Raw genomic sequence first — 57,331 nt, forward strand, 5'->3', positions numbered from 1 at the left:
TGGCGATGGCCTGAGCCAGAGCCTGGGGACCTTTGCCGGGGTGATCTTCTGCGGCAGCGCCTTGGGCGCCGCCGGTGGCTGGTTACTGGGGCAGATCATGCGCGAGCAATGGCTGCCGGAATACCTGCACAACCTGGCGTCGCTGGCCGCCGTTCTGGGTATTTTCATCGCCGCCAACCAGATCGTTCACGAGTCCGGGCTACTGGCGGTGACGGTAATGGGCATGTGGCTGGCCAACATGCGTGGCGTCGATGTACGGCAGATCCTGCACTTCAAGGAGAACCTCAGCGTACTGCTGATCTCCGGCCTGTTCATCCTGCTCGCCGCGCGGCTCGATCTGCACGCCCTGCTGGGGTTGGGCCCGGCCGTACTGGCACTGCTGTTGGTGATCCAACTGGTGGCGCGGCCGCTGAATGTCTTGCTGTCAACACTGGGGTCCTCGTTGAACTGGCGGGAACGAGCCCTGCTGGCCTGGATCGCACCACGCGGTATCGTTGCCGCCGCAGTGTCGGCGATATTCGCCATCCGCCTGCATGAGGCCGGGCATCAGGACGCACTGCTACTGGTGCCGCTCACCTTTGCCGTGATCATCGGCACTGTCGTGCTGCAGAGCGCTACAGCCCGCCCCCTGGCGCGCCTGCTCAAGGTGGCCGAGCCGGCGCCCAGCGGCTTTCTCATCGTCGGCGCCAACCAACCCGCACGCACCATCGGCAAGGCACTGCAGCAACTGGGTTGCCGTGTGTTGCTGACCGATTCGAGCTGGGAAAACATTCGTGCGGCACGCATGGAGGGGCTGCCGACCTACTTTGGCAACCCGGCTTCGCAGCATGCCGACGCGCACTTGGACCTGGTAGGCCTCGGCCATTTGCTGGGGCTGTCGCCTGCCGGGGAGATCAACGCCTTGGCCTGTGCGCGCTTTCGTCATGACTTCGGCCACGGCCGCTTGTATGTGCTTGCCAGCGGCCTGGAGAAGCAGCGCAGCGACAAACACCGGGCCAGCGAAGAGCACCGTGGCCAACTGCTGGGCTCAAGCCCGATGACCTACCAGCAAATGGCCAATCGGCTGCATCATGGCGCGGAACTGTACAGCACCAACCTTACCGAGGGCTTCGACTGGGACAATTACCAGGCATTGCATGGCGAGCGCGCACATCTTTTGTTTGCCCGGGATGCCCAGGGCTGGGTACATGTATCAAGCCCCGAGAACCCGCTTGCGCCGCAACCTGGCTGGACCCTGGTGGCGCTGGTGGAACCGGCCCCCGTCACCGAGACGACTGCCGCGCCGGGCTGAGCCTTCAAGCTTGTGGCAACACCGGCACCGGGCGCTTGTCCTCGTCGATGGCGACAAAGCTGAACACACCATGGATTGCCCGCTCGCGCCCATCCAGGTACATGTTCTCGACGAATACGTCCACTTGAACCTGCAAACTGGTGTTGCCGACCTTGATCACCGTACCCACCAGCTCGACGATCGAGCCTGCCGGGATCGGGTGTTTGAAATCGATACGGTCTGTGGACACGGTCACCAGCGGCAGCCGGCAGAAGCGCGTAGCGGCGATGAACGACACTTCGTCCATCCAGGCCAGCGCAGTGCCGCCGAACAAGGTGTTGTGGTGGTTGGTGGTGTTGGGGAACACCGCTTTGGTCACGCGGGTCACCGACAACTCGGTGCGGCGCTGAATTTCCTGGTCTCGGCTGGTCATGTCCGTCACTTCTTTCGGGTTTCAAAACGCAAAAAAGCAGCCCGAAGGCTGCTTTTTTCTCGCTAGGCGGCCAGGGCCACCGGGCAAACTGTACTCAGGACAGTTTTTCCTTGATGCGAGCGGCTTTGCCGGACAGGTCGCGCAGGTAGTACAGCTTGGCTTTACGCACGTCACCACGACGTTTCACGGCCAGGCTGTCGATCTGCGGGCTGTAGGTCTGGAAGGTACGCTCAACGCCAACGCCGCTGGAGATTTTGCGCACGGTGAAAGCGCTGTTCAGGCCGCGGTTACGCTTGGCGATAACAACGCCTTCGAACGCCTGCAGACGGGAACGCTCACCTTCCTTCACTTTAACCTGAACGACGATGGTGTCGCCTGGTGCGAAGGTCGGGATTTCCTTGCTCATCTGCTCGGCTTCGAGCTGCTGGATGATCTTGTTGGTCATGCTGTGCTCCTAAGATGGATACGTGATCCACCATCGATACGTTTAACTATCGTCCCGCTCGCGGAGATATTCCTCGAGCAGCTTCTTCTCTTCTCCAGAAAGCGAGCGACTTTCCAGAAGATCGGCGCGTCGTTCGAAGGTCCTACCAAGGGACTGCTTCATTCTCCAACGCCGGATGTGTGCATGGTTGCCACTTAGCAACACGTCGGGAACACGCTGATCCGCATACACCTCAGGTCGGGTGTAGTGCGGGCAATCGAGCAGACCGTCGGTGAAGGAGTCTTCCTCCGCCGAGTCCACATGCCCTAAAGCTCCGGGCAGCAGCCGTGTAACCGCATCGATCAGTACCATGGCCGGCAGCTCGCCACCGGAAAGCACATAGTCGCCAATCGACCACTCCTCATCGACATGAGCCTCGATAAAGCGCTCGTCGATGCCTTCATAACGACCGGCGATCAGGATCAGCGATTCCTGTTCGGCCAGGCCTTTGACCGCTTGCTGAGTCAGCTTGCGGCCTTGCGGCGAAAGGTAGATCACCTTTGCCGATGCTCCGGTCGCTTGCCTGGCGCTAACCAGGGCGTCTTCCAGAGGCTTGATTTTCATCACCATGCCCGGGCCACCGCCAAACGGCCGATCATCCACTGTGTGGTGGCGATCTGTGGTGTAGTCCCGCGGGTTCCAGCAGGTCACCTGAAGCAACCCCTGTTTTACCGCGCGGCTGGTAATGCCGTACTCAGTGATGGCCGAGAACATCTCGGGGAACAACGTGATGACGTCTACGCGAAGGTTACCCATCGTTTAGAAGTCCGCGTCCCATTCAACCCGCATCACGCCTGCTTCCAGGTCGATTGCCAGCACACATTGCGCCGTATAGGGCAACAGACGCTCGCGATCATCCAGGCTGCCTGCGCAGGGCTTGACCACCATTACATCGTTCGCACCGGTCTCCAACAGGTGATCGACCTTGCCGAACAGCTGTTCGTCCTGGTTGATGACCTTCAGGCCCTGCAGTTGGTACCAGTAGTACTCGTCTGCGGCCAGGTTGGGCAAAAGGCTCCGCGGGATGCAGATTTCGAAGCCGCTCAGAAGACGCGCTTCATCACGATCATCGAGGCCTTTCAGTTTAACGACCAGGCCCTTTTGGGAACCACGACCGCTGACCAGCTCGACCTGCTTTACCTTGCCTTCGTGCCGAAGCGTCCAGCGTGGATAATCCAACAGGTTTTCAATCGGATCGGTAAAGGAATACACCTTCACCTCGCCGCGAACGCCGTGAACCGAAAAAATCTTGCCAACGACGATGAGGTCGTCAGCCTTTTCTGGCGTCGCGTTCATATTGCTCAGGCAGCGGCCTTGGCAGCGTCCTTCAGCAGCTGAGCAACACGCTCAGACGGCTGTGCGCCTTGGCTCAGCCAGTAGCTGACGCGCTCCTGGTTGACCGACAGCTTGACTTCAGCGCCAGCAGCGATCGGGTTGAAGAAACCTACGCGCTCAACGAAACGGCCGTCACGGGCGTTACGCGAGTTGGTCACGGTCAGGTGGTAGAAAGGGCGCTTTTTCGAGCCGCCACGGGCAAGACGGATGGTTACCATGTGAACATCGTTCCTATAGTCGGTGCTGCAAATCTGAATGCCAAATAGGCACACGGGTGCCCAAAAGGCCGCATATTCTCGGGGAATACACGGACATTTGCAAATGACTTTTTCGACAAGGCCTCGCCCTGCCGTCCAGATTTGCCGGTTGAGCCACGGATTGCGTGGCCATTGCCCCGCCGCAGCGGGGGGTTCTGAGCGCTCATTCTTCAAAAGACAAGCGCCCGGAATAAGGGTTACAGCTTCGGCATGCCGCCGCCAGGCAACATCCCGCCCAGGCCGCGCATCATCTTGGCCATGCCGCCCTTGGCGGAGAATTTCTTCATCATCTTCTGCATCTGCTTGTGCTGCTTGATCAGCCGCCCGATGTCCTGCACCTGGGTACCGGAACCCAGGGCGATCCGGCGCTTGCGCGAACCGCTGATCAGGTCAGGATCGCGACGCTCGGCCGGGGTCATGGAGTTGATGATCGCCTCCATCTGCTTGAACTGTTTCTCGGCTGCGCCCTGGGCATTGCCCATCTGCGACAGGTTGACCCCGCCGATGCTCGGCAGCTTGTCCATCAGGCCGCCCAGGCCACCCATGTTCTTCATCTGTTGCAGCTGGTCGCGGAAGTCTTCGAGATCGAAGCCCTTGCCCTTCTTCAGCTTCTTGGCCAGCTTGTCGGCTTTGGCCTTGTCGATGGTCTGTTCGGCCTGCTCGATCAGGCTGAGCACGTCGCCCATGCCGAGGATGCGCGACGCCACACGGTCCGGGTGGAAGGGCTCGAGAGCCTCGGTTTTCTCACCCATACCGATGAACTTGATCGGCTTGCCGGTGATGGCACGTACCGAAAGCGCGGCACCGCCACGGGCATCACCGTCGACCTTGGTCAGCACCACGCCGGTCAGCGGCAGGGCTTCACCGAAGGCCTTGGCGGTATTGGCGGCGTCCTGGCCGGTCATGGCATCGACCACGAACAGGGTTTCAACCGGCTTGACCGCGGCATGCAGCGCCTTGATTTCGTCCATCATGTCGGCGTCGATGTGCAGACGGCCGGCGGTGTCGACAATGACCACGTCGATGAACTTGAGCTTGGCCTCGCGAATCGCCGCTTCGGCAATGGCCACAGGCTTCTGGCTGATATCGGACGGGAAGAAGGTCACGCCAATGTCGTTGGCCAGCGTTTCCAGCTGTTTGATCGCAGCCGGGCGGTAGACGTCGGCCGAAACCACCATCACGCTCTTCTTCTTGCGCTCCTTGAGGAAGCGCGCCAGCTTACCGGCGGTGGTGGTCTTGCCCGCGCCCTGCAAACCGGCCATCAGCACCACGGCAGGCGGGGCGGCATTGAGCGCGAGGTCTTCGTTGGCCGCACCCATCAGGCTTTCCAGCTCGGCCTGGACGATCTTCACGAACGCCTGGCCCGGGGTCAGGCTGCGCGACACCTCGGTGCCGACTGCACGCTCCTTGACGCTGTTGACGAAATCCTTGACCACCGGCAGGGCAACGTCGGCCTCGAGCAGGGCCATGCGCACTTCGCGCAACGTATCCTTGATGTTGTCTTCAGTCAGCTTGGCCTTGCCGGTGACATGGCGCAGCGTCTGTGACAGGCGGTCGGTCAGGTTTTCGAACATGGTGATCCTTTCAGGCCAAGTAAAAGCCGAGGTTTGTCAGGCGCCCAGGTGAATATGCACACGCGCTGGGCACAGCAAGGCGGCGATTATAGCGAAGAGCGGCGGCGGCGCACACCTCGGCTTCCCGGCGGCAACTTTCAAGCTGCAAGCCTCAAGCCGCAAACCATCAGAAAATCCCGCCCCCCGTACGAATCTGCCTTCGCTTGCAGCTTGCAGCCTGAAGCTTGCAGCTCACTAGCCCCCCCAGCGCGATCTATGCCAAACTCCGTCTCTTTAAGGCTTGCCCACCAGGACTTATGGTCTCCTCACCCAGCCTCATCCCCAACCTGATCGCCGCCGGCCTATATATAGCGGCGACCGTTTATCAGGGTTCGCGCCTGGCCCAGTCGAGCAAAGCCGACAAACGGCTGCTCGGCCTGCTCGGCGCCCTCGCCGTGATCGCCCAGAGCGGCGCGCTGTTCTTTCAGCTGATCACCCCGCTGGGCCTGAGCCTGGACTTCTTCAGCGCCGCCAGCCTGATCGCCGTGGCGGTGATCACCCTGACCCTGCTGGCCTGCCTGCGCATACCGGTGGAAAACCTGCTGGTGCTGCTGTTCCCGCTCGGCGCCATCACGGCCCTGCTGGCCCAGTTCGCCCCACCCGGCACCGTTCCGCTGATCGATGAAGAGCCGGGGATCCTCGCTCATATCCTGCTATCGATCCTGGCCTATGGGCTGTTCACCATTGCGGTGTTCCAGTCGCTGCTCCTGCTACTGCAGGACCACCAGCTGAAAAACAAGCACCCTTCCGGGCTGATCCGCAACTTCCCACCGTTGCAGACCATGGAAAGCCTGCTGTTCGGCTTCCTTTGGGCGGGCTGGTGCCTGTTGTCGCTGTCGCTGATCTCTGGCTGGCTGTTCCTGGACAACCTGTTTGCCCAGCACCTGGTACACAAAACCCTGCTGGCCTGCGTGGCCTGGATCGTCTTCAGCGTACTGCTGTGGGGCCGCACCCGCCTGGGCTGGCGTGGGCACAAGGCGATCCGCTGGACACTGGCCGGTTTCTGCCTGCTGATGCTGGCCTATTTCGGCAGCAAGCTGGTCCGCGAATTCATCCTGCATATCTGACGGTCGCCCATGGACACCCTGCCGTACGCTCCGCTACTCGGCACTTTGGCACTGGCGCTGCTCTGGTCGGCGCTGTTCACCGCGGTGGATGCCGCCCGCCTGCAACTCAACGGCTCGTTGCGCCCCGGCGATGACGGGCAACCGGTACTGCCAGCCCAGGCCCTGGTGCTGTGCGCCAGCCTGGGCAAGCTTCTGGTATTGGGCCTGGCCTGCCTGATCGGCCAACGCCTCAACGGCGAGCACGGTTTCTGGCTGGCCGGCCTGGCCGCCACCTCTGGCCTGCTGGTGTTTGCCGAATACCTGCCGCGGCGCCTGGCTCGGCGCAACCCGCTGGCCTTCATCAGCCTGGGCGCCAGCCTGCTGAAGCTCCCATTGGCGCTGGTGCAACCCTTGGCCTGCCTGCTGGACGGCTGTGCCAAGCTGATGTTGCGGCCGTTTCGCGTACCGCCCACCGCAGTGGCCCTGCACCCGCAGGCAGATGACGACTTTACCGAGGATGAAGACCAAGACATGCCGCGCCACGGCCTGCTCGATGGCCTGCACTCGCTGGACAAGGTCACCGTCAACGACATTCTGGTGCCGCGCAACGAGGTCGATGGCATCAACCTGGATGAGCCGATCGAGCGCATCATCGAGCAGCTGATCCTCAGCCGCCACACGCGCCTGCCGGTCTACCACAACGACATCAACCAGGTAGAAGCCATCCTCAACACCAAGCTGATCAGCCACCTGCTGCCCAAGGCCGAGCTGACGCTGGAGAAGCTCCACAGCGCCTGCTACGAGCCTTACTTCGTCCCCGAAAGCACCCCACTGCAATTGCAACTGCTGAACTTCCACAAGCAGCAGCGCCGGCTGGGCGTGGTGGTGGACGAATACGGTGAGGTACTGGGCATCGTCACGCTGGAGGACATACTCGAGGAGATCGTCGGCGAGTTCGAGGAAGAGCACAGCCTCGACAACCCCCATGTACACCCCCAGTCCGACGGCACCTTCGTCATCGATGGCGCCGCTTCCCTGCGCGAAATCAACCGCACCCTCGGCTGGCACCTGCCCAGCGACGGCGGGCCGAAGACCCTGAACGGGCTGGTCACCGAGGCCCTTGAAAGCATCCCGGAAAGCGCTGTTTGCCTGAAGATCGGCCGCTATCGCTTGGAAATCCTCGAAACAGAAGACAATTGCGCCAGCAAGGTACTGGTGTGGACCGTGACCCGCTAGCTATACTCCGGTCACGCTTACCCAGCCCTGCCGTCCCGCCCGCTATCCGCACCCGGCGCCACACGGCCAGCGCGCTCCACTGACGCGCCCTGCGGTCCTGCTTCAACACCCCGAACAGTGCCCGCTCCCGCCCCTATCCCCCTTGGGCTATCGTCAGTCGGGCGAACAAAAGAACAATACGCTCCGGCGTCCGCGAACCGTACCTGCCCTTTGCTGGCCAGTGCATACCGTCGCGGGCCAAGCCCATGGAGCACGACCAGACTGTTAGGGACCTACTTAATGACAACCAGCAGCACTTATGCCCAAGCGCCTGCCGCGCCGGTCAACTCACCCGCGCGGGTGGCCACCGCCAGCTTCATCGGCACGGCCATCGAGTTCTACGATTTCTACGTGTATGCCACTGCCGCCGCGCTGGTGATCGGCCCCGTATTCTTCCCTTCAGGGTCAGGCACCGCGCAGATGCTGGCGGCCTTCCTTACCTTCGGCATCGCCTTCCTCGCCCGCCCGCTGGGTTCAGCACTGTTCGGACACTTCGGTGACCGTATCGGGCGCAAGTCGACGCTGGTTGCCTCGCTGCTGCTGATGGGGGTGTCGACCACGCTGATCGGTGTATTGCCAGGCTACGACAGCATAGGCGTGTGGGCACCGATCATTCTTTGCCTGCTGCGCTTCGGCCAGGGCCTGGGCCTGGGCGGTGAATGGGGTGGCGCGGCGTTGCTGGCCACCGAGAACGCCCCGGCGGGCAAGCGTGCCTGGTTCGGGATGTTCCCGCAGCTAGGCCCTTCGATCGGCTTCCTGGCGGCCAACGGCCTGTTCCTGACCCTGGCCCTGCTACTCAGCGACGAGCAGTTCCGGGAGTGGGGCTGGCGCATTCCGTTCCTGCTCAGCGCCGCGCTGGTGCTGGTAGGCCTGTACGTACGCCTGAAGCTTGAAGAAAGCCCCGTGTTCGCCAAGGCCGTGGCCCGCCACGAGCGGGTAAAAATGCCGGTGGTCGACCTGTTCAGCAAATACTGGCTGCCGACCCTGCTGGGCGCGGCCGCCATGGTGGTGTGCTATGCGTTGTTCTACATCTCGACGGTGTTCTCGCTGAGCTACGGTGTCACTACGTTGGGCTACAGCCGCGAAACCTTCCTTGGCCTGCTGTGCTTCGCCGTGGTCTTCATGGCCCTGGCCACGCCGCTATCGGCCTGGCTCAGCGACCGTTACGGGCGCAAGCCGGTGCTGATCGTCGGCGGCCTGCTGGCGGTGGCCTCGGGCTTCACCATGGAGCCTTTGCTGACCTCCGGCTCGACCACGGGTGTCGCGTTGTTCCTGGCCATCGAGCTGTTTTTGATGGGCGTGACTTTCGCACCGATGGGCGCGCTGCTGCCAGAGCTGTTCCCTACTCACGTGCGTTATACCGGGGCGTCTGCGGCGTATAACCTGGGCGGCATCGTCGGGGCTTCGGCGGCGCCGTTCTTTGCCCAGAAACTGGTGAGCATGGGCGGTTTGAGCTGGGTGGGTGGGTATGTATCGGTGGCGGCGGTGATCAGCCTGATTGCAGTGCTGTGCCTGAAAGAGACCCGCAATACAGAGCTGTGATCCTTGAGCTGCAAGCTTCAAGCTGCAAGAAAAGGCATCCCTTAGCAGCTTGTAGCTTGTAGCTTGTAGCTTGTAGCTTGTAGCTTGTAGCTTGTAGCTTGTAGCTTGAGCTTAGAACTCGACCTTGACCGCCTGCGCCGCACGGGTCGCCTTGGCCCGCGCCGCTTCGATCGATTCATCACGTGCCAGGCACACGCCCATGCGGCGCTGGCCGTTGATTTCCGGTTTGCCGAACAGGCGGATCGCGGTATCCGGCTCGCTCAACGCTGCGCCGAGGTTGGCGAAGCTGGTCTGCTGCGACTGGCCTTCAGGCAGGATCACCGCCGACGCAGACGGGCCGAACTGGCGCACCACCGGGATCGGCAGGCCCAGAATGGCACGGGCATGCAGCGCGAACTGCGACAGGTCCTGGGAAATCAGCGTGACCAGGCCGGTATCGTGCGGGCGCGGCGAGACTTCGCTGAACCACACCTGATCGCCCTTGACGAACAACTCGACGCCGAACAAACCACGGCCGCCCAGTGCATCTGTGACAGCCTTCGCCACACGCTGCGACTCGGCCAAGGCTTTCGGGCTCATCGCCTGGGGCTGCCACGACTCCTGGTAGTCGCCTTTCTCCTGGCGGTGACCGACCGGCTCCAGATACGTGGTGCCGCCAACATGGCGCACGGTCAGCAAGGTGATCTCGTAGTCGAAATCGATGAAGCCTTCGATGATCACGCGGCCCTTGCCGGCGCGGCCACCCTCCTGGGCGTAGTCCCACGACTTCTGCAGGTCGGCATCGCTGCGCAGCAGGCTCTGGCCCTTGCCGGACGAGCTCATCACCGGTTTGACCACACACGGGTAACCGACATCGGCCACAGCCTTTGCATAATCTTCAAAGGTATCGGCGAAGTGGTACGGCGAGGTCGGCAGGTCCAGCTCTTCGGCCGCCAGGCGGCGAATGCCCTCGCGGTTCATGGTCAGCTGGGTGGCGCGGGCGGTCGGCACGACGGTGAAACCTTCGTTCTCCAGCTCGACCAGCGTAGCGGTGGCGATGGCTTCGATTTCGGGGACGATGTAATGCGGTTTTTCAGCCTCGATCACCGCGCGCAGGGCGACACCATCGAGCATGTTGACCACGTGGCTGCGGTGCGCGACCTGCATGGCCGGCGCATTGGCGTAGCGGTCCACGGCGATCACTTCGACGCCCAGGCGCTGCAGCTCGATCACCACTTCCTTGCCCAGCTCGCCACAGCCGCAGAGCAGTACACGGGTCGCGGTAGGCGACAATGGGGTTCCGATACGGGTCATTTCAGGTCCTCGAAGGCGTCCGGGGCCGCGCCAGTCTTAGCGCCGCCCGCTGAAAAAGGACCCGTATTCTACACCATCAGCCGGCGACGGCAGCCCGCCGCGCACGAAATGCCATGGCCAGCCACACCGCAGTCACGCCAGCGAACTTGGAGGCCATCGCGGTGCCGATCACGGCCGGTGTCAGGGCACCGATCATGCCGAAGAAAATGAAGGTGTCCACCGGGATGCTCAGTGCCGAGCTCAACCACAAGCGGTCACGCAAGGGGCGCCGGGTGATGCTGAACACCAGCCAGTCGATCAGCTCGGAAACGAAGAACGCCGTGGCACTGGCCAGGGCAATGGCCGGCTCGGAAGTGACATACGACAGCACCAGCGCCAGCAGCATGGCGATCAGCGCGCCATGGCCGTAGCGGGTCTGCACCATGTCACGCAGGATGAACACCAGCCCACCCCAGGCCGACCAGATCACGTCCAGATGCGGGGCGCTGGAAAAGGCAAAGTTGATCAGTACAACGCTGCTGATGTAAACGATTAGAAAGAACATGGGCAGTGACCGTCCGACAAGCGGCACAGATTACCTGATTTTCGAGTCAACCGCAGCGCTTACAAGATCAATCCGGCCGCCACCGCCCGCTCATGGCACAGCTTGAGCACCGCCCGGCGTTCGGTATTGTCCATACGCCCCCAACGGCCGATCTCCGCTACGGTGCGCTGGCACCCGGTGCAGACATCCTGCTCGTCCAGCGCGCAGATGCTCACGCAGGGCGAAGCGACCGGGCGTTCGGTAGCGATCACCTCACTCATCGTCCACCACCAGGTCCCGCGCATAACGCTGGGCGTTGTGAACATAGTGCGCGGCGCTGGCCTCGAGCATGCGCTTCTGCTGCTCGGTCAGCTCACGCACCACCTTGCCGGGCGACCCCATTACCAGCGAACCATCGGGGATTTCCTTGCCTTCGGGGATCAGTGCATTGGCGCCGATGATGCAGTGTTTGCCGATGCGCGCACCGTTGAGGATCACCGCATTGATGCCGACCAGGCTGTAATCGCCAACCGTGCAACCGTGCAGCATGGCGTTGTGGCCCACGGTCACGCCTTTGCCCAATGTCAGCGGCGAACCCATGTCGGTATGCATCACGGTACCGTCCTGGACGTTGCTGTCCTCGCCGATATCGATCAGCTCGTTGTCGCCGCGCAGCACCGCGCCGAACCACACACTGGCGCGCGCCTGCAGGCGTACCTTGCCAATCAGCATGGCATTGGGTGCGGCCCAACTGGTGGCATGGCTCTCGACCCGCAGGTCGCCCAAGCGGTATTTCATTCTCGCTCCTCAGGTATCAGCGGCGACGGGGTGTGCCCCGTTCAGATCTCTATATAACGCTCGGGGGGCTGATGCAGGCTGATGCCTGCGTCGTACAGCAAGTTGACCAGTTCGACGATCATGATCGCCGACAGCCCCCAGATCTTGTATTCGCCATAACGATAGCTGGGCACATACCAACTGCGACCCTGGTAATCGATACGGTGGGTGTGGTCGCGCGGGTCCTGGCGGAAAAATTCGAGCGGCACGCTGAATACTGCCGCGATCTCCGCATCATTGGCGCGGTATTCGACGAAATCAGGGATCACCCCGACGAATGGCGTCACTTTCAGCCCATGCAGGGAAATCAGCGGGCTCAGCGGGCCGAGCACTTCCACCAGGCCTGGCGGCAGGCCGATTTCTTCTTCGGCCTCGCGCAGCGCGGTGAATATCAAGTCGGGGTCTTCCGGGTCGCGCCTGCCACCGGGGAAGGCGACTTCACCGCCATGGGTGGAAAGCCCTTTGGCACGCAGGGTCAAGACCAGTTCGGGCGCTTCGCTGCGAGTAATGGGCAAAAGTACCGCCGCCTCGGGGAACCGTCGGTCGGTTTCCAGTGAAGCTGGTTGGTGGTTGCTCATTCGGCGAAGTAGCTCGTCCAGCATTGCGCACTCTCGTTTCCAAGGCCTGCCCTGCATGATGCACCAAAGCCGCGAAGCACCCAAGCCCTGTACGCTTGCGGCAGGCCTGCCTGGCACGCCAAGATAGCGTGGGCTCAAGGGAAGAACAGCATGAAATTCTGCAGCGCGTGCGGCCAGCCGGTCATTCAGCGGATACCCGAAGGCGACAGCCGCCTGCGGTATGTCTGCAATCATTGCCAGACCATTCACTACCAGAACCCGAACATCGTTGCCGGGGTGCTGCCGGTCTGGGGCAGCCAGGTGCTGCTTTGCCGGCGAGCCATCGAGCCTCGCCGCGGCTTCTGGACCTTGCCCGCCGGCTTCATGGAGAACGGCGAAACACTGGACCAGGCCGCCCGCCGTGAAACTGTCGAAGAAGCCTGCGCCCGGGTCGGCACGATGGCCCTGTACCAGTTGTTCGACCTGCCGCACATCAACCAGGTGCATGTGTTCTTCCGCGCCGAACTGGCCGACCTGGACTTCGACATCGGCGTCGAGAGCCTGGAGGTGCGGCTGTTCGACGAACACGAGATACCGTGGGGCGAGCTGGCTTTCCGGACCGTCACACGCACACTAGAATGCTATTATCGCGACCGCATCGGGCAGCATTACCCCATAGGCCATGAGTACCTGCCACCGATGAGCGTTTCGCCCACCACTTAAGTTTGCAGGTACCGCTTCATGCGCTGGTTGTTCGCCCTTTTCTGCCTTTGCGTTACCTCGGTGTCCCAGGCGGCCTTCACCGAGACCATCATTCGCAAGCCACAGCCGCCTTTGCCGGCACAATCGCAATCGCAGGCGGCCATGCAGCCACTGATCGACAAGGTGCTGGTGATCAAGTCCGAGCGCCGCCTACAGTTGATCAGCCGTGGCGAACCGCTGAAAACCTACCGCATCTCGCTGGGCAAGCAGCCCAAGGGCGCCAAGCAGCGCGAAGGCGACAAGAAGACCCCCGAGGGCCTGTACTGGCTGGACTGGCGCAAGCAAAGCGACCGTTTCAACCTGTCCATGCACATCACCTACCCGAACATCAGCGATGCAGCCCGGGCCACACGCGAGGGCTGGAGTGCCGGCAGCATGATCATGATCCACGGCACCCCGATCAACGACGAGTATCCCGAATGGTATTTCCATACGCTTGACTGGACCGACGGCTGTATCGCCATGCGCAACTCGGACATGCGCGAGGTCTGGGACCTGGTGCCGGACGGCACATTGATCGAGATTCGGCCCTGATAGTCCGGCATTCCAATTGAGGCTGTAGGAACCTTCCCACTTCAATTAAACATCTGCCCTACTGCCGTGTAGGCAGCAGACTGCATCCAATCGACTGGCAAAGTTTTTAGCATCCACGCAAACGAGTACGCAGGCCGTACGCCATTTGCGGGGTTCTTCCATGCCAGCCCGATACCGCCACATCGCCAGCAGGCTGCTTGCCTGCTGCATGACGACCTTGCTGGCCATGCCGCAGGCATGGGCGGACGACCCTGCCAGCCAGCAACTGCGTGATCAACAGCGAACCTTGCGCCAGCTCGAGCAGCAACAGCGGCTGCAGCGCTGGCAGCGCCCTCCAGCGGCGCAACACAGCGACGCCCTCGCACCGAACCCACCCAGCGACAGCCGCTGCTGGGAGATAGCCGGCGTTCGCCTGGCCGGCAACCGGCAGCTTTCGGCACAGGCGCTTGAGCCGGCCATCCAGGCGCTGATAAAGCCCTGCATGGGCATCGCCGACATCAACCACCTGCTCAAGGCCATCACCCAGCGCTACGTGCACGCCGGTTACCCGGCCAGCCGCCCCTATCTGCGCCAAGCGCCAGCGCATGACGCGCCGCTGGACATCGTCATCATCGAAGGCTTCGTCGAGTCGATCGAGCTGGCTGCCGAGCTGCCGCTCTCCCTGAACAGCGCATTCCCCCATCTGCTGGGCAACCCCCTGTACCTGCCAGACCTTGAGCAGGGGCTGGACCAGCTCAACCGCCTGCGGGCCTTCGAGCTCAGTGCCGACCTGTTGCCAGGCGAACTGCAGGGCGGCACCCGGGTGCTGCTGCAGCCTCGCCAAGTGGCTTCACGCTGGCACCTGGACAGCCGCTTCGATAACCGAGGCAGCCCGCTGACCGGGCGTCACCGCCTGAACCTCGGCATCGGCCTGGACAGCCCCTTGGGCCTGAACGACGACCTGCGCCTGTCACTGTCGACAACGGTCATCGATGCTCCGGGGCGCAGCCAGGGCGTCACCCTGTACTACAGCATCCCCTACGGCCCATGGAGTTTCACGCTCAATGTCGGCCAACTGCGCTACAACGCGCCGATTCCGCAAGGGCGGTACGACAGCAACGGCAACAGTAGCTACCAGAGCGTCAGCGCCGAGCGCATGCTCTGGCGCAACCAGTACGGCATGCTCAGCGCCAGCGCCCGGCTGGACCGCAAACAACTGATCAACCGCACCGGCTCTGCAGTCATCGGCCTGCAGAGCCCCACCCTGACCAGCGTGGAGGCCGGGCTCAACCTGCTCTGGCTGGACCACGGCCTATGGAACGCCTACATCGGCGTCGCCCAGGGCACTCACTGGCTGGGCGCCGAGCAACCCGCCCAGCACGCAGCTGCGCCGCAGCTCGACTTTAGAAAGTACCGCGCCAGCCTGCTGCACCTGCGCCAAGGGCCAGCGAACTGGCCGTGGCGCTGGCAAAGCGAACTTGGCCTGCAGTACAGCACCGATGTCTTGCCGGCCGTCGAGCAAATGTTGTTGAGCGACGATTCGGCGGTGCGTGGCTTTCGCCTGCGTACCTACAGTGGCGCCAGCGCCGCCACCTGGCGCAATACCTTCAGCCAACCGCTGGCATTGCCCTGGACCACACTGGCTACGGTGCGCCCCTACCTGGGCCTGGACCTGGGCTGGGAGCGGCTGGCGCAAGGCGCTTCGCCGCGCCGGCTGGCAGGTGCCACGGCGGGTATCGAAGTGAGCCTGCCGCACAGCCGCCTGCGCCTGGACTATCAGCGCGCCCTCTATGCCAGCGACCTGCAGCGCCCGCTGCTCGAACCCGGATTCTGGGTACTTGAATGGGCCCTGAACATCTGATTCACCCACAACAAAGAGAACGAGAACATGCAGACACTCTCGCAGATACCCGCAATCCGCCCCGATACCTTGCGCTGGGCCATTTTCCTCGCCCTGCTCGCCTCCACCAGCGCGCTGGCCGAACACGGCCTGGAGGCAGCCACCGGCCCTGGGGGTACGCCGCTCATCAGCAACAATCATGGCGTACCTGTTATCGACATCGTCGCGCCCAACGCCAGCGGCCTGTCGCACAACCAGTTCCTGGACTACAACGTCGCCCGCCCCGGCGTGGTACTGAACAACGCCCTCCAGGCCGGGCAGTCGCAACTGGCCGGCGCGCTGGCGGCCAACCCCCAGTTCCAGGGCCAGGCGGCCTCGACCATCCTCAACGAGGTGATCAGCCGCAACGCCTCGCTGATCGAAGGCCCACAGGAAATCTTCGGCCGCCCGGCCGACTACATCCTGGCCAACCCGAACGGCATCACCCTCAATGGCGGGACCTTCATCAACACCACCCGGGCCGGTTTCCTGGTAGGTACACCGGAGCTGCAGGACGAACAGCTCAAATACCTCAACACCCTAAATGCCAGTGGCACCCTGCAAGTGCTCACAGGCGGCCAGCACAATGCCGAGGGCGCGCTGGACCTGATCGCGCCGAAACTCGACAGCAAGGGCGTGCTCTCGGCCAGTGGCGATCTCACCGTGACCGTTGGCCGCAACCGCATGCGTCACGACGACGGGCAGGTCATCGAGCATCTGCCGGGCACGCCGTCCAGCATCGACGCCAACCTGTTCGGCGCCATGCGTGCCGGGCGCATTCGTGTGGTCAGCACTGCCGAGGGCGCGGGTGTGCGGGTGGGGCCGGTGCAGATCAAGGCCGACCAGGGCATCACCCTTCAATCTGCCGGCGCGCTGCAGGTCAGCGGGCATGAAAACCGGCCCGGGGAACTGCTCAGCGAACACGGCGCATTGCAACTCACCGCTGCCGATGACCTGCGCCTTGGCGCCGTCGACGGCAAAGCCGAGCGTATCGAGATAAAGGCTGGAAAGAAGCTCACTCTGGATGCCGAAAGCCGCCAGAGCATCGCCCGCGAGCAGGAAAGCTGGAACAAAAAGTTCCTCTTCGTTACCCGCGAGACCTACCAGCGCGAACGTACCACCACCGCCGACCAACTGCGCGGGGCGCAGCTGCAAGCCAGTGACAGCGTGCTGTTGCAGTCCGGCGCCGACATGCGCCTGTTGGCAGCCAATGTGGATGCGGGCGGCGACCTGACACTCGACAGCGCTGCCAACCTGGATATCAGTGCAGGCACCAACAGCCAACGTATCGAGGAGCAGGTACGCCACCGCAAAGACCTGTGGCGCGGCGACAGTGATACCAGCCAGTACAAGGAATCAGCACAAGGCAGCACGCTCAATGCCGCACGCATGACGGTCAAGGCCAATGACACGCTCACCGTCCAAGGCAGCAAGCTGCACAGCCGCGCCGGCCTGGACATCAACGCCAGCAACGTCGAAATCGGCACAACGGCGCTGCAGGAACAGGGCACACGCCGCAACTACCGTGGCGACCTGGTATCGGGCACCTTCTTTGGTGACCGCAAAGGCAACGATACCCAAGGTAAGCGCGTAGCCGGCAGCGCCGTTACAGCCGATGGCAAGCTGAACGTTGCGGCTGAACAGGTGAGCATCAAGGGCAGCACCGTCCACGGCGCCCAAGACGCAGTGATGTACAGCGAAAAAGGCGCCCTGGCGATCGAGGCAGACCACGCCAGCACTGTGGCCACCGACCGCGACAGCAGCAGCAAGCTGTTCGGCCTGATCGGCAACGATCGCGAGCGCACGCAGCGCAAACAGCAGGTGCTGAGCAGTGACGTCAGCTCTGCCAGCAACCTGCGGCTGGCCAGTGCTGAAGAATTGCGCATCCAGGGTTCGAAGGTGACGGCCGGCGGGCATCTGCAGGTCGAGGCCAAGGGCGACCTGTTGATCGGTAGCACACAGTCAAGCGATGAGAGCGAAACACGCAGCCAGCAGCGCGGTTTCACGGCCAGCGCCAAACAGACCGCAGAAGCCGAAGACGGCAAGCCCGAGTCGCGCCAGTACGCCGCCGGCGTTGCTTACGAGGTGGTCACCAGCACAGGCCAACAACGCGAAACGTCGCAGGTGGCCAGCGAATTGACGGGCGCTACGGTTGGCCTGGACAGCGGCGCGCAGCTACAGGTCAACGGTTCCAGCGTACAGGCCAATGCGGGCGACCTGAACGTGCAGGCCAAACAGGTGAGCCTTGGCGTCACACGCAACGAGCGCGTGTCGTCCGGCAGCTCTACCCAAAGCGGTGGTGGCCTGACGGTGACCGGCGGTATGGATCGGCTGGGCAGCCTGTTCGAAGGCCATCGCAACAACGAAGTCACCACCGAACGCGACAGCAAGACGCGACGCACCGGGCTGCAGGCCAGCGGCGACCTGAAGCTCAGCGCCGACGAGTTGATCACCGAAGCTGCACGCGTCAACGCAGGCGACACCCTTCAGGTAACTGCCAAGCGCATTGAGAACCGTGCCGTGCAGGACACCCATGAACGTGAAGTGCAGCGCAATGACTGGTCAGGCAGCATCGGCGCCAGCCTGGAGTACCGTGACGTGACCCGGCCGATCGAACGCTTGGTACAGGGCGAAGAAGCGGCGCGCTTCCAGCAAGCCTCGCCCGAAGACGCAATGGTGGCACCGAGCGTTGGCGGCGACATGACCCTGGACCACCTCAAACGCTTGGAAAACCAGCGCCGCGGCTTTGCCCAGGTGAGCGAACTGGCAGGGGGGCACGTGAAGGTCAAGGCCGATACCCTCGATGACCAGGGCACCACCTGGCGTGCCAACGCCGGCGCCCTGCAGGTCGACGCCCAGCAGCACCACCTGCGCGCCGCCGAAAACACCCGGGAAGATAACGTGCAGCGCCTGGCCTACGGCGGTGACCTGCGCGTGGATACCAGTTCGGGGAGCGACCTGAACGTCCGCGCTTCCGGCAAGGGCGGCTCGCAGGGCAAGCAGGATACCGCCAGCACCGCAGTGCCGGGCAGCCTTTATGGGCAACAGGGCATTCAGGTGCAGTTGGGTAGCGACGGCCGCTACGAAGGCACGCGCATCGATGGCGGTGAAGGCGACGTAGTGATCCAGAGTGGCACTACACTGTCGCTGGCCCAGGCCACCGACCACGCTCAACAGCGCGCTCGCCAGCTCGATGGCAACGCCTGGGCCAAGGTCGGCAACCGCCCGGGCAGCACCGGCGTCGACGGCCGAGGCTATCTCGACCATGCCCAGCAGCAGGCTACACAAACCAATGCCCAGGTGGCGCAGGTCGACGCCAAAGGCCAAGTGCGCCTGACCAGCGGGGGCGACATGCTGCTCGAAGGCACGCGTATTGGCAGCCGCGAGGCCAAGGTCGGCGATACGCGCCTGCAAAGCGATGGCCGCCTGCAGGTCAAAGCTGCGAGCAATACCCGACAGGCCACTGGCGGGAACCTGGGCGGCGGCCTGGAGCTGGCCGTGAAGACCGGCACCACCCAAGGTGGCGCCATCGGGGGCCATTTCAACCATGGCAAGAAGAACGAGGACGCCCGCCAGGCAATCGATGCGCAGTTCCAAAGCGCAGGCAAACTGACCCTCGACAGCCGCGCTCGCGAGGACCTCGCCGTGCATCTGCAGGGCCTGCAGGCATCGGCCGAGCACATCGGCATCAATGCCGCCAAGGGCGGCATGCTGATCGAAGCGTCATCCAACGTCGAGCGGCGCGACAACCTGGACATCACCGCCGGCGCCGGCTTCAACACATCCAAGGGCGGCACCGACACCCTTGGGCTGCACGGCCGTGTTCAGGTCAACCTGGACAAGCGCGACAACCTCATCTGGAACGCCGGCAACCTGCGCGCCGAGCGTATCGACCTGCAAAGCCGCGGCGACACCCGCATCGAAGGCGTAAGCCTGGAAGCCGGGCGCATCAGCGGCGCAATCGACGGCGATCTGCGCATCGCCAGCCGCAAGGACAGCGTCGATACCCTGACCGTAAAAGGTGATGCACGGCTGAGCAAAGAGAAAAACCCGCAAGGCTATGTGAACGCTGCCACGGCCGTCGCAGGGCCGCTGGGAAGCAAGGTCAGCGAAAAAGCAGGTTCCGCCCTGGCCAAGGCCGACCCGGGCGTTTCGCCAACCTTCAGGCTCGATGTGTCGCATGTTCAGCGTGATGGCGTAGCCCAGCAGACGGCGCTCAAGGGCAGCGATGGGGTAGACCTGACGGTTGGCGGTGACGCTCACCTGACGGGCGCCCGCCTGCACTCGGCCAAGGGTGAGGTAAAACTCACCGCCAACGCGGTGACCAAGGAAACGCTGAGCGGCAATGATTACCGCCGGGATGTGTCGATCGATGCGTCGAACTCGCCGGTAGACCTGGGTACCGCCATTGCCCAGATCAGCAAAGGCAAAGGTGCCGCAGACGGCGAGAATGCACTGGACCTTGGCTTGCTGCGCACCAGTGGGCATAGCCGCAGTGAGCAGTGGGCATCGGGGATTGAAGGGAAAGCCAACTGATCCACAGGCCCTGTCGTCGGCAAACCGGCGATAGGGCCATGAACGTCACGTCAACCGCTGCTTACCAACGCCACTCCCCCTGCCCCGTCAATGCCTGTGGCCCCAGCAACCGAGCAGCGCGCAGCAGCGGTGTAAGGGCCGCGTCCGGCTGCAGTTCGGCCGCCACCACTGCGTGGCGCCCCAGAAGGTCTGCATCCAGCGCCAACTGATGCTCGCCGTGTTGTATCAGTTGCCCATGCAGGCGCCAGCCTGTGCGGCAATCCATTTCTACCCAGCCCTGCCCCAACCCCAGCGACCAAGGTTCACTCAAGGCGAGGTCGGTGACCGTGATGCGGCCTTCACTGGTGCGGCACTGCTCCCCCGCGCCTTGCAGGCGCAGCGTGCCCTGCCACTGCCCGGCCAGCCGATAGGCCGTCTGCACACTCGCCTGGGGAGCCTGTGCGGTTACGTCCAACCGCCAGTGCCATGGCCAGCCTTCGGCATGCAACTGCCAGCCCTGGCCCTGAAAGCCCAGCTGTGCGGTGGCCTGCAAGCGCCAGGGCTGCAACGCCCAGCGTACGGGCCCGACCGGCCCGACCTGCTGCGCCTGACCCTGCCACAGGCTCCCGCTGACCCTATGCAGCGGAAGGCCAAAGCCCTGTGCAACCCAGGACGCCGGCAACTGCACCAGCAAAGTCAGGCTGAACACCAGCCCGGCCCACAGCAGCCCACGGCGGCTCATGGCTGCAACACCAGGTCGAAACGCAGGCCATTGCCATCCTGCTCCAGGCCCCACTGCAGCGGTTGGGCACCCTCTGCGCGCAAGGCCTGCAGCCAGCGCTGCAAAACCTGCTCATCGGCCACCTGGCCGCGCAGTTGCCACACCTTGCCTTGCACCTCGACCTCGGCAACTTCGACCCGCCGCGCCTGGGCAGACTGACGCAGCCGCTCCAGGCTCACGCCTGGCCCGCTGGGGAAGGCGGCGGCCTGCACTGCCAGCCCACGCCACTGGCTGAGCTCGCGCCATTGCGACACGCCTTGGCGCAGTGCCAACAACGCCAGCAGAAAGCCGATCAGGCACCAGGCGAGCAACAATCGATGACGCTGAAACCACGCTCGGGTCATGTTGGCGCTCCCAGATCGAAAACCACGTGCGCCGCTGGCGCAGCGCTCAGTACCTGCACCGCCGCTCCGGCGGCGCTTGCCATTTCTTGCCAGGGCGGCTCGCTCCCCTCGCCCTGCAGGCGCAGGTGCCAGCGCTGGCCGTCGAAGCGCACCGCTTGCAGGCGCCAGCCTGGGTGCTCATGCAGCCAGGCCTGCAGGTGTGCCTGCAGGTCTTGAAGCTGACGCTCCCGCAGTTGCTGTTGCAGTTCGCTTTCGCGCAGGCGCTTGAGGGCCTGCGACGCTTGCCGAGGGCTGGCCTGGGTGCCGGTCACGGCCAGCACCTGCGTGCGCCAGGTTTGTACCTGCCGCCACTGCTGGCCCGCCCATAACCCGCACCACACCACGGCCAGCACCAAACAGGTGACAACCAGCGCGCGCGGCAGGGCCGGCACACGGGGCGCCGAGCGGGCCTGACGGGTTCGCTCGAACAGGCTTGGCAGCGTGTCGAGCGACTCCAGCGTTCCCGGCCAGCGCCCGACCTGGGTGGCTTTGCGCAGGCTATCCCAGGGCTGCTGCGGTACCTCACCCAGCGCGTCAGGCCAGGCCAGCCAATGGGCTTTCCCCTCTTCGCTGCGCCCCAGGTACAGGCACAGGCCAGGCGCGCGCTGCCACTGCCAGCCCGTCCCGGGCTCAGGCGTGGGCAACAATTGGAACTCGGCCCAACAGCGCTCGATCTGCAGCCCCCATTCGCTGCACTGGCCACGCCATTCGTCCAGCGCCTGGCGGGCTACCGCCAGCAGGCGCAACTGCCCTGCCTGGCGAGCGAGGCAAGCGCACTGCACCTGTTCGGCGTTCTGCAGCAAGTGGTCTTCCAGCAGCAAGGGCCACTCATCACGCTTGAGGCCCGGCGGTGCAGCCAGCTCGAACTGGCTGCACCGCTCGCCCGGGATGATCAGCGCTACCTTTGCGTCCAGGTTCGCCGGGGGCTCGCCCTGGCCTTCCCGTTGGGCCACACCGTTTTCAACCAACAGCCAGTCCCAGATCACGCCCGGGCGCAGCAGCAACCAAGACCGCGCCGGCGCACGGCGCCGCCATTCAAGCTTCATGAACGCCCCCAAGGGAGCGTGAAGGTGCAGACATAGGGGGCTCCATCACGCTGCAGTTGCACGCGCACACCACGGCCGGGGTGCGCGGGTTGGTCGGAAGGCCAGGGCAGCCATCGGCCTCCCTGGTGATAAAGAACATTCAGCGCACTGACCTGCTGCAGCTGCTCGCGCACGACCCAACGGGGTTCGCTGGCGGCGTACAGGTCTGCCGAGGTTTCCAGCATCAGGCGTTGTTCGCGGGGGTCGAAACGCAGGCGTTGGCGCTGCAGCCGTGAGCCACCCTCGGCCTCTGGCACAGCCGTGGCTGCCACCCACAGCAACTGCTGGCGATCGGGCTGCCAGTCGAGCCAGCGGCTGGCCAGTGGCAGGCGTTGCTCATACACCCGGCGCAGTACTGGGCTGTCGAAGCGCCGCTCCAGCGCCAGGCAGAACTCCAGCACACTGTTCTCCTGGCGGGTTACCTGCAGCCGCTCGCGGACCTTGAGCCAGCCATTGACCAGCGCCGCGAGCATGACCCCCAGCAGCGCGGTCAAGGCCATGGCCACCATCAGTTCGATCAGGGTCAAGCCTGCCTGGCGCCGCTTCATGGACGCTCCAGAAAAACCGTGTACTGGCCCAACGGCAGGCGCTGATCGCGGTCGGCATACAGTTGCATCTCGCCGCGACGCAGGTCGCGCACGCCGGTACGGCGCAGCTGCATCTGCCAGTGGCACGCCTGCCCGCCCTGGTTCAACACCCCACTGGGCTGGTTGCTGGCCGGCCAGTACCGTTCCACGGCAAAGCGCGCCTGCAGCTCGCGAGCGCACAGCACGCCAAGGCGATGCTGTTGCACGCTGTCCTGCACTGCCAGGCGCTGGCGCAGAACCTGGCTGGTGATCACCGCCAGCACAGCAGCAATCGCCAGGGCCACGGTCACCTCCAGCAGGGTGAACCCCTGTTGCGTGCGCTTCATGGTGACAACCCCACTCGCAACTGGCCGTCACGCCCCCACGCCCAGCGCTGGCTGCCACCTGCCCAGTGCCAGCGCACCGAACCCGGCTGGGCCCACCCTTGCGGCGTGAACTGCAGATGCGGCTGCAGGCTGGCCGGCCAGTCGGGGCGCAGCCCTTTGGGCCAGTCCCCAAAGCTGACCGGTTCGGCCACCCAGCCCTCGCGCTCACGCCGCACGAACTCCGGGTGTTGGCCGGTCCAGCGCAGCCCGCGCAATTGCCCGGCATGCCGGGCCAGTGCAGCCTGGGTGTGGACGTGCGCCGCCAGCCGCTGCAACGCCTGATCGACGCTGGCCTTGCCGCTGTCCAGCCAGGCCACCGCAAGCCCGGTCATGAGGCCGGCGATGGCCAGCACCACCAGCAATTCGAGCAGGCTGAAACCGCGCTGTGGGCGCATCGCTCACAGCGCCCAGTTACCCAGGTCGGCGTCCTGGCCTTCGCCGCCCTGTACACCATCGGCGCCCAACGAATACACATCGACCCGGCCATGCTCGCCAGGCATGCGGTACTGGTACGGGGTGCCCCACGGGTCCTCCGGCAGACGCCGTACATAACCATCGCTGCGCCAGGCTCGCGGCAGCGGCTCCTGAGCCGGTTTTTTCACCAGCGCAGCCAGGCCTTGCTCATTGCTGGGAAAGCGCAGGTTGTCCAGCCGGTACATGTCCAGTGCCTGCTCGAGCGTGCTCAGGTCGGCCATGACCTTCTGCCGCATGGCCTTGTCCTGGTTGCCGAGCACGCTGGGCGCGACCACGGCGATCAGCAGGCCGATGATGAAAATCACCACCATGATTTCCATCAGGGTGAAGCCGTGTTGGCGCTTGCGTCGATGCTGCATGGGGTTGCTCCTTGTCATCTACAGTTGCAGGCCCTGGTTGAGTTGCATGATCGGCAGCAGCACCGCCAGCACGATGAACAGCACTACGGCGCCCATCACCAGGATCATCAGGGGTTCGAAAAGCGCCATGGCCGTATCCACCTGGCGGGCAAAGCCACGCTCCTGGTCGTCGGCCACGCGCTCGAGCATGTCGGCCAGGGTGCCGCTGGCCTCGCCACTGCCGACCATGTTCACCAGCAACGGCGGGAACTGCTGGCAACCATCCAGCGCCCTGTGCAGGCTGGTGCCGCCCTGCACCTGCTGGCGCACCTGCTCCATGGCCAGGCGGATGCGCCGGTTGCCGACGGTTTCAGTGGCCACCTGCAAGGCTTCGAGCAAGGCAACACCGCTGCTGGTGAGGATCGCCAGGCTGCGCGCCAGGCGGGCACTCTCCAGCACCTGTAACAGCCCCCCCACGCGTGGCAGGCGCAGCAGCAGGTCGTCGCGGCGCAGGCACCAGTGCGGCTTGCGCAGCAACCAGCTGGCCAGCAGCGACGTGAGGATGGCCAGCCCCAGTAGCCAGGGGCCGGCGTGCACCAGGCCTTGGCTCAGGCCGATCAGCAATGAGGTGATCAGCGGCAGGCTCTGCCCGGCATGGGCAAACTGTTCGGTGAGCTTGGGTACGACGAAGGTCATCAGGCCGATCACCACCGCCAGTGACACGCCCATCAGCACGCAGGGGTAGATCAGTGCCGTACGCGCCTTGTGCTGCTGGCGCTGCACCTGTTCCAGGTGGTCTGCCAGCCGGGTAAGCACCTGGGCCAACCGCCCGGAGCGCTCACCGGCTTCGACCAGCGCGCAGTACAGACCGGTGAACGGCGCGCCCTGGCGGGCCAGGCTACGAGCCAGGCCCAGGCCCTCGGCGAGCGAGCCACGCAGAGCCACCAGCACCCCGTGCAGGGCTGGCTGGCGCAACTGGCGCTCAAGCGTCGCCAAGGCATCGACCAGCGGGATGCCCGCGCCGGTCAAGGTCGCCAGCTGGCGTGTCAGCTCACACAGCTGGGCACGGCTCAGGCGTTGTCGGCGCGGCTGCCGGGCACCGCTTTCGAAGCGCTGCAACTGGCGGGGGAACAAGCCCTGCTCGCGCAGCAACTGGCGTGCGTGGCGTTCGGTATCGGCCTGCAGGCTGGCTTTGTGGGTCTTGCCGGCTAGATCAACGGCCTGGTAGCGAAAGGTCGGCATGGGTCAGCCCTGCACCACACGCAGTACTTCGGCCAGGCTGGTCTCGCCGCGGGCCAGGCAATCACTGGCCATCGCCACCAGGCTCTGGCGGCGCTCGGCCAGGTAGTCGTGCATGGCCAGTTCACTGGCGCCGTCATACAGCAGGCCGATCAGGCCAGCGTCCAGTTCGATGAATTCGTACAGCCCCAAACGACCGATATAGCCAGTGCCCTGGCATTGCTCGCAGCCCACCGCGTGGTAGCTGCTGCCCAGCGCCGCCAGCTCAGGCCACAGCGCCCGTTCGGCCGGCTGCAGTGGCTGCGCCACCGCGCAATGGCACAGCCGCCGCACCAGGCGCTGGGCCAGCACGCCACGCAGGCATGAGGCGATCAGGAACGGCTCGACGCCCATGTCACGCAAGCGGGTGACCGCGCCCACTGCGCTGTTGGTATGCAACGTAGACAGTACCAAGTGGCCGGTGAGGCTGGCCTGCACGGCGATCTGCGCGGTTTCCTGGTCGCGGATTTCACCGAGCATGATCACGTCCGGGTCCTGGCGCAGGATGGCGCGCAGGCCAGTGGCAAAGGTCAGCCCGGCGCGCGGATTGATGGCCGTCTGGCCAATGCCGGCGATGGCGTATTCCACCGGGTCCTCGACGGTGAGGATGTTGCGGCTGCCGTCATTGAGGCTGTTGAGGCTGGCGTACAGGGTGGTGGTCTTGCCCGAGCCGGTCGGCCCGGTCGACAGCACGATACCGTTGGGCCTTGTCAGGCAACTGCGCAGGCCGTGCAGCACTGCGTTGGGCATGCCCAGGTTGCCCAACGCCAGCAAGCTGGCCTGCTTGTCGAGCACGCGCATCACCACGCGCTCGCCATGGATACCGGGCAAGGTCGAGACGCGCACGTCCACCTCACGCCCGGCGGCGCGCAAGGTGATGCGACCGTCCTGGGGCTGACGCTTCTCGGCGATGTCCAGGCGCGCCATGACCTTGATCCGCGACACCAGCATGGCCGACAACGCGCGCGGCGGGCGCAACACCTCGCGCAGGTGGCCATCGACACGCAGGCGCACCACCAGGCTCTGCTCAAAGGTCTCGATATGAATGTCCGAAGCGCGCAGGCGCAGGGCCTGGCCGAACAGGCCGTTGATCAGGCGGATCACCGGGGCCTCATCATCGCTTTCGAGCAGGTCCTCGATGCGCGGCATTTCGCTCATCAGGCTGTCCAGATCAACCTGTTCGCCGATGCCTTCGATCAGTGCTTCGGTGGCAGCATCCCCGGCCTGATACAACTGGCCGAGGCGTTCGTCGAACGGCGCAGCTTCCAGGTAGTGCAGTGCCACGGGCTGGCCATGCACACGCAGCAGTTCCTGCAGTTGGTTACTGTCGGCATCGCGGCGCAGCCACAACTGCCAGCCGGTATCCGCCGGGGCCATGGCCAGCCCGGCCTGACGCGCAAGGCGATAGGGCAGCATCACCAGTCGCCCCCGTCCAGGCGCGCGCGGCTGGCCGGGAATACCCGCAGCAGCTGGCCGTCCTGCGCAAGGCCTGGCAGCTTGAGCGGCGTGGTCTGCTGCAGGGTGCGGTACTTGTCTTCGCTCAAACCCGCCAGGCTCGGCCCGTCACGCAGGATGCGCGGGCGGATGAAGACCATCAGGTTCTGCTTGGTGTTCTTGCTGGCCTCGGAACGGAACAGCCGGCCCAGCCCCGGAATATCCCCCAGAAACGGTACGCGTTGATCGCTGGTGCTCAGCTCATCGCTGATCAGGCCGCCAAGAATCACCAGGCCATTGTCCTCGACCATGACCTTGGTCTTGATCTCGCGCTTGTTGGTGATCACATCGCTGGCGGCGCTGGAGTCGGCGATCGACGAGACTTCCTGAACGATATCCAGGCGTACGCTGTTGTCGATGTTGATTTGCGGCTTGATACGCAGCTTCACCCCGACTTCCTTGCGCTCGATGGTCTGGTAGGGGTTGGCGTTGTTCTGCGTCACGGAGCCGGTGACGAAGGGCACTTCCTGGCCGACCAGGATCGATGCCTCGGCGTTGTCCAGGGTCAGCAGGGTCGGCGTGGACAGCAGGTTGAAGCCGCTCTTGCCCTTCAGTGCGTTGATCAGCATGGCGAAGTTGAAGCCACCGCCGAAGTGGCCGATGCCGGCAGTCACGCCCGTGGTGGCCGACAGCAGGTCGCCCAGCGCTTCGTTGTCGCCGCTGGCGGCGGCGCCCGCGATGTTGGCGATGTTCACCCCGTTGCTGCCGAAGTTGACGATGCCGGCGCCGAACTTTTCGTCGGCGAACAGCCACTGCACACCAAGCTCCTGGGCACGGCTGTCGGACACTTCGGCGATGATGGCCTCGACCACTACCTGGGCGCGGCGGATGTCCAGCTGCTCGACGATGGAGCGGTAGGCGGCCAGCTCGCTGTCGGGGCCGACCATGACCACGGCGTTGGTGCCCTCCTCGTACTCCAGGCGTATGCCCGAATCGCTGGCGGCGGCCATCACCGGCTTGTCCTTGGCCTCGCCTTCGCCTGCTCCCTCGCTGGGCACACCGCCTTCCTGGCTCAACCCGCGCAGCACCTTCACCACTTCGCCTGCATTGGCATGGCGCAGGTAGATCACCTGCGTGTTGCTGCTGTGCCGGTTCTCACTGGGCTGATCGAGCTGGCCCAACAGGGCTCGCACACGGTCGGTGCTGCCACGTACCAGCAAGGCATTGCTGCGCGGGTCAGCCACCACCTGGGTGCTGTCGGCGCCCTGCTCTCGGGCCAACAGGCGGGTCAGCAACTGCGCGGTGTCGGCGGCGCTGGCATGGCGCAGGGGCATGACCTTCAGGGGTTCGTCACTGACCTGGTCAAGCTGGCGCAACAGGCTGTCGATGCGTTCGAGGTTGCTGCGCCAATCGGTGACCACCAGCAGGTTGGCCGCAGGATAAGGGGTGATCACACCAACACGCGGGTCGATCAGCGGCTTGAGAATACCGAGCATCTGCTCGCTGGCGGCGTTACGCACATTGAATACGCGGGTGGCCACGCCATCACTGCCTTCGCTGTGCTTGCCGGCGGCTTCAACTGGCACCGGCTCCAGGCGCGCGGCCTGGTCGGGGACGATCTTCACACTGCCATTGGGCAGATCGACCGCGGCATAGCCTTGGGCACGCAGCTGGGCGAGAAAGATGTCGTAGATGGCATCGGCATCGTGGCGGTCGACGGTACGCACCGTGACCTTGCCTTTGACCCGCGGGTCGACGATGAAGGTGGTGCCGGTGATGCGCGACACGCTGTCGATGAATTCGCCCAGCTCGGTGTCGACGAAGTTCACCTCGTAAAGCGGGGTGCCGTTATCATCGAAGGTTTCCGGTTCTTCTGCCCAGGCCGCAGCAAGAGCCAGGGTCAAGGCAGCGGCCACGCAATATTTCACCAGCATTGTTCATCCTTGCCGCTTGAAGCCGGTCACGGCGGGGCGTGGCGGCCAGGGCAAGCGTTCACGCCGCCCCTGGTTGTCGAAAATCAGGCCATCGGCGTCGATGTCCTGCAACACGATCCCCGGTGCCAGGCGCTGGCCGCGGCCCAAGGTGCGCACCTGCTGGCCGTAGCGCAGCACCACGACGCTGGCCGACAACGGCTTGGCCTTGAGGCCGCCCAGGTACTGCAATGGCAACCGGGTGAGCGCAATCGAGCCGTCGTCGCCTGGCGCTTGCCAATGGCCGACCAGCAACCCCGGCAGCGGGGCGTCGACGGTAACCGGGGCGCTGGCCGGTTGCGGCTGGCGCGCCAGTTGCAGCACGCATTGAGCGGCAAGCCACCCGGCCAGCGTCAGCAGGCCACCGGTCATCAGGCGAGCGGCGAATGTCATGACATCAGCTGCCGTGGGTGCCAGCCTGGGTGGCCTTGCACGTAGCGCACCTGCGGCACTTGCAAGGCCGCCAGTTGCCAACCCGGCTGCTGCCGCCCGAGCCAGGCCTCGACCCGTTGCCACAATGGCTCACCGGCTTGGGGCTCGAATTGCAGACCAAAGGTGCGGCACAGGCCCTGCACCGGATCCAGGCCAGTGATGCGCTTGCCTTGCGGGCTGTAGCTCACCTGCCAGGCCTGGCCCTGCCAGCGTGGCAGGTCCTGGCTGTTGTCCAGCAGCAAGGGGTCACCGAACAGTTGCTCGGCGGCGTTTTCCAGCACCTGCTCGACCTGCCGGGCCGGCGCCTCGACCACCGGTGCCGGGTAGCCGCCGGTGAGGCTGATCAGGTGCTCGCGCGTGATGGCCTCGCCAGCGGCCAATGGGTAGTCATAGCGCAGGCCCGGCAACAGCACCGGCATGCTGCTGTCATCGGCCAGGGCCTGGTGCAGCAAACGGTCCCAACTGCCGCCACGCGTGTCGCGACGCCACAGCGCCTGTGGCGCAACCGCCAGCGGCTGGTCGAGCCACGCTGCATGGCCTGCGCGCTGCTGGTGCAACTCGGCCTGCAACTGGCTGGCGCGCAACTGCGCTGCGGGTGAGAGTTGCTGGGCCAATGCAGGAAAGAAGCGCCCATCGAACTGCCATTGCCCGGCAACCTGTTGGCAACGCAGGCGAAACGCACCACTGCCCCGGCAACCGGCAAACAACACCGGGATGCGCCGGCCACTGGCCTGGGTCGCCTGCACAGGTGTGGGCCACAGGTCCTGGCCACGTGCGCAGAGCAGCACGTCGATATGCGCCACGCGCTCGGCCAGCCACAGGCCCGGGCCGGTACCGACATCCGCCAGCGCCACCACCAGGTCCGCTTCGCGGCGGGCCTGCTCGAAGGTCGGCAGCAGCGATTGGTACCACTGTTTGAGCGAGGCTTTCTGGTCCTGGGCGTAAGGGTCGGTGACGCCCACCACGGCGATGCGTGCACCGCCGCGCTCGAAAATGTGCAGAGGCTCCAGGCCCAAGGTTTTGCGTTGTCCGTCGGCAATACCCGCAGCAAGGGTCATCGCTGAAGACTGGTGGTAAAGGGCGGCACTGCGCTGTGGCCAAAGCACGCGTTCATCACTGCTCACACGGGCTTCGCTGCCCAACAGCCGGCTGCCCTGCACACCGCTCTCGCCCTGGGTCAGATAGGCCAGGCCACTGCCGTTCCAGCCCTGGCCGTTCTCGAGGGTCAGGCTATTGCCCGGCCCCACCTCGGCGCGCAGCTGTTCCAACAGGGCCGCAAGCACGGCATAGCCACCCAGTTGCACGCCGGCCGCCTGACTGGCATCGAGCAAAGGCGCGAGTTGAGGGTAAGCCACGCTGGCGCTGTCGCCGGTCATCCAGGGGGCACGGCCCAGGTGGCTGACCGGGCCCAGGCGGGTCGCCGGCACCACGGGCTGGCCGGGCTGGCGCGCATCGAGGGTGTCGGCGACGTACAACAGGTCCAGGCTGGCATCGCCGCCGCGCTGGCCCGGGAATGCAGAACAGGCACCGAGCAACGGTGCCAGGGCACCGACACCCATCCATCTGATCATTTCGCGCCTGTACACACTGCTTGCCATCGGGCCCGCCATCCTTATCCGAGTTCTCTTTGGGCCCCGGATGTTGCGGCGTTGGCATTACAGTTTGATGGCAGAAATCCGACAACCATTCCAGATTGTTCTGTCTGGCACAGCGATAAGAACTTAATGTTTTAAAGCGACGTTAATATTTCTGCCAAAGAATCATCATCTTTGCGCACTAAAGTCGCGGTTTCCTCCAACTCAGCCAATACAAGGACACCCTGATGAGTCGAGAAACCGGCGACAACCTGGACCGCAACCACAGTGGCAACCTGCCGATGGCCAGCGTCATGGACGCCTACCTCAGCCGTCGCAGCGTGATGCGCGGCAGCCTGGGTGCCGCTATCGCCATGATTGCCGGTACCGGCCTGACCGGCTGCTTCGACAGTGGTGGCGGTTCCGACAACGATGACCCGGCCACCGAGCCGCCGGTTACCGAACCTGAAGTACCGAAACTGGCGCTGGGCTTCCAGTCCATCGCGGGTTCACGCACCGACGCCTGTGTCGTCGCCGCCGGCTACAGTGCCTACGTGCTGGCACCGTGGGGCACGCCGATCAACAGCAACGCCAACCCCTGGAAACCGGACGGCAGCAATACCTCCAGCGACCAGGCCAATGCCATGGGCATGCACCATGACGGCATGCACTTCTTCCCCATCAATGGCAGTTCCGAAGACGGCCTGCTGGCGATCAACTTCGAATACATCGATGCCGCCGCCCTGCACCCCAACGGCCCGACCACCGACGCCAGCGGCAATCGCCCGGCCGAAGAAGTGCGCAAGGAAATCAACGCCCACGGTGCCGGCGTGGTGCGCCTGCAGAAGCTCAACGGGCGCTGGCAGGTGGTCGACAACGACCCGCTCAACCGCCGTTTCACCACCGCCTCACGTATGGAAATCACTGGCCCGCTGCGTGGCACCGACCACGTCAAGACCAAGTATTCGGCTGACGGCACGCACTGCCGCGGCACCAACAACAACTGCGGCAACGGCTACACCCCGTGGGGCACTTACCTGACCTGCGAAGAGAACTGGCCTGGCATTTTCGTCAACAAGGACACCCGTCCGGAGGACCAGCGACGCATCGGCGTAGGCACCTCCACCGGCCAGTACAAGTGGGAGACCGCTGCTGGTGACAGCACCGAAGAAAACGATGAATTCGCCCGCTTCGACGTGACCATCAAAGGTGCCAGCGCCACCGACGACTACCGCAACGAAGCCAGCACCTATGGCTACATTGTCGAGATCGACCCGTACAACAGCAGCACCCTGGCCACCAAGCGCACCGCACTCGGCCGCTTCCGCCACGAAGGCTGCTGCCCGGGCCTGCCGGTGGCCGGTAAACCGCTGGTCTGGTACATGGGCGACGACTCCAACAACGAGTACCTGTACAAGTTCGTCTCCACCGCGGTGTGGGATGCCGCCGACGCAAGCCCGGCCGACCGCCTGGCCACCGGCGCCAAGTACATGGACCAGGGCAACCTCTACGTGGCCCGCTTCAATGCAGACGGCACGGGCGAGTGGATCCTGCTCGACGTGACCACCGCCACCACTGCCGGCAGCACCCTCGGGGCGTTGTACGGTGACCTGGCAGGCATCATCCTCAACACCCGTGGTGCAGGCGATGCAGTGGGTGCAACGCCGATGGACCGCCCGGAATGGACAGCGGTAAACCCGCTCAATGGCGACGTCTACCTGACCCTGACCAACAACAGTGCGCGCACCCCGGAAAAAGTCGATGCGGCCAACCCGCGTGGCCCGAACCGCCACGGCCACATCATCCGCTGGCACGACAGCGACGATCACGTGAGCTTCACCTGGGATATCTTCGTGTTCGGTGCCAACGCCGCCGGCACCGCAGACATCAACCGCTCGGGCCTGACCGAACTCAACCAGTTCGCCAGCCCCGACGGCATGAGCTTCGATAGCCGTGGCGTGTTGTGGTTCGAGACTGACAACGGCGAGAGCACGGTCACCGATTACACCAACGATCAGTTGCTGGCGGTGATCCCTACCGACCTGGTGGATGCCGCTGGCAACCAAATACCGGTCAATGCCCAGAACCAGGTGGACTTGCGCCGCTTCTTCGTCGGGCCGAACGGCAGCGAGGTGACCGGGATTGCCTTCAGCCCGGACAACAAGTCGATGTTCGTCAATATCCAGCACCCGGAAAACTGGCCTTACACCGACAAGGCCACCGATGTGACCCCAGCGGGGACCACGGTACGGCCGAGGGCTTCGACCGTGGTGATCCAGCGCGATGATGGCGGGGAGATCGGGACCGTCTGATCCGTTTTTGCATCAGGGCCGCTGCGCGGCCCAATCGCCGGCAAGCCGGCTCCTACAGGTATGGGAGCCGGTTTGCCGGCGATTGGGCTGCACGGCAGCCCTTGAACATGATCACCAGGCCATTGGTGCCCGACTCTTCACCCGCACCTGCTGCGCCGGCACCCGCGCATGCCACTGCACCACCCCCAACGCCTCCAGCTCAAACGCGCTGCGTATCGTCCTGCCCTGTTCTTCGAACGAAAGCTGCAACTGAAAATGCCCACTGTTGAGCAGCAACCCTTCGCTCAACCGCTCAAACGTTTCGTCATCCACCGCCCCCAGCGCCTGACGCAACGCTGCGGCATCTACATAGCCCGACGCCGGCCGACCACTGACGATGCGGCTGAGCAACGAGCGGGGATACCGCCCTTCATAAAGCGCCTCCAGCAATGGCAGATGCTCCAGGCCTACAGCATTGGCATTCAGGCGCCAGCCGGTCGTCTGCGGCAAAGCACACAACATCGGATAACGGCGCTGGCGCGAGGCATCCGCTTCGAGCAGCAGGTTCAACTCACTGGTGTCCAGCATCGGCTGGTTGGCCGCCAGACGAGGCGGCTGCTGGCGCAGATACTGGGCACTTTCGGCGCCTTGCAGGCGTGCATCGCTGTCGCTGTCGAGCCAGTCTGCCAAGGCGTCGACCAGACGTTGCGCGGCCATGTTGTCGCCCAGCAAACGCCGTAGCTGGCGCTCGGCACGTTCACCGTCATCCCCCAGCAGCGCATTGACGTTGAAACAGGTGTGCTGGTCGTACACCCGCAGTTGTGCCTGGCCGGCGCCAAAATCGTACGTCAACGGTTGCCCCCGCAGCGCCTGCCAGAACAGCGGGCTAAGCCGCCAGGCGGGGTCACGCAAGGCCTGCTCGGCATAGGCCAGGCCAGCCTGCTCCATGGCCCGCACCTGTACCCGTTGGCGCAGCAGCTGTACGTCATCGACCTGACGCCGCCCGTCCTCCACCAGCCAGGCCATACCCGCTGCGAGCATCGCCAGTACCACCAACACCATCAGCAGCGCGGCGCCCTGCTGTCGCTTGCCACCCATGGCGCAGCACTCCTCTTATCGAACAAGGCGCCAGTCAACAGGGGAGTTGTTGCAGGCAGATTGCAAATACCTTGCAGTCATGTTCGCGTCATCTACGCGAGGCAGGATTGGCCTTTCTTTTCATGGCCTTACAGGAGTGGTCGTAATGGGTGGCATCGGAATCTGGCAGCTGGTGATCGTACTGATGATCGTGTTTCTGCTGTTTGGCACCAAACGCCTCAAGGGTCTGGGCAGTGATGTTGGCGAAGCGATCCAGGGCTTTCGCAAGTCCATGGGGGGCGACAGCGATGCCAGCACCCAAACTGCAGCACCGCAGGTACAACAGGAGCCACTGACCCGTTCGCCTGCGCCACAGCCGCACGCGGATCGGCAGGCCTGATGTTCGAGGTAGGCTTCAGCGAGATGCTGCTGGTGGGCATCGTCGCGCTGCTGGTGCTTGGCCCGGAACGCTTGCCCGTCGCGGCGCGTACGCTGGGCCGTGGCCTGGGCCAGGCGCGCCGGGCAATGCAGGGTTTGCGCGCGCAGATGGAACGCGAAATCGACATGCCCAACCTCGACAGCGCGCCATTGCAACGCCTCGAGCAGGAGCTGCGCCAGGGCATCAGCCTCAAGGCGGAACCGGCCACTGACGCTGCAACGGCCACGGTCATTCGGGAGACCACCTCATGAGTATCGCCCTGGACCCGGCGGCACACATGCCGCTCACCGGTCACCTGCGCGACCTGCGCAGGCGCCTGGTGCGCTGCCTGCTACTGGTCGCGCTGGTGTTCGCCGGCCTGTTCCCCTTCGCCCAGCAGCTCTACACACTGATTTCCGAACCGCTGCGCCGCTTCCTTCCGGAAGGCGCCAGCATGATCGCCACCAGTGTCACCTCGCCCTTTCTCACACCGTTCAAGCTGACCGCGATGTGTGCGCTGTTCGTGGCCATGCCGCTGCTGCTGCATCAAGCCTGGGGTTTTCTTGCGCCGGGCCTTTACCGCCGCGAGCGGCGCATCGCCCTGCCCTTGCTGGTGTCGAGCATTGTGCTGTTCTACGCCGGCATGGCGTTCGCCTTCTACCTGGTATTCCCGATGATGTTCGGCTTTTTTGCCAGCGTGACACCAGACGGCGTGGCGATGATGACCGACATCAGCCAGTACCTGGACTTCATCATGGCGCTGTTCCTGGCGTTCGGCCTGGCCTTCGAGATCCCGGTGGCAACGTTCATCGTGGTCTGGGTGGGGCTGGCCGACGTGGCCACATTAAGGCGCAGCAGGCCCTACGTAATTGTCGGTTGCTTTGTGGTAGGGATGGTCCTGACGCCGCCGGATGTGTTCTCACAGACCATGCTGGCGGTGCCGATGTGGGTGCTGTTCGAGGTGGGGTTGCTGGCGTGTGCCGGGTTGCGGCGGGAGGGGCAAGCGCCGCAGAGCGTCGCTGAATGAACCGGGTTCATCGCCGGCAAGCCGGCGATGAACTCAGCTCGGCCTAGAAATCGGCGAGGCGCCAGACTTCGTAGGCCGGTGTTTCGTAAGGATGGCTCTGCCTGAGCGCAGCGACGACCTGGGCAATCAGGTCGTCGGCCACCACCAGCTCCACCTTCCACTCCTCCACCACCTCGACCTGGCCGGCTTGCCCAAGGAACGGCTGGCTGCCGTCCAAGGGGCGAAACTGGCCGTGGCCCAGGGTTTGCCAGGCGCAGTGGTCGTAGTCGCCGATACGCCCGCCACCGGCGGCGAACACGGCGGCCTTGACCACCTCGACGTCGCTGGCCGGGACGAAGAAGGCGAGCTTGTACACGCCTTAGTTCACCCAGACGCGCGCGTTACGGAACATACGCATCAGCGCGGCGTCTTCCTGCCACTCATCAGGGCGCCAGGAGTTCTGCACGGCGCGGAACACGCGCTCCGGGTGCGGCATCATGATGGTCACGCGGCCGTCGCGGCTGGTCAGGCCGGTGATACCACGCGGCGAGCCGTTCGGGTTGGCCGGGTAGGCTTCGGTGACCTTGCCGTGGTTGTCGACATAGCGCAGGGCCACGCAACCGGACAGGTCGGCTTCCAGCAGTGCCTCTTCGCTGGCGAATTCGGCATGGCCTTCGCCGTGGGCGATGGCGATCGGCATGCGCGAACCGGCCATGCCCTGCAGGAAGATCGAGTTGGACTTCTGCACCTCGACCATGGCCACACGGGCTTCGAACTGCTCCGAGCGGTTGCGCACGAAGTGCGGCCAGTACTCGGTGCCCGGGATCAGCTCGTGAAGGTTGGACATCATCTGGCAACCGTTGCACACGCCCAGGGCGAAGCTGTCGGTACGCTCGAAGAAGGCCTGGAAGGCATCACGGGCACGGGCGTTGAACAAGGCCGACTTGGCCCAGCCTTCACCGGCACCGAGCACGTCACCGTAAGAGAAACCACCGCAGGCAACCAGGCCCTTGAAGGCTTCGAAGTCGACGCGGCCAGCGAGGATGTCGCTCATGTGCACGTCGATGGCGGCGAAGCCGGCGCGGTCGAAGGCGGCAGCCATCTCGACCTGGCCGTTGACGCCCTGCTCACGCAGGATCGCCACTTGCGGGCGCACGCCCTTCTTGATGTACGGCGCAGCGATGTCCTCGTTGACGTCGTAACCAACCTTGACCGACAGGCCCGGGTTGTCTTCTTCGAGCAGCGCGTCGAACTCCTGGTCGGCGCAGTCGGCGTTGTCACGCAGGCGCTGAACCTGGTAGCTGGTCTCGGCCCACTGGCGCTGCAGCATGCGACGGTCGTCGTCGAACAGCACCTGGCCGTTCAGGCTGATGGACACCTCGGCGTTGTTGACCGGTTTGCCGATCACCGCCACGCAACCTTCACCCAGGCCTGCGGCGCTGAACTGCGCCAGCACGTCCGGGGTAGCATCCTGGCGAACCTGGATGACTGCGCCCAGCTCTTCGTTGAAGAGGATGGCCGGCACGTCATTGCTGTTGTCGGTCAGCGGGTCCAGTTGCAGGTCGAGGCCGCAGTGGCCGGCGAAGGCCATTTCCAGCACGGTAGTCAGCAGGCCGCCGTCGGAACGGTCGTGGTAGGCCAGCAGGTGGCCGTCGGCGTTCAGGCCCTGGATCACGGCGAAGAATGCCTTGAGGTCTTCGGCGTCGTCGACGTCCGGAGCCTGGGCTGCGATCTTGCCGTAGGTCTGCGCCAGGATCGAAGCGCCCATGCGGTTCTTGCCGCGGCCCAGGTCGATCAGGATCAGGTCCGTCTCACCCTTGTCCATGCGCAGTTGCGGGGTCAGGGTCTTGCGGATGTCGGTGACCGGGGCGAAGCCGGTGATGATCAGCGACATTGGCGAAGTGACGCTCTTCTCGACGCCCTCTTCACTCCACTTGGTCTTCATCGACATGGAGTCCTTGCCGACCGGAATGGTCAGGCCCAGCTCCGGGCACAACTCCATACCGACAGCCTTGACGGTGTCGTACAGACGGGCGTCTTCGCCTGGGTGGCCGGCAGCGGACATCCAGTTGGCCGACAGTTTGATGTCGGACAGCTTTTCAATCTGCGCGGCAGCCAGGTTGGTCAGGGTTTCACCGATCGCCATGCGGCCGGACGCTGGCGCGTCGAGCACTGCCAGCGGCGTGCGCTCACCCATGGCCATGGCTTCACCGGTGTACACGTCGAAGCTGGTGGCCGTGACGGCGCAGTCGGCTACCGGTACCTGCCACGGGCCGACCATCTGGTCGCGGGCCACCAGGCCGGTGATGGTGCGGTCGCCGATGGTGATCAGGAAGCTCTTGCTGGCAACCGCCGGGTGGTTCAGGACACGCTGCACGGCGCTGTCCAGGTCTACCTTGCTCGGGTCGAAATCATCGCCCAGTTCGGCTTCGCGGGTTACCGAACGGTGCATGCGCGGCGGCTTGCCCAGCAGCACGTCAAGCGGCATGTCCACCGGCGTATTGCCGAAGTGGCTGTCGGTCACGGTCAGGTGCGGCTCTTCGGTCGCCTCGCCAACGACGGCGAACGGGCAGCGCTCGCGCTCACAGATGGCCTGGAAGCGTTCGAAGTCGACAGCACTGACGGCCAGCACATAACGCTCCTGCGATTCGTTGCTCCAGATTTCGTGCGGGGCCATGCCCGGCTCGTCGTTGGGCACGTTGCGCAGTTCGAAGCGGCCACCGCGGCCACCGTCGTTCACCAGTTCAGGGAAGGCGTTGGAAATGCCGCCGGCGCCAACGTCATGGATGAAGGCGATCGGGTTCTTGTCGCCCAGCTGCCAGCAACGGTCGATGACCTCCTGGCAACGGCGCTCCATTTCCGGGTTTTCGCGCTGCACCGAGGCGAAGTCCAGGTCCGCCGAGCTGGCACCGGTGGCGACCGACGAAGCGGCGCCGCCGCCCAGGCCGATCAGCATGGCCGGGCCACCGAGCACGATCAGCTTGGCGCCGACGGTGATTTCGGCCTTCTGTACGTGGTCTTCACGGATGTTGCCCATACCGCCGGCCAGCATGATCGGCTTGTGGTAGCCGCGCACTTCTTCACCGTGCGGGGTGTTGATGGCCTGCTCGAAGGTACGGAAGTAGCCGGTCAGAGCCGGGCGACCGAATTCGTTGTTGAACGCTGCGCCACCCAGTGGGCCTTCGATCATGATGTCGAGGGCGTCAACGATACGCTCAGGTTTACCGTAGGCCTGCTCCCATGGCTGTTCGAAGCCCGGGATGCGCAGGTTGGACACGGTGAAGCCGGTCAGGCCGGCTTTTGGCTTGGCGCCACGGCCGGTAGCACCTTCGTCACGGATTTCGCCGCCCGAGCCGGTGGAGGCACCGGAGAACGGAGCGATGGCGGTCGGGTGGTTGTGCGTCTCGACCTTCATCAGGATGTGCACCGGCTCCTGCACCGCGCCGTACTGGCGGGTCTCAGGGTTCGGGAAGAAACGCCCGGCAACGTTGCCGACGATCACCGAGGCGTTGTCCTTGTACGCAGACAGCACGCCTTCGCTGTGCATCTGGTAGGTGTTCTTGATCATGCCGAACAGGCTCTTTTCCTGAGCCTGGCCGTCGATGTCCCAACTGGCGTTGAAGATCTTGTGGCGGCAGTGTTCGGAGTTGGCCTGGGCGAACATCATCAGCTCGATGTCGTTCGGGTTGCGTTTGAGCCCCTGGAAGGCGTTGACCAGGTAGTCGATCTCGTCTTCGGCCAGGGCCAGTCCCAGCTCGATGTTGGCCTTGGCCAGCGCGTCGCGGCCACCGGCCAGGATATCGACCGACGTCATCGGCTTGGGCTGGGCATGGCTGAACAGGTCGCTCGCCTGCTCCAGCTGGGCCAGCACGCGCTGGGTCATGCGGTCGTGCAGTTCAGCGGCGACAACGGCGGCGTCGGCGTCGCTCAGGTCACCGGCAACGTAGTAGGCGATGCCGCGCTCCAGGCGCTGGATCGACTGCAGGCCGCAGTTGTGGGCGATGTCGCTGGCCTTGCTGGCCCAGGGCGAGATGGTGCCCAGGCGCGGCACGACCAGGAACAGGCGGCCAGTCGGCTCCTGCACCGGCACGCTCGGGCCGTACTTGAGCAGACGGCCCAGCACCTGCTGCTGGTCGGCGGTCAGCTCGCCGTCGACATCGGCGAAGTGGGCAAATTCGGCATACAAACCAGTAACAGCGGGGACTTTCTGGCTCAGTTGCTCGAGTAATTTACCGTGGCGAAAGGCAGAAAGGGCAGGAGCGCCGCGCAGGATCAACATCGTCGGGACAGCCTCAGGAAGGGGTGTGCTTAGAGGCCGTGCATTCTAGCCTAATTCCGCGGCTTGCGGCACCCGCCAGAGGGCAATGCTGCCGGGCGGCGGAACCGGACTTCGGGGTCAAAAAAAGCGACAAGCCGCAAGCTGCAAGCTGCAAGAAAAAACAGGTGGCGCGCAGGTCGCATTTTTCTTGCCGCTTGCAGCTTGCATCACAGAACGCGCTACCAGACAACCTGGCAGTTGTCGAGATATGGCGCCCCCCGTCCTTTGCGTATACTGCAAGCTATGTTCGCCCATACTGCTTTGCGCCAGCGTTGCGCCAAATGGCTTTTCGCAACCGGTCTCTTTCTGTTGCTCGGTGCCTGCGTTGAAAAACCCAGCACCCTCGAGCGCGTGAAGGAGGACGGCGTGCTGCGCGTGATCACCCGCAACAGCCCGGCCACTTATTTCCAGGACCGCAACGGCGAAACCGGCTTCGAGTACGAGTTGGTCAAGCGTTTCGCCGACGATCTTGGCGTCAAGCTGGAGATCGAGACCGCCGACAACCTCGACGAACTGTTCGACGACCTGGGTAAACCGTCCGGTCCGGTGCTGGCAGCGGCCGGCCTGGTCAGCAGCGAGCGGCGCAAGACCCAGGCCAGGTTCTCCCATCCTTACCTGGAAGTGACCCCTCAGGTCATCTATCGCAACGGACGCTCGCGCCCCACAGACCCCAAGGGATTGGTCGGCAAGAAGATCATGGTGCTCAAAGGCAGCAGCCACGCCGACCAGTTGGCCGAACTGAAAAGGCGGTATCCGGGCCTGGAATACGAAGAATCCGACGCGGTCGAGGTGGTCGACTTGTTGCGCATGGTCGACGAAGGGCAGATCGACCTGACGCTGGTCGACTCTAACGAACTGGCGATGAACCAGGTGTACTTCCCCAACGTGCGGGTGGCCTTCGACCTTGGCGAAACCCGCAACCAACGCTGGGCGGTCGCCCCGGGCGAAGACAACAGCCTGCTGAACGAAGTCAACGAATTCCTCGACAAATCGCAGAAAAACGGCACCCTGCAGCGTTTGAAAGACCGCTATTACGGCCACGTCGACGTGCTCGGTTACGTGGGCGCCTACACATTTGCGCAGCATTTGCAGCAGCGCCTGCCCAAATACGAAAAATACTTCAAGAGCTACGCCAAGGTCGAACAGGTGGACTGGCGCCTGCTCGCAGCGATCGGTTATCAGGAATCCTTGTGGCAACCGGAAGTCACCTCCAAGACCGGCGTACGCGGCTTGATGATGCTGACCCAGCGCACCGCCCAGGCAATGGGCGTTTCCAACCGCCTGGACCCGAGGCAGAGCATCAAAGGTGGTGCCAAATACTTCATGCTGGTCAAGCAGCAGCTCGACGACAGCATCAAGGAGCCAGACCGTACCTGGTTCGCCCTGGCGGCCTACAACGTCGGCAGCGGCCACCTTGAAGACGCGCGCACGCTGGCCAAACGAGAAAAGCTCAACCCGAACAAGTGGCTGGACGTGAAGAAGATGCTGCCGCGCCTGTCGCAGAAACAGTGGTACCGCCAGACCAAGTACGGTTACGCCCGTGGTGGCGAGCCGGTGCATTTCGTGGCCAACATCCGCCGCTACTACGACATCCTCACCTGGGTGACCCAGCCGCAGCTCGAGGGCCAGGTGGCCGAGGGCAACCTGCACGTACCGGGGGTCAACAAGGACAAACCGGCGGAACAGTCGCCGCCGATGTAGGCGCTGCCTTGTGTTGCGAAAGGCCCGCACAGCTGTCCAGGGTTCAGTATTGAGGCATTAAAGGCGGGGCTGCCTTGCAGCCCTTTCGCGACACGAGGCCGCTCCTACACCTTGGCGCGCCGCGCCTTGAAGAATTCGCTCAAGATTGCGCCACATTCCTCGGCCAGCACCCCACCTTCGAACATTACCCGATGGTTCAGGAAGCCCTGGCTGAAAAATTGCCCCTGGCTCTGCACGATGCCGGCCTTGGGCTCCAGCGCGCCATACACCACCCGGGCCACCCGCGAATGCACGATCAGCCCTGCACACATGCTGCAAGGTTCCAGGGTCACATAAAGGGTGCTGCCCGGTAGACGGTAATTGCTCGCAGACTTTGCCGCCGCGCGGATGGCGACCATCTCGGCATGGGCACTGGGGTCGCTGTCGATGATCGGCCGGTTGAAGCCCTGCCCGATCACCTGGCCGTGCTGCACCAGCACCGCGCCCACCGGCACCTCGCCCAGCGCAGCACCTTGTGCCGCCAGGTCCAGGGCCATGCGCATGAATTCCTGATCACGGCTGCGATCGATGATCTGTGGGCGCATCAGACCACCGCAATCGCGGCCATCAGGCCGGTTTCCATGTGGTCGATGACATGGCAGTGGAACATCCAGGTGCCTGGATTATCGGCCACCAGCGCCACCTGGGCCCGCTCGTTCTTGCCCAGCAGGTAGGTATCGGTGAACCACGGTTCGACGATCTTGTGCCTGTTGGAGGCAATGACCTTGAAGCTCATGCCATGCAGGTGGATCGGGTGCTGGTACTGGGTCATGTTCTTCAACTCGAAGATGTAGCTCTTGCCTTTTTGCAGCGTGGCGATCGGCCGGTCGGCGCAGGTCTTGTCGGTGATGTCCCAGGCTTGACCATTGATCTGCCAAAGGCTCGGCGGCCTGCCATTTTCGGTGTTGACCGAAACCTTGCCCACCCATTCGAAATTGAAGTTCAGCTTCTCGGCATTCTCCAGGTCCGGCTCGGCCACAGGGTTCGGCGGCAAGGCAGGCGGCCAGTCGCTGGGCGCATCGTTGCTGGCTACCGAGCGCAAGGTGCCCAAGCGCACGAAGCCGTCGCGCAGGGAAATCTCTTCACCTGCCTCGGGGATGCGGATCGCCAGGCAGATACGCATGCCTGGCCCCAGCCAGTACTCGTCATCGAGCACACGCGGGGTGACCGGGTTGCCATCGAGGGCGTAGATTCTGGCCTCGTGATTGCCACCCTTGAGGTTCAGGCGATAGGTCCAGGTGTTGTCCAGGTTGAGCAGACGCAGGCGCACCACCTGCCCGGCCGGTAATTCGGTGACCGAGTCAGCCTGGCCATTGATGGTGATCAGCCGACCGGCGGTACCATTGCGCGCCGCTTCCCGGGGGATGCTGAACGGCAGCCAGGCACCCTGCTCGTCCACGTGCCAGTTCTTCAGGCTCAGCGTGCGCTCATGCAAAAACCCGGTTGGCTCACGCTCCTCGACGATCAGCGGGCCTACCAGGCCGCGGCCGAGTTCTTCAGAGCTGCTGACGTGCGGGTGGTACCAGTAGCTGCCGGCGTCAGGCACACGGAACTTGTAGTCGAAATACTCGCCCGGCTTGACCGGCAACTGCGACACATACGGCACACCGTCCATTTCCAGCGGCAGGCGGATGCCATGCCAGTGAATGGTGGTTTCCACCGGCAGATGGTTGATGAACCGTACCCGCAGCCAGGTGCCCTGGCGAACCCGCAACTCGGTACCTGGCGCCGACGGGCCGAACGCCCAGGCCTCGGTCTTGAAGCCGGGCACAAGCTCGACCTCCAGGGGCGCCGCGATCAGCTCGTAGTCGTGCCCGGCATTCTCGTCCTCGACCTTACCCAGCCAGTACCGCGCTGCGCCTCCGGCGCCCAGGCCTACTACAACCAGGCCGGTCAGGCCCTTGAGCATTTGTCGACGGGTGAAGGACATCGGTGCGGGTACCTCGTTTAAGCGCAGTCAAGCTGCCAGCACGGCTGGCGATGAAGGGCGAATACGATACACCTGCAAATGGGAAAGATTAAGTGAAGTGTTGCATAGCGCTGCCCTGAGCACACCTGGCAGGCACTATATACCGCCACCACGGCACCGTTTCTGCCACTTTCCGGCCCTCACCCTCGACCCTTGAGAGCCCTTATGTTACTTGGCAAAACGCAACCAGATACCCTTGATTCGCTGACCAAGCTGGCCAGGCAAGTGAGTGAAACGTGCCCGGACATGCGCCAGATGGCGCGAGAGGTCGCGCAGCAGATCCTTGACCGGCATGGCTTGCAGGCACATGACCCCGACAGCGTCTATCTGCACCGGTTTCACACCGCCGTCAGCAGCCCCAGAACCTTCAACGGATGGCAACATCTGGACCCACCGTACGAGTCCCTGACATTGCCCCAGCTGGTCATGCACCGCTTCGATGCCAATGATCAGGACAATGCCGACTTGCTCGGCTACCTCGTCGGTTTCTACAGCGATGGCCCTGGCAAAGATGCCTACGACGAGCTCAACGAAGTGCGACTCGACGCGAGGAATGTCCTGGAGCACTTCTGGAGCGTCGATTTCGCCAGTCACTTCAAAAGCCGGTTGAAGTCATTCTGGTCAACACATTCCGAGAACTTTCGTACATTGGCCAAGGCCAACTTCCTGAGCAAAGTGCTAGAAGCCTGTGCACAGGACCCCACGTCAGGGCTTGCAAAGTGTTGCCGGGAAGTCACCCAAGCCTTGGTGGGAGACATCTCCTGGCCGCCTTCGATAGAAGCACTGCAACATCAGTCTGCAACGGGCAAGGGTATTCGTGCATGCACATTCGATATCGGCGGACATGTGGCTACGGATATCCTGCGCGTACAAATGCAAGATGGCAGGCAACTTGTCTACTTGCCCGGCGATGTCGATGCATTGCAGGTGTTCGAGAATGATCAGGCGCTGTTCTGGTGGGTGCTCAACCACTGCAATCAGGCCGAAAACCGGGCCCGCTTCATGGCGCACTTCTCCCTCCAAGATCGTGACGAGGGCAATACCAGCATCGGGCTCAACCACCTTGTCGACCTGCTGTATCAAGGCTGGGGAAAAGATGATTACTCCGGCCTTAACACGCTCGATCAGCGAATCGATGGCGATGTTTTTAGCTGGCTGCGCGACAAAGCCCATCAGCGAATGCTCGATGATGCGCACGTTTCCCTGCGCTCGAATGACGATTTGCGCAAACAACTGTGGATCGGCTACCTGAGGGCGTCGCTGAGAGTCTTCGGCCCCATGGCTGCGGTGGACTGGCCCGTTGCGTTGGCCCTGGTGGGTGCCGGCATGGCAGAAACTGGCCTCAATATCGATCAAGCGATCAGTGGCCATACAACCTGCGAACGCAAGGCAGGCGTAACAGGCGCAATTCTTTCGGCCATCGAAACCCTGTTCAACGCCACGTTTCTCCTGAGTGCGCCGGGGCAACCCATTGCAGAACTGGCCGAGGTCACTGAAGCAGGCACAGGGAAAAACCTAGGTTCGGCAGAAGATCCAGCCACGGCCGGCGAAGTGGTCCAGGGCGAGGAGGAGGATGCCAGCGTGACGGATGCGGTGAAAGCCTGGGTCCCTGCGCCGTTCCAGCCCGCAGAAGGCTGGCCGTTGCTTAGCCCATTCGAAACCAACGTTCTACTGAGCGGCGAGCCCGGCACAGGAGCACTCCAAGGTATCTATACGCAGGATGGGCAGTTCTATGTACTGATCGACGAGCTACCCTATCAGGTGCGCTTTGCGCCCGAGCTGAAAACCTGGGCCATTGTGCCTCCCGAGACCCCCTTCTCTTTCTACAAAAGCCAGCCCATCCGGCTGGATGACGAGGGCCATTGGTATCCCGTCGACCGGGGCGGGCTCAAGGGTGGCATGCTCCCGAGGCTTAAAATCTGGGGGCGCCGCGCCACCGGGACAAGCCAGCCTGCGCTAGCCGCCACACCTTACGAAGTGCCTGCCGACTTGCGCGCCTCACTCAAAGACGTGGCAGACGAAGAGCTAACAGGGGTGCGAATCAATATTCATGACCCTGACAGGCTAGCGGCCGTCGCTCGCTTTCTCACGCTTCGCGAGCAACTGGCTACGGATGCCCGCGACTTCATGGCTACTGTGCAAGCGCCTGCGCGCCCTCGATTACCAGACATAATCCCCGGAACAACGCCAAAACAGATCCTGCAAAACATCTATGAGAACAGCCAGGGCCTGGTGGTAGGCGAGGCGCATAGCAGCCTGGGTAGCAAGCGCTTCTTGATCGACAACATGGCTGTGCTACGCAAGCTGAAGGTCAAGACGTTGTACATGGAACATTTCACGACCGACTTCCAGCAGGCCGACCTGGACGCCTTCAACCGCAGCGGCCAACTGCCCACAGCGCTGGACCGCTATATCACCGCACAGGACTTTGGACACCAGACCGACCTGGCAGGCCGATACACCTTCCGCCGGGTATTGCTGGAGGCGCAGAAAAACGGCTTGCGTATCCAGTCCATCGACTGCATGGCAAGCTACCGCCAGGCGTGGGCAACGCCACCATCCCCCGTGGCACGTCAGGAGATGATGAATTTCTATGCTCACCTGATCATCGAAGCTGACCAGGCTGCCCGCGGGCCAGGCAAATGGGTCGCATTGGTCGGTAACACCCATGCCAATAACTTCCATGGCGTTACAGGCCTGGCAGAAACCGAAGGCGTGGTAGGGTTGCGCGTCGAGGATACTCCGGTCGGAGGCGTCGACAGCTATGCGGTCGACCCTGGTGTAGACGCGCCAGAAAAGGGGGGCAAAGTCTGGCACCTGAAAAGCGACATACGGCTGCGCGCCTCGATTGAGCCATTCACCACAGCGGCGACCGATTTTGAAACATTGCTGATCAGGCCGGGTGACTACACCTTTGAACATATCGACAGCGACACGTACCTGATCAATCGCAGCCGCGACCTTAGCCTGCGCCGTACCCCCGTCAAACGCGATGGACGCTTCTATTACATCGAGCGACCAGACTGGCCGACCATTCATGAGCGACGACTAGAGCATCTTTCCGATCTGGACATCTTCCTCAGGATGCGGGGCATGCGTCATGTAGCCCATTGAAGACCATCAACCACTTTGCGAACCGCAAACAACAAGGGCGCCTTGCGGCGCCCTCGTGGCTCAACTCATTCCCACTCGATAGTGGCCGGCGGCTTGCTCGACACGTCGTAAGTCACGCGCGAGATACCGTCGATTTCGTTGATGATACGGCCGCTGACGGTTTCCAGCAGGTCGTAAGGCAGGTGCGCCCAGCGCGCGGTCATGAAGTCCACGGTCTCGACAGCACGCAGGGCCACGACCCAGGCGTAGCGACGGCCGTCGCCCACGACACCAACCGATTTCACCGGCTGGAACACCACGAAGGCCTGGCTGGTCTTGTGGTACCAGTCGGCCTTGCGCAGCTCTTCGATGAAGATGTGGTCGGCGCGACGCAGGATGTCGGCGTACTCCTTCTTCACTTCACCGAGGATACGCACACCCAGGCCTGGGCCCGGGAACGGGTGGCGGTAGACCATGTCGTACGGCAGGCCCAGCTCCAGGCCGATCTTGCGCACTTCGTCCTTGAACAGTTCACGCAGCGGCTCGACCAGCTTGAGGTTCATTTCCTCCGGCAGGCCACCCACGTTGTGGTGCGACTTGATCACGTGGGCCTTGCCGCTCTTGGCGCCGGCCGACTCGATCACGTCCGGGTAGATGGTGCCCTGGGCGAGGAACTGGATGTTGTCCAGTTTGCTGGCTTCGGCATCGAACACGTCGATGAAAGTGCGGCCGATGATCTTGCGCTTCTTCTCCGGGTCGGCTTCGCCTTCCAGGTTGTCGAGGAACTGCTTCTCGGCATCGGCGCGGATCACTTTGACGCCCATGTTCTCCTTGAACATGGCCATCACCTGGTCGCCTTCGTGCAGGCGCAGCAGGCCGTTGTCGACAAAGACGCAGGTCAGCTGGTCGCCGATGGCGCGGTGCAGCAGCGCGGCTACCACGGAGGAGTCGACACCGCCAGACAGGCCCAGCAGGACGTTGGCCGAGCCGACTTGCTGACGCACCTGGGCGATGGCGTCTTCGACGATGTTCGAAGGCGTCCACAGGGCTTCACAGCCACAGATGTCCTGCACGAAGCGGGACAGGATGCGACCGCCTTGCTTGGTGTGGGTCACTTCCGGGTGGAACTGCACGCCGTAGTAGCCGCGCGCGTCGTCGAACATGCCGGCGATCGGGCAGCTCGGGGTGCTGGCCAGGATGTTGAAGTTGCCCGGCATCTGGGTGACCTTGTCGCCGTGGCTCATCCACACGTCCAGGCCCAATACGCCGTCGCCATCAACGTGGTCTTCGATGCCGTCGAGCAGACGGCTCTTGCCGACCACGTCAACGCGGGCATAACCGAACTCGCGCAGGTCCGAACCTTCGACCTTGCCGCCCAGCTGCTCGGCCATGGTCTGCATGCCGTAGCAGATGCCCAGCAACGGTACATTCAGGTCGAACACGGCCTGCGGTGCACGCGGGCTGTTGGCTTCGTGGACCGACTCGGGGCCGCCGGCGAGGATGATGCCGCGCGGGTTGAATTCGCGGATCGCTTCATCGTCCATGTCGAACGGGTGCAGTTCGCAGTACACGCCGATTTCGCGCACGCGGCGGGCGATCAGCTGGGTGTACTGGGAACCGAAATCGAGGATCAGGATGCGGTGAGCGTGAATGTCGAGGGCCATGACTCAATCTCTGGTGCAGCTGCAAGCGTCTAGCTGCGAGCTGCAAGTTGATCGGGGAAAACGCGGTAGCTGCTGCAACGCAACTACCGCTTGGAGCTTGAAGCTTGCTACTTACCGCTGGAGGCTTCAGCCGACCCGGTAGTTAGGGGCTTCTTTGGTGATCTGCACGTCATGCACGTGGGACTCGGCCATGCCGGCACCGGTGATGCGCACGAATTCCGGCTTGGTGCGCATCTCTTCGATGGTTGCGCTGCCGGTGTAACCCATGGACGAACGCAGGCCGCCCATCAGCTGGTGGATGATCGCGGCCAGGGCGCCCTTGTACGGTACGCGGCCTTCGATACCTTCCGGTACCAGCTTCTCGGCGCCGGCCGAGGAGTCCTGGAAGTAACGGTCAGAGGAGCCTTGCGCCTGTGCCATGGCACCCAGCGAGCCCATGCCGCGGTAGGCCTTGTAGGAACGGCCCTGGAACAGCTCGACTTCACCCGGGGCTTCTTCGGTACCGGCGAACATCGAACCCATCATCACGCAGGAAGCACCGGCGACGATGGCCTTGGACAGGTCACCCGAGAAACGGATGCCGCCGTCGGCGATCAGTGGCACGCCAGTGCCTTCCAGTGCCGCTGCAACGTTGGCGATGGCACTGATTTGCGGTACGCCGACACCAGCGACGATACGGGTGGTGCAAATCGACCCTGGGCCGATACCGACCTTGACGGCGTCAGCACCGGCTTCTGCCAGGGCCTTGGCCGCAGCGCCGGTAGCGATGTTGCCGCCGATCACCTGAACTTGCGGGTAGGTTTCCTTGACCCAGCGAACGCGGTCGATCACACCTTTGGAGTGGCCGTGGGCAGTGTCGACGACAACCACGTCAACGCCAGCCGCTACCAGGGCGGCAACACGCTCGCCGGTGTCCTTGCCGGTGCCGACGGCAGCGCCGACGCGCAGGCGACCCTGGTCGTCCTTGCTGGCCAGCGGGTAGGCCTTGGCTTTTTCGATGTCCTTGACGGTCATCATGCCCTTGAGGCTGAACTTGTCGTCGACGATCAGGACTTTTTCCAGGCGGTGCTTGTGCAGCAGCTCGCGGACTTCGTTCTTGTCGGCGCCTTCGCGCACGGTGACCAGGCGCTCTTTGGGCGTCATCACGTCGCGCACCTTGGCATCCAGGCGGGTTTCGAAGCGTACGTCACGGGAAGTGACGATACCGACCAGGTCGCCGTTCTCCAGCACCGGAACACCCGAGATGTTGTTCAGGCGGGTCAGGTCGAACAGGTCGCGCACGGTGGCGTCGGCTTCGATGGTGATCGGGTCCTTGACCACGCCAGCCTCGAACTTCTTGACCTTGCGGACTTCGCCGGCCTGCTGTTCGATGGTCATGTTCTTGTGGATGATGCCGATGCCGCCTTCCTGAGCCATGGCAATGGCCAGGCGCGCTTCGGTCACGGTATCCATGGCGGCGGAAACCAGAGGGATGTTCAGCTCGATGCCACGAGTCAAACGGGTCTTGAGACTGACTTCATTGGGCAGTACCTCGGAGTAGCCAGGTACAAGGAGGATATCGTCGAAAGTCAGGGCTTCTTGGCTGATACGCAGCATCGCGGGGGCTCCCGGGCGGGAAAAATGGAAGCGCGCCATTATACTCATCCACGGCGCGCCGCTCAATGCAAAATAAGGGCCTTCGGTCAGCGTTCTGGCAGTTTTACCTGCACCACCGCCACCGGCTGGTCCAGCCAGTCGGCGAAGCTGTCGAGAAAGGCCTGGGTAAACCCGGCCTCGCCCCAGTTGTTGAAGATGAACCCCAGGTTGGAAAAGGCACATGGCTGCAGGTAAATGAAGCCATTGATGTCGTCCTCGAAGCCGCACAAGGGGCAGGTGAAGTTGTCACTCACCCCCGGCATCCACTCTTCCAGGCTTTCGAACAAGGGTTCGCCCACCTCGCGCCGGCACTCGGGGCAGCCGGCTTCTTCGAGGAAACCCTCGGTGGGGGTATAGATGCAGCGCTTGAGCATCACTTCCAGGCCGTTGACCGGCGCGCCAAACGGCAGCTTTTGCGGGTGCAGGGCGATTTTGCGCGCGCCTTCGGCCAGGGCATGGCCCATGCGGTTGCCGGTGCGACCGCAAGTGGTCAGTTGCTCCTCGACCACTTTTTCGCGTACCAGCCAGCGCAGGATGGCCCGGGCGCGGGCCTCGTGCACCGGCACGGTGGAGAGTTTCGGGACGATGATGCTCTGGGTGTTCATGGGCGAAACGGGCCTGGGGATTGCGGTAATCGCGCAATTCTACCGCTCACGCGCTCAGGTAGCGACCGATCAGCGCAAGGCCGCGGGCGGCGCTCGATTCATCAACGCTGCAACACTCAAGGCATCACCCGCCCCCACCCCGCTCCTCTATTATCCACCCCCAAAATCTCGCCCCTTGCACTTGGCGCTCCCCACCCACCCCCTTATCATGCCCCCATGATCAAAGACCCCTTCGAACGACTCGGCCTGGACCGCGAGGTTCTCACCGTCAGCCAGCTCAACGGCCGCGCCCGTGTGCTGCTGGAAGACGTGTTCCGCAGCGTCTGGGTGGAAGGCGAGATATCCAACCTCGCCCGCCCGGCCTCCGGCCACATGTACTTCACCCTCAAAGACAGCGGCGCCCAGGTGCGCTGCGCGCTGTTCCGGCAGAACGCCACACGTGTCCGCCAGGCCCTGCGCGATGGCCTGGCAGTGCGTGTGCGCGGCAAGGTCTCGCTGTTCGAAGGCCGTGGCGACTACCAGCTGATTCTCGACACCGTCGAACCGGCCGGTGACGGCGCTCTGCGCCTGGCCTTCGAGGCACTGAAGGAAAAGCTCGACGCCGAGGGCCTGTTCAGCGCCGAACGCAAAAAGCCGCTGCCCGCCCACCCGCAGCGCATCGGCATCATCAGTTCGCCCACCGGCGCGGTCATCCGCGACATCATCAGCGTGTTCGGCCGCCGCGCCCCGCAGGTCGAACTGAACCTGATCCCAACAGCAGTACAGGGCCGCGAAGCCATTGCGCAGATCGTGCGCGCCATCCGCCTGGCCGACAGCCTCGGTTTCGATGCCCTGATCCTGGCCCGTGGCGGCGGGTCGCTGGAAGACCTGTGGTGCTTCAACGAAGAAGCCGTGGCGCGTGCAATAGCGGCCTGCGTCACGCCGATCGTCAGCGCCGTGGGCCATGAGACCGACGTGTCGATCAGCGACTTTGTCGCCGATGTGCGCGCCCCTACGCCCTCTGCCGCCGCCGAGCTGCTGGCACCCGACAGCAGCGGGCTGCAGCAGCGCCTTGAAGGGTTGCAGCGGCGCCTGCTGCTGCGCATGCAGAACCGCCTGGCCCACGACCGCCTGCGCCTGGAATCGCTGACCCGGCGCCTGCGCCACCCCGGCGAGCGCTTGCGCCAGCAGGCACAGCGCCTGGACGACCTGGACATGCGCATGCGCCGCGCCTTCCTGCAGAGCCTCAACCAGCGCCGCGAACGCCTGGCGCGCCTCGACACACGCCTGGCCGCGCAGCATCCGGGGCGTACGCTGAAACTGCTCAGCCAACGCCTGGACAGCCTCGCCGAGCGGCTGCCGCGGGCCATGCGCGAGGTGCTCAAGGACCGCCGCCAGCGCTTTCAGGCGCAGTTGCAGACGCTGCAGGTGGTCAGCCCGCTGGCGACCCTGGCACGCGGCTACAGCATCCTTCTCGATGAGCGTGGCCAGGCCATCCGCAGTGCCGAGCAAACCCGCAACGGCCAGCGCCTGACAGCCCGCCTGAATGAGGGCGAATTGCAGGTGCGGGTCGAGGACAACCACCTGACTCCGGTCACCCTTTCCCTACTGGACTGACACATGCCCCGCCTGTTTGCCCCTCTGCTTGCCCTATCCCTGTTGTTGCTGGCCGGCGGCGCCCAGGCCAGCTACATCACCCGCATCCTGAACAAGCCCGTCCCGGGCGGCGTTGCCGTGGTCGATCTGGGCCCGGCGGCCACGGCGCCGAGCGCACGCTTCGACGGCAAACCGGTGCTGGTGGTGAAAGAGCAGGACAACTGGCTGGCCATCGTCGGCATTCCGCTGACGCACAAGCCCGGCCCGGCCCTGCTGACCCAGGGCGGGCGCAGCCTGCCGTTCAGCGTGGGCAACAAGAAGTACCCCGAGCAGCACATCACCCTGAAGAACAAGCGCCAGGTCAACCCCCACCCCGCCGACCTCAAGCGCATCGACCGTGAACTGGCCGAGCAGATCAAGGCCTACCGCAGCTTCAGCCCGAACCTGCCGAGCAACCTGGTCCTCGACAAGCCGGTCAGCGGCCCGCTGTCGAGCAAGTTCGGCGTACGCCGCTTCTTCAACGGTGAAGAGCGCAACCCCCATGCGGGGCTCGATTTCGCGGTGCCTGCGGGCACGCCGATCAAGACACCGGCCAATGGCAAGGTGATCCTGGTGGGTGATTATTTCTTCAACGGCCGCACGGTGTTCGTCGACCATGGGCAGGGCTTCATCAGCATGTTCTGCCACATGTCGAAGGTTGATGTGAACGTGGGGCAGCAACTGCGTCGCGGCGATGTGGTGGGCAGGGTTGGCTCGACCGGGCGGGCGACCGGGCCGCACATGCACTGGAATGTCAGCCTGAATGATGCGCGGGTGGACCCGGCCATCTTCATTGGTGCGTTCCAGCCCTGATACCGTAGCGCCTTCATCGCCGGCAAGCCGGCTGCCAACCCCTTCCGGGAGCTGGCTTGCCGGCGAAGAGGCCAGCACCCTCGCCTGCGTTAGCTTGATTTGCGCAATCAAAAAATACAGCGCAATAAGCTCGAATCCCGAGAGAAATAACAGCCATAAAATCTCGCTATTTAGCTTTTTTTAAGCATTTATCTCAATTTTTCGCCAGTGCTTGCCATCCCTCACCCCACTGGTTAGGGTTGAAGGCATGAAAACCTTCAGCACCCTCATCCTGCTCCGACAACATCGCAGCCTCTGCCTGGTCAGCGCCCGACTACCAGGCTGATCGCGTCGCCTCGCCTCTTCATCTCGTTATCGCTCGGCAGGCCCGATCTCGGCCGCACACAAAAGGATTGCTTCCATGACCATGCTCAAAGACCCTTCGAAGAAGTACCGCGCCTTCCCGACCATCGACCTGCCAGACCGTACCTGGCCGTCGAAGACCATCACCGAAGCGCCGATCTGGTGCAGCTCGGACCTGCGTGATGGCAACCAGTCGCTGATCGAGCCGATGGACTCGGAGAAGAAGCTGCGGTTCTGGAAGACCTTGGTGCAGGTTGGCGTGAAGGAAATCGAAGCCTCGTTCCCGTCCGCCTCGCAGACCGATTTCGACTTCGTGCGCACCTTGATCGAAGATGGCCACATCCCGGATGACACCACCATCCAGGTGCTCACCCAGGCCCGTGAAGACCTGATCGCGCGCACCTTCGAATCGCTGCGCGGGGCCAAGAAGGCCATCGTCCACCTGTACAACGCCACCAGCCCGTCGTTCCGCCGCATCGTCTTCAACCAGGACAAGCAAGGCGTGAAAGACATCGCGGTGAACGCGGCCAAGCTGTTCGTCAAGTACGCCGCCCAGCAGCCGGAAACCCAGTGGACGTTCCAGTACTCGCCGGAAACCTTCAGCGCCACTGAGCTGGATTTCGCCAAGGAAGTCTGCGACGCGGTCATCGAAGTGTGGAACCCGACGCCTGAGCACAAGGTCATCCTCAACCTGCCGGCCACCGTGGAAGTTGCCACGCCGAACATCTACGCCGACCAGATCGAGTGGTTCTGCCGCAACATCAGCCGCCGCGACAGCGTGATCATCAGCCTGCACTGCCACAACGACCGTGGCACCGGCATCGCCGCCACAGAACTGGGCCTGATGGCCGGTGCCGACCGTGCCGAAGGCTGCCTGTTCGGCAATGGCGAGCGTACCGGCAACGTCGACCTGGTGACCCTGGCACTGAACCTCTACACCCAGGGCATCGACCCACAACTGGACTTCTCCGACATCGACGGCGTGCGCAAGGTGGTCGAAGAATGCAACCAGCTGCCGGTTCACCCGCGTCATCCGTATGTCGGTGACCTGGTACACACTGCGTTCTCCGGCTCGCACCAGGACGCCATCCGCAAGGGCTTCGCCAAGCAGCAGGAAGGCGAGCTGTGGGAAGTGCCGTACCTGCCGATCGACCCGGCCGACATCGGCCGCAGCTACGAGGCCGTGATCCGCGTCAACAGCCAGTCGGGCAAAGGCGGCATCACCTACCTGCTCGAGCAGGAGTACGGCATCAGCCTGCCGCGCCGCATGCAGATCGAGTTCAGCCAGGTGGTTCAGGGTGAAACCGACCGCCTTGGCCTGGAAATGACCGCGCAGCAGATCTACAGCCTGCTGCACAAGGAATACCTCCAGGCCAACAGCCCGTACGCACTGGTCAGCCACCGCCTGCAGGAAGAAAACGGCCACAGCGCAGTGGAAGTGGAAGTCGCCGGTGAAGGCGAAACTACCCTGCACTGGCGCGGCAAGGGCAATGGCGCCCTCGAAGCCCTGGTAGCCGGCCTGCCGGTTGCGGTGGAGATCATGGACTACAACGAGCACGCCATCGGTGCCGGCACCAATGCCAAGGCCGCGGCCTACATCGAACTGCGCGTGGCCGGTGGCCGCCCGGTGCACGGCGTGGGTATCGATGAGAACATCACCACGGCCAGCTTCAAGGCACTGTTCAGCGCGCTGAACCGCTCGCTGAGCCAGCAAGAGGCCAAGGCCGCGTAACTTGCCCCCCCAAAAAAGCCCGCATCTTTGATGCGGGCTTTTTTTTGGTTCTTCACGGAATCCCGGGAAAGACAGAAACAAGAACGCCGGTTTGATGGATGATGTTCGTGCGAGCAAACACATCTACAAACCGGCGTTCTTGTGCACGATATTAATACGTTTCTGCCCTTCTGGGAGGGCTTTTCTGTCATTGCGATCAGGCCTGACGGTGATGGCCTGCTGATCGACCTGATTCCGCAGCCCACCCGATTCCCCACCTGCAGCGGCTGCCATCAGCCCAGCACCACCATCCACGAATACTGCCAGCGCTCAATCCGTGACCTACCCATTCTTGGCCGTGCAGTGCGGTTGAATGTGGAGCTGCGGCGCGTCGGGTGCAGCGCATGCGGCAAGCGAATGGAATCAGTCCGTTGGCTTGACCGCTATTCGCGGATGACCAAGCGCTTGGCCGAAGCGGTGATCCAGTCTTGCCAAAGACTGCCCACCCTGCACGTCGCCGAGCTGTTTGGTTTGCATTGGGACAGCGTGCGCTTACTGGAGCGACGGGCGCTACAACACGCACTGGAGAAGCTACCGAAGGCCCAGCCCAGGCGCTTGGTAATGGATGAGTTCGCTCTGTTCAAAGGGCATCGCTATGCAAGCGTGGTGCTGGATGCCGATACCCGCCGGGTGCTGTGGATTGGCGAGGGGCGTAGCCGAGCTGCTGTCAGACCCTTTTTTGAAGAGCTGGGGCCGGAGGGCTGTGCACGGATCGAAGCAGTGGCAATGGACATGAACACCGCATTGACCTGGAGGTACGCCAACATTGCCCGCGGGCACGCGTGGTCTATGACCTGTTTCATGTGGTCGCTAAGTATGGGCGAGAGGTAATTGACCGGGTGCGGGTCGACGAGGCCAACCGCTTGCGCCATGACAAGCCCGCCCGCAAGGTGATCAAGCAAGCGCGGTGGCTCCTGCTGCGTAATCCAGAAAATCTCAAGCGAGAAGATCAGCAGGTACATCTGCAGGATCTGCTGGCGGCTAACCAATCGCTGATGACGGTTTATCTGATGAAGGCAGAGCTCAAAGCTCTGTGGTCACCCACCACCGCCTGGGGCTGGCGATCAGCCTGGAAGCAGTGGCTACGTCTGGCTGATGAAAGCGCGATACCGGCACTGAAGCAGTTCGCTAAACGCCTGAAGGGATACTGGCGCGGCATCCTGAGCAGGGTGCGGTGGCCAATGCACACGGGTCAGTTGGAAGGTATCAACAACCGGATCAAGGTGATCAAGCGGATGGCCTACGGCTACCGGGACAGCGAGTTCTTTTTCATGAAGATCAAGAATGACTTTCCCGGCAATCCGTGAAGAACCTTTTTTAACCTATACCGGCCTTTCGCGGGTCAACCCGCTCCCATAGAGACTTCACAGAATTCGAACGCTGTGCAATGCCTGTGAAAGCGGGTTTACCCGCGAAAGGGTCGGCACTGGCAATTCAAAAACGCCGGGCAAAAAAAGGGGCGCCGACCAAGCGCCCCATAAGCCGTAAAGCACACAACAAATTCAGTATCAGTCCAGCAAAGCCATCGCCTCGGCGCTACACGCTTCGATCCGCGCCCAGTCGCCGTTCTTGATCCAGCTGCTGTCGAGCATCCAGGTCCCACCCACGCACATCACGTTAGGCAGCGCCATGTAGTTGCGCACGTTGGCCGGGTTGACGCCACCGGTAGGGCAGAATCGAATATCACCGAACGGGCCACCAAAGGCCTTGATCGCTGCCACGCCACCGCTGATTTCCGCCGGGAACAGCTTGAAGCGGCGATAACCCAAGGCATAACCCATCATGATTTCCGAAGGCGTGCTGATGCCCGGCAACAATGGGATATCGCTGTCGACTCCAGCTTCGAGGATGTCCTGAGTAATCCCCGGGGTAACGACAAACTGCGCGCCCGCCGCCTCGACTGCGGCAAACATGCCGCGATCGAGCACCGTACCAGCACCGACACACAGTTCCGGACGCTGGTCACGCAGCACCTGGATAGCCTTAAGGCCATACTGTGAGCGCAGGGTTACTTCCAAGGTGCGGATACCACCAGCGGCCAGGGCATCGGCCAGCGGCAAGATATCTTCCTCACGGGCGATAGTGATCACCGGCAGGATGCGCGCCGCCCCACAGATCGCATCGATCCGGGCGGCTTTCT

At 63.6% G+C, this 57,331-nt stretch carries 49 protein-coding genes and 1 pseudogene (2 of these 50 only partly in view); 18 read left to right on the plus strand and 32 right to left on the minus strand.

The annotated features are described in order from the left end of the window. Positions 1-1,291, plus strand: partial view of a cation:proton antiporter gene (locus ACMGF5_RS03360; RefSeq protein WP_119687691.1) — the 3' portion only. It extends 536 nt beyond the left edge of the window; the window shows 1,291 of its 1,827 coding nt (coding positions 537-1,827); its start codon lies beyond the left edge, outside the window; the stop codon is at positions 1,289-1,291. 4 nt (positions 1,292-1,295) lie between these two features. Here the strand turns inward: ACMGF5_RS03360 and ACMGF5_RS03365 are convergent, their stop codons facing one another. The 6 genes from ACMGF5_RS03365 to ffh form a co-directional block, all read right to left on the minus strand. After that, positions 1,296-1,703 (minus strand): acyl-CoA thioesterase, encoded by a 408-nt coding sequence (locus ACMGF5_RS03365; protein ID WP_012315969.1) that lies wholly within the window; start codon positions 1,701-1,703, stop codon positions 1,296-1,298. Between the two features lie 94 nt (positions 1,704-1,797). Further along, on the minus strand, positions 1,798-2,148 hold the full coding sequence (gene rplS, locus ACMGF5_RS03370; RefSeq protein WP_008094487.1) for a 50S ribosomal protein L19: 351 nt from the start codon (positions 2,146-2,148) through the stop codon (positions 1,798-1,800). Between the two features lie 42 nt (positions 2,149-2,190). After that, entirely contained in the window at positions 2,191-2,943 is a 753-nt protein-coding gene (gene trmD / locus ACMGF5_RS03375) for a tRNA (guanosine(37)-N1)-methyltransferase TrmD (protein WP_008094486.1), read from the minus strand. A gap of 3 nt (positions 2,944-2,946) precedes the next feature. Next, on the minus strand, positions 2,947-3,483 hold the full coding sequence (gene rimM, locus ACMGF5_RS03380; protein WP_012315970.1) for a ribosome maturation factor RimM: 537 nt from the start codon (positions 3,481-3,483) through the stop codon (positions 2,947-2,949). Positions 3,484-3,488: 5 nt separating this feature from the next. Continuing rightward, positions 3,489-3,740 (minus strand): 30S ribosomal protein S16, encoded by a 252-nt coding sequence (rpsP, locus tag ACMGF5_RS03385; RefSeq protein WP_012315971.1) that lies wholly within the window; start codon positions 3,738-3,740, stop codon positions 3,489-3,491. A gap of 236 nt (positions 3,741-3,976) precedes the next feature. Then, positions 3,977-5,353, minus strand: a complete 1,377-nt coding sequence (gene ffh / locus ACMGF5_RS03390; protein WP_046784370.1) for a signal recognition particle protein — start codon at positions 5,351-5,353, stop codon at positions 3,977-3,979. 296 nt (positions 5,354-5,649) lie between these two features. On the opposite strand from ffh, the gene ACMGF5_RS03395 reads away from it, so the two are divergent. The 3 genes from ACMGF5_RS03395 (at position 5,650) to ACMGF5_RS03405 (ending at position 9,255) form a co-directional block, all read left to right on the plus strand. Beyond that, positions 5,650-6,459, plus strand: a complete 810-nt coding sequence (locus tag ACMGF5_RS03395) for an inner membrane protein YpjD (protein WP_012315973.1) — start codon at positions 5,650-5,652, stop codon at positions 6,457-6,459. Positions 6,460-6,468: 9 nt separating this feature from the next. Continuing rightward, positions 6,469-7,674 (plus strand): transporter associated domain-containing protein, encoded by a 1,206-nt coding sequence (locus ACMGF5_RS03400; RefSeq protein WP_204918762.1) that lies wholly within the window; start codon positions 6,469-6,471, stop codon positions 7,672-7,674. A 279-nt stretch (positions 7,675-7,953) separates the two neighbouring features. After that, positions 7,954-9,255, plus strand: coding sequence for an MFS transporter (locus ACMGF5_RS03405; protein WP_046784372.1), 1,302 nt, complete (start codon positions 7,954-7,956; stop codon positions 9,253-9,255). 111 nt (positions 9,256-9,366) lie between these two features. On the opposite strand, the gene purT is transcribed toward ACMGF5_RS03405, so the two are convergent. The 5 genes from purT to ACMGF5_RS03430 all read right to left on the minus strand — a co-directional run bounded on the left by purT (position 9,367) and on the right by ACMGF5_RS03430 (position 12,510). Beyond that, a complete protein-coding gene (gene purT, locus ACMGF5_RS03410; RefSeq protein WP_115273998.1) occupies positions 9,367-10,548 on the minus strand; it encodes a formate-dependent phosphoribosylglycinamide formyltransferase in 1,182 nt (393 codons plus the stop codon). Between the two features lie 76 nt (positions 10,549-10,624). After that, the gene (locus ACMGF5_RS03415) at positions 10,625-11,092 is read right to left on the minus strand and encodes a VUT family protein (RefSeq protein WP_115273997.1); all 468 of its coding nucleotides are present in this window, start codon (positions 11,090-11,092) and stop codon (positions 10,625-10,627) included. Positions 11,093-11,151: 59 nt separating this feature from the next. Next, entirely contained in the window at positions 11,152-11,352 is a 201-nt protein-coding gene (locus ACMGF5_RS03420; RefSeq protein WP_039602028.1) for a DUF1289 domain-containing protein, read from the minus strand. Further along, positions 11,345-11,869 carry a gamma carbonic anhydrase family protein gene (locus ACMGF5_RS03425; protein ID WP_039602029.1) on the minus strand — a complete coding sequence of 175 codons (525 nt, stop codon included), beginning with the start codon at positions 11,867-11,869 and terminating at the stop codon, positions 11,345-11,347. Before ACMGF5_RS03425 ends, ACMGF5_RS03420 begins: the two co-directional genes overlap by 8 nt. Positions 11,870-11,910: 41 nt before the next feature. Continuing rightward, entirely contained in the window at positions 11,911-12,510 is a 600-nt protein-coding gene (locus ACMGF5_RS03430; RefSeq protein ID WP_046784375.1) for a CoA pyrophosphatase, read from the minus strand. A 126-nt stretch (positions 12,511-12,636) separates the two neighbouring features. Here ACMGF5_RS03430 and ACMGF5_RS03435 point away from each other — a divergent pair, with 126 nt between their 5' ends. The 4 genes from ACMGF5_RS03435 to ACMGF5_RS03450 all read left to right on the plus strand — a co-directional run bounded on the left by ACMGF5_RS03435 (position 12,637) and on the right by ACMGF5_RS03450 (position 20,155). Then, positions 12,637-13,188 (plus strand): NUDIX hydrolase, encoded by a 552-nt coding sequence (locus tag ACMGF5_RS03435; protein ID WP_046784376.1) that lies wholly within the window; start codon positions 12,637-12,639, stop codon positions 13,186-13,188. Between the two features lie 18 nt (positions 13,189-13,206). Next, complete coding sequence (locus ACMGF5_RS03440; RefSeq protein ID WP_012315982.1) at positions 13,207-13,761, plus strand: L,D-transpeptidase family protein; 555 nt, start codon at positions 13,207-13,209, stop codon at positions 13,759-13,761. A gap of 160 nt (positions 13,762-13,921) precedes the next feature. Further along, positions 13,922-15,601 carry a ShlB/FhaC/HecB family hemolysin secretion/activation protein gene (locus ACMGF5_RS03445; RefSeq protein ID WP_115273995.1) on the plus strand — a complete coding sequence of 560 codons (1,680 nt, stop codon included), beginning with the start codon at positions 13,922-13,924 and terminating at the stop codon, positions 15,599-15,601. Between the two features lie 27 nt (positions 15,602-15,628). Continuing rightward, positions 15,629-20,155, plus strand: coding sequence for a hemagglutinin repeat-containing protein (locus ACMGF5_RS03450; RefSeq protein ID WP_414157564.1), 4,527 nt, complete (start codon positions 15,629-15,631; stop codon positions 20,153-20,155). A 61-nt stretch (positions 20,156-20,216) separates the two neighbouring features. Here the strand turns inward: ACMGF5_RS03450 and gspN are convergent, their stop codons facing one another. Genes gspN through ACMGF5_RS03510 form a run of 12 tightly spaced genes read right to left on the minus strand, consistent with a single transcriptional unit; the run spans position 20,217 to position 30,859 of the window. After that, on the minus strand, positions 20,217-20,876 hold the full coding sequence (gspN, locus tag ACMGF5_RS03455) for a type II secretion system protein N (protein ID WP_414157565.1): 660 nt from the start codon (positions 20,874-20,876) through the stop codon (positions 20,217-20,219). After that, on the minus strand, positions 20,873-21,259 hold the full coding sequence (gene gspM / locus ACMGF5_RS03460) for a type II secretion system protein GspM (RefSeq protein WP_174142351.1): 387 nt from the start codon (positions 21,257-21,259) through the stop codon (positions 20,873-20,875). The genes gspN and gspM overlap by 4 nt, the downstream gene beginning before the upstream one ends. Continuing rightward, the gene (locus tag ACMGF5_RS03465) at positions 21,256-22,344 is read right to left on the minus strand and encodes a GspL/Epsl periplasmic domain-containing protein (protein ID WP_414157566.1); all 1,089 of its coding nucleotides are present in this window, start codon (positions 22,342-22,344) and stop codon (positions 21,256-21,258) included. The genes gspM and ACMGF5_RS03465 overlap by 4 nt, the downstream gene beginning before the upstream one ends. Next, positions 22,341-22,931 (minus strand): type II secretion system protein, encoded by a 591-nt coding sequence (locus ACMGF5_RS03470; RefSeq protein WP_046784381.1) that lies wholly within the window; start codon positions 22,929-22,931, stop codon positions 22,341-22,343. The genes ACMGF5_RS03465 and ACMGF5_RS03470 overlap by 4 nt, the downstream gene beginning before the upstream one ends. Continuing rightward, positions 22,928-23,296, minus strand: coding sequence for a type II secretion system protein GspI (locus tag ACMGF5_RS03475; protein ID WP_046784382.1), 369 nt, complete (start codon positions 23,294-23,296; stop codon positions 22,928-22,930). Before ACMGF5_RS03475 ends, ACMGF5_RS03470 begins: the two co-directional genes overlap by 4 nt. Then, positions 23,293-23,730 carry a type II secretion system minor pseudopilin GspH gene (gene gspH / locus ACMGF5_RS03480; RefSeq protein WP_046784383.1) on the minus strand — a complete coding sequence of 146 codons (438 nt, stop codon included), beginning with the start codon at positions 23,728-23,730 and terminating at the stop codon, positions 23,293-23,295. The genes ACMGF5_RS03475 and gspH overlap by 4 nt, the downstream gene beginning before the upstream one ends. A 3-nt stretch (positions 23,731-23,733) precedes the next feature. Further along, positions 23,734-24,168 carry a type II secretion system major pseudopilin GspG gene (gene gspG / locus ACMGF5_RS03485; protein ID WP_414157567.1) on the minus strand — a complete coding sequence of 145 codons (435 nt, stop codon included), beginning with the start codon at positions 24,166-24,168 and terminating at the stop codon, positions 23,734-23,736. A gap of 18 nt (positions 24,169-24,186) precedes the next feature. Beyond that, positions 24,187-25,389 carry a type II secretion system inner membrane protein GspF gene (gspF, locus tag ACMGF5_RS03490; RefSeq protein WP_012315992.1) on the minus strand — a complete coding sequence of 401 codons (1,203 nt, stop codon included), beginning with the start codon at positions 25,387-25,389 and terminating at the stop codon, positions 24,187-24,189. 3 nt (positions 25,390-25,392) lie between these two features. Then, positions 25,393-26,841, minus strand: a complete 1,449-nt coding sequence (locus tag ACMGF5_RS03495; protein ID WP_237860099.1) for a GspE/PulE family protein — start codon at positions 26,839-26,841, stop codon at positions 25,393-25,395. Next, complete coding sequence (gene gspD, locus ACMGF5_RS03500; RefSeq protein ID WP_371316846.1) at positions 26,841-28,775, minus strand: type II secretion system secretin GspD; 1,935 nt, start codon at positions 28,773-28,775, stop codon at positions 26,841-26,843. The genes ACMGF5_RS03495 and gspD overlap by 1 nt, the downstream gene beginning before the upstream one ends. A gap of 21 nt (positions 28,776-28,796) precedes the next feature. Beyond that, a complete protein-coding gene (locus ACMGF5_RS03505; RefSeq protein ID WP_115273988.1) occupies positions 28,797-29,222 on the minus strand; it encodes a pilus assembly protein PilZ in 426 nt (141 codons plus the stop codon). After that, complete coding sequence (locus ACMGF5_RS03510) at positions 29,219-30,859, minus strand: lipoprotein UxpA (RefSeq protein ID WP_414157568.1); 1,641 nt, start codon at positions 30,857-30,859, stop codon at positions 29,219-29,221. Before ACMGF5_RS03510 ends, ACMGF5_RS03505 begins: the two co-directional genes overlap by 4 nt. Positions 30,860-31,083: 224 nt before the next feature. On the opposite strand from ACMGF5_RS03510, the gene ACMGF5_RS03515 reads away from it, so the two are divergent. Then, positions 31,084-33,147 carry a PhoX family protein gene (locus ACMGF5_RS03515; protein WP_414157569.1) on the plus strand — a complete coding sequence of 688 codons (2,064 nt, stop codon included), beginning with the start codon at positions 31,084-31,086 and terminating at the stop codon, positions 33,145-33,147. Positions 33,148-33,258: 111 nt separating this feature from the next. Here ACMGF5_RS03515 and gspK read toward each other — a convergent pair whose 3' ends face one another. Beyond that, complete coding sequence (gene gspK / locus ACMGF5_RS03520; RefSeq protein WP_115273985.1) at positions 33,259-34,224, minus strand: type II secretion system minor pseudopilin GspK; 966 nt, start codon at positions 34,222-34,224, stop codon at positions 33,259-33,261. A 145-nt stretch (positions 34,225-34,369) separates the two neighbouring features. Here gspK and tatA point away from each other — a divergent pair, with 145 nt between their 5' ends. Genes tatA through tatC form a run of 3 tightly spaced genes read left to right on the plus strand, consistent with a single transcriptional unit; the run spans position 34,370 to position 35,648 of the window. Next, positions 34,370-34,603, plus strand: coding sequence for a twin-arginine translocase TatA/TatE family subunit (tatA, locus tag ACMGF5_RS03525; protein ID WP_046784392.1), 234 nt, complete (start codon positions 34,370-34,372; stop codon positions 34,601-34,603). Further along, positions 34,603-34,893 (plus strand): Sec-independent protein translocase protein TatB, encoded by a 291-nt coding sequence (gene tatB / locus ACMGF5_RS03530; RefSeq protein WP_046784393.1) that lies wholly within the window; start codon positions 34,603-34,605, stop codon positions 34,891-34,893. The genes tatA and tatB overlap by 1 nt, the downstream gene beginning before the upstream one ends. Next, positions 34,890-35,648, plus strand: a complete 759-nt coding sequence (gene tatC, locus ACMGF5_RS03535) for a twin-arginine translocase subunit TatC (protein WP_414157570.1) — start codon at positions 34,890-34,892, stop codon at positions 35,646-35,648. Before tatB ends, tatC begins: the two co-directional genes overlap by 4 nt. A gap of 43 nt (positions 35,649-35,691) precedes the next feature. Here tatC and ACMGF5_RS03540 read toward each other — a convergent pair whose 3' ends face one another. Beyond that, complete coding sequence (locus ACMGF5_RS03540; protein ID WP_119687702.1) at positions 35,692-36,003, minus strand: NGG1p interacting factor NIF3; 312 nt, start codon at positions 36,001-36,003, stop codon at positions 35,692-35,694. Positions 36,004-36,006: 3 nt separating this feature from the next. Then, on the minus strand, positions 36,007-39,906 hold the full coding sequence (gene purL, locus ACMGF5_RS03545; RefSeq protein ID WP_115273983.1) for a phosphoribosylformylglycinamidine synthase: 3,900 nt from the start codon (positions 39,904-39,906) through the stop codon (positions 36,007-36,009). A gap of 282 nt (positions 39,907-40,188) precedes the next feature. On the opposite strand from purL, the gene mltF reads away from it, so the two are divergent. After that, positions 40,189-41,646 carry a membrane-bound lytic murein transglycosylase MltF gene (gene mltF / locus ACMGF5_RS03550; protein ID WP_174142347.1) on the plus strand — a complete coding sequence of 486 codons (1,458 nt, stop codon included), beginning with the start codon at positions 40,189-40,191 and terminating at the stop codon, positions 41,644-41,646. 104 nt (positions 41,647-41,750) lie between these two features. On the opposite strand, the gene tadA is transcribed toward mltF, so the two are convergent. Together tadA and ACMGF5_RS03560 are read right to left on the minus strand one after the other, a co-directional pair. Next, positions 41,751-42,230 (minus strand): tRNA adenosine(34) deaminase TadA, encoded by a 480-nt coding sequence (tadA, locus tag ACMGF5_RS03555; RefSeq protein ID WP_115273981.1) that lies wholly within the window; start codon positions 42,228-42,230, stop codon positions 41,751-41,753. After that, on the minus strand, positions 42,230-43,615 hold the full coding sequence (locus ACMGF5_RS03560) for a multicopper oxidase family protein (protein WP_115273980.1): 1,386 nt from the start codon (positions 43,613-43,615) through the stop codon (positions 42,230-42,232). Before ACMGF5_RS03560 ends, tadA begins: the two co-directional genes overlap by 1 nt. Before the next feature lie 204 nt (positions 43,616-43,819). On the opposite strand from ACMGF5_RS03560, the gene ACMGF5_RS03565 reads away from it, so the two are divergent. After that, positions 43,820-46,768 (plus strand): dermonecrotic toxin domain-containing protein, encoded by a 2,949-nt coding sequence (locus ACMGF5_RS03565; RefSeq protein ID WP_414157571.1) that lies wholly within the window; start codon positions 43,820-43,822, stop codon positions 46,766-46,768. Between the two features lie 65 nt (positions 46,769-46,833). On the opposite strand, the gene guaA is transcribed toward ACMGF5_RS03565, so the two are convergent. The 3 genes from guaA to ACMGF5_RS03580 form a co-directional block, all read right to left on the minus strand. Further along, on the minus strand, positions 46,834-48,411 hold the full coding sequence (guaA, locus tag ACMGF5_RS03570; protein ID WP_012316007.1) for a glutamine-hydrolyzing GMP synthase: 1,578 nt from the start codon (positions 48,409-48,411) through the stop codon (positions 46,834-46,836). Positions 48,412-48,537: 126 nt separating this feature from the next. Then, a complete protein-coding gene (gene guaB, locus ACMGF5_RS03575; protein ID WP_008094438.1) occupies positions 48,538-50,007 on the minus strand; it encodes an IMP dehydrogenase in 1,470 nt (489 codons plus the stop codon). Positions 50,008-50,093: 86 nt separating this feature from the next. Beyond that, a complete protein-coding gene (locus ACMGF5_RS03580; RefSeq protein ID WP_046784400.1) occupies positions 50,094-50,651 on the minus strand; it encodes a hypothetical protein in 558 nt (185 codons plus the stop codon). Between the two features lie 216 nt (positions 50,652-50,867). On the opposite strand from ACMGF5_RS03580, the gene xseA reads away from it, so the two are divergent. From xseA to ACMGF5_RS03600, 4 genes and pseudogenes are all read left to right on the plus strand, one after another. Continuing rightward, positions 50,868-52,247, plus strand: a complete 1,380-nt coding sequence (xseA, locus tag ACMGF5_RS03585; protein ID WP_414157572.1) for an exodeoxyribonuclease VII large subunit — start codon at positions 50,868-50,870, stop codon at positions 52,245-52,247. Between the two features lie 3 nt (positions 52,248-52,250). After that, positions 52,251-53,078 (plus strand): peptidoglycan DD-metalloendopeptidase family protein, encoded by an 828-nt coding sequence (locus tag ACMGF5_RS03590; protein ID WP_174141541.1) that lies wholly within the window; start codon positions 52,251-52,253, stop codon positions 53,076-53,078. A gap of 400 nt (positions 53,079-53,478) precedes the next feature. Continuing rightward, a complete protein-coding gene (leuA, locus tag ACMGF5_RS03595) occupies positions 53,479-55,152 on the plus strand; it encodes a 2-isopropylmalate synthase (RefSeq protein ID WP_115273975.1) in 1,674 nt (557 codons plus the stop codon). A 141-nt stretch (positions 55,153-55,293) separates the two neighbouring features. Then, positions 55,294-56,498 (plus strand): annotated as a pseudogene (locus tag ACMGF5_RS03600) (ISL3 family transposase). Positions 56,499-56,699: 201 nt separating this feature from the next. On the opposite strand, the gene ACMGF5_RS03605 reads toward ACMGF5_RS03600, so the two are convergent. Further along, positions 56,700-57,331: the 3' portion of a bifunctional 4-hydroxy-2-oxoglutarate aldolase/2-dehydro-3-deoxy-phosphogluconate aldolase gene (locus ACMGF5_RS03605; RefSeq protein ID WP_251962502.1), read on the minus strand. The gene runs 43 nt beyond the window's last position; only the last 632 of its 675 coding nucleotides appear in the window; its start codon lies beyond the right edge, outside the window; the stop codon is at positions 56,700-56,702.

Origin of the sequence: Pseudomonas sp. BNK-15, assembly GCF_047456105.1 — a bacterium.
In the GTDB taxonomy this organism is placed as follows: Bacteria; Pseudomonadota; Gammaproteobacteria; order Pseudomonadales; family Pseudomonadaceae; genus Aquipseudomonas; species Aquipseudomonas putida_E.

Excerpts from the sequence above, each read along its gene's own strand:
- rimM (WP_012315970.1), bottom strand. The coding sequence starts at position 3,483 with ATGAACGCGACGCCAGAAAAGGCTGACGACCTCATCGTCGTTGGCAAG.
- ACMGF5_RS03415 (WP_115273997.1), bottom strand. The coding sequence starts at position 11,092 with ATGTTCTTTCTAATCGTTTACATCAGCAGCGTTGTACTGATCAACTTT.
- tatA (WP_046784392.1), top strand. The coding sequence starts at position 34,370 with ATGGGTGGCATCGGAATCTGGCAGCTGGTGATCGTACTGATGATCGTG.
- ACMGF5_RS03465 (WP_414157566.1), bottom strand. The coding sequence starts at position 22,344 with ATGAAGCTTGAATGGCGGCGCCGTGCGCCGGCGCGGTCTTGGTTGCTG.
- ACMGF5_RS03440 (WP_012315982.1), top strand. The coding sequence starts at position 13,207 with ATGCGCTGGTTGTTCGCCCTTTTCTGCCTTTGCGTTACCTCGGTGTCC.
- ACMGF5_RS03470 (WP_046784381.1), bottom strand. The coding sequence starts at position 22,931 with ATGAAGCGGCGCCAGGCAGGCTTGACCCTGATCGAACTGATGGTGGCC.
- gspH (WP_046784383.1), bottom strand. The coding sequence starts at position 23,730 with ATGCGCCCACAGCGCGGTTTCAGCCTGCTCGAATTGCTGGTGGTGCTG.
- ACMGF5_RS03445 (WP_115273995.1), top strand. The coding sequence starts at position 13,922 with ATGCCAGCCCGATACCGCCACATCGCCAGCAGGCTGCTTGCCTGCTGC.
- trmD (WP_008094486.1), bottom strand. The coding sequence starts at position 2,943 with ATGGGTAACCTTCGCGTAGACGTCATCACGTTGTTCCCCGAGATGTTC.
- ACMGF5_RS03430 (WP_046784375.1), bottom strand. The coding sequence starts at position 12,510 with ATGCTGGACGAGCTACTTCGCCGAATGAGCAACCACCAACCAGCTTCA.
- ACMGF5_RS03405 (WP_046784372.1), top strand. The coding sequence starts at position 7,954 with ATGACAACCAGCAGCACTTATGCCCAAGCGCCTGCCGCGCCGGTCAAC.
- ACMGF5_RS03495 (WP_237860099.1), bottom strand. The coding sequence starts at position 26,841 with ATGCTGCCCTATCGCCTTGCGCGTCAGGCCGGGCTGGCCATGGCCCCG.
- ACMGF5_RS03560 (WP_115273980.1), bottom strand. The coding sequence starts at position 43,615 with ATGTCCTTCACCCGTCGACAAATGCTCAAGGGCCTGACCGGCCTGGTT.
- ffh (WP_046784370.1), bottom strand. The coding sequence starts at position 5,353 with ATGTTCGAAAACCTGACCGACCGCCTGTCACAGACGCTGCGCCATGTC.
- leuA (WP_115273975.1), top strand. The coding sequence starts at position 53,479 with ATGACCATGCTCAAAGACCCTTCGAAGAAGTACCGCGCCTTCCCGACC.
- ACMGF5_RS03590 (WP_174141541.1), top strand. The coding sequence starts at position 52,251 with ATGCCCCGCCTGTTTGCCCCTCTGCTTGCCCTATCCCTGTTGTTGCTG.
- tatC (WP_414157570.1), top strand. The coding sequence starts at position 34,890 with ATGAGTATCGCCCTGGACCCGGCGGCACACATGCCGCTCACCGGTCAC.
- rplS (WP_008094487.1), bottom strand. The coding sequence starts at position 2,148 with ATGACCAACAAGATCATCCAGCAGCTCGAAGCCGAGCAGATGAGCAAG.
- ACMGF5_RS03515 (WP_414157569.1), top strand. The coding sequence starts at position 31,084 with ATGAGTCGAGAAACCGGCGACAACCTGGACCGCAACCACAGTGGCAAC.
- mltF (WP_174142347.1), top strand. The coding sequence starts at position 40,189 with ATGTTCGCCCATACTGCTTTGCGCCAGCGTTGCGCCAAATGGCTTTTC.
- gspF (WP_012315992.1), bottom strand. The coding sequence starts at position 25,389 with ATGCCGACCTTTCGCTACCAGGCCGTTGATCTAGCCGGCAAGACCCAC.
- ACMGF5_RS03395 (WP_012315973.1), top strand. The coding sequence starts at position 5,650 with ATGGTCTCCTCACCCAGCCTCATCCCCAACCTGATCGCCGCCGGCCTA.
- rpsP (WP_012315971.1), bottom strand. The coding sequence starts at position 3,740 with ATGGTAACCATCCGTCTTGCCCGTGGCGGCTCGAAAAAGCGCCCTTTC.
- xseA (WP_414157572.1), top strand. The coding sequence starts at position 50,868 with ATGATCAAAGACCCCTTCGAACGACTCGGCCTGGACCGCGAGGTTCTC.
- gspM (WP_174142351.1), bottom strand. The coding sequence starts at position 21,259 with ATGACCCGAGCGTGGTTTCAGCGTCATCGATTGTTGCTCGCCTGGTGC.
- guaB (WP_008094438.1), bottom strand. The coding sequence starts at position 50,007 with ATGCTGCGTATCAGCCAAGAAGCCCTGACTTTCGACGATATCCTCCTT.
- purT (WP_115273998.1), bottom strand. The coding sequence starts at position 10,548 with ATGACCCGTATCGGAACCCCATTGTCGCCTACCGCGACCCGTGTACTG.
- ACMGF5_RS03400 (WP_204918762.1), top strand. The coding sequence starts at position 6,469 with ATGGACACCCTGCCGTACGCTCCGCTACTCGGCACTTTGGCACTGGCG.
- guaA (WP_012316007.1), bottom strand. The coding sequence starts at position 48,411 with ATGGCCCTCGACATTCACGCTCACCGCATCCTGATCCTCGATTTCGGT.
- gspG (WP_414157567.1), bottom strand. The coding sequence starts at position 24,168 with ATGCAGCATCGACGCAAGCGCCAACACGGCTTCACCCTGATGGAAATC.
- gspN (WP_414157565.1), bottom strand. The coding sequence starts at position 20,876 with ATGAGCCGCCGTGGGCTGCTGTGGGCCGGGCTGGTGTTCAGCCTGACT.
- ACMGF5_RS03505 (WP_115273988.1), bottom strand. The coding sequence starts at position 29,222 with ATGACATTCGCCGCTCGCCTGATGACCGGTGGCCTGCTGACGCTGGCC.
- ACMGF5_RS03565 (WP_414157571.1), top strand. The coding sequence starts at position 43,820 with ATGTTACTTGGCAAAACGCAACCAGATACCCTTGATTCGCTGACCAAG.
- ACMGF5_RS03425 (WP_039602029.1), bottom strand. The coding sequence starts at position 11,869 with ATGAAATACCGCTTGGGCGACCTGCGGGTCGAGAGCCATGCCACCAGT.
- purL (WP_115273983.1), bottom strand. The coding sequence starts at position 39,906 with ATGTTGATCCTGCGCGGCGCTCCTGCCCTTTCTGCCTTTCGCCACGGT.
- ACMGF5_RS03420 (WP_039602028.1), bottom strand. The coding sequence starts at position 11,352 with ATGAGTGAGGTGATCGCTACCGAACGCCCGGTCGCTTCGCCCTGCGTG.
- ACMGF5_RS03365 (WP_012315969.1), bottom strand. The coding sequence starts at position 1,703 with ATGACCAGCCGAGACCAGGAAATTCAGCGCCGCACCGAGTTGTCGGTG.
- ACMGF5_RS03450 (WP_414157564.1), top strand. The coding sequence starts at position 15,629 with ATGCAGACACTCTCGCAGATACCCGCAATCCGCCCCGATACCTTGCGC.
- ACMGF5_RS03475 (WP_046784382.1), bottom strand. The coding sequence starts at position 23,296 with ATGAAGCGCACGCAACAGGGGTTCACCCTGCTGGAGGTGACCGTGGCC.
- tadA (WP_115273981.1), bottom strand. The coding sequence starts at position 42,230 with ATGCGCCCACAGATCATCGATCGCAGCCGTGATCAGGAATTCATGCGC.
- ACMGF5_RS03510 (WP_414157568.1), bottom strand. The coding sequence starts at position 30,859 with ATGGCAAGCAGTGTGTACAGGCGCGAAATGATCAGATGGATGGGTGTC.
- tatB (WP_046784393.1), top strand. The coding sequence starts at position 34,603 with ATGTTCGAGGTAGGCTTCAGCGAGATGCTGCTGGTGGGCATCGTCGCG.
- gspK (WP_115273985.1), bottom strand. The coding sequence starts at position 34,224 with ATGGGTGGCAAGCGACAGCAGGGCGCCGCGCTGCTGATGGTGTTGGTG.
- ACMGF5_RS03435 (WP_046784376.1), top strand. The coding sequence starts at position 12,637 with ATGAAATTCTGCAGCGCGTGCGGCCAGCCGGTCATTCAGCGGATACCC.
- ACMGF5_RS03580 (WP_046784400.1), bottom strand. The coding sequence starts at position 50,651 with ATGAACACCCAGAGCATCATCGTCCCGAAACTCTCCACCGTGCCGGTG.